This window comes from Nostoc paludosum FACHB-159 (assembly GCF_014698835.1).
Classification (GTDB): Bacteria; Cyanobacteriota; Cyanobacteriia; order Cyanobacteriales; family Nostocaceae; genus Nostoc; species Nostoc paludosum.
On sequence record NZ_JACJTU010000002.1, the window covers coordinates 230,686 to 288,356 of the forward strand.

The 57,671-nt window shown below is 42.0% G+C and carries 41 protein-coding genes (2 of these 41 only partly in view); 18 read left to right on the plus strand and 23 right to left on the minus strand.

What is annotated here, in order from left to right; genetic code table 11:
- The 3 genes in view from gyrA to H6H03_RS03360 are tightly spaced (at most 2 nt apart) and all read left to right on the plus strand, a layout consistent with a single transcriptional unit that may run on beyond the window.
- Positions 1 to 859 carry the 3' end of a DNA topoisomerase (ATP-hydrolyzing) subunit A gene (gyrA, locus tag H6H03_RS03350; RefSeq protein WP_190953716.1) on the plus strand. Its footprint begins 1,730 nt before the window's first position, so the window shows 859 of its 2,589 coding nt (coding positions 1,731-2,589); its start codon lies beyond the left edge, outside the window; the stop codon is at positions 857 to 859.
- Positions 840 to 2,501, plus strand: coding sequence for an apolipoprotein N-acyltransferase (gene lnt / locus H6H03_RS03355; RefSeq protein WP_190953717.1), 1,662 nt, complete (start codon positions 840 to 842; stop codon positions 2,499 to 2,501). Before gyrA ends, lnt begins: the two co-directional genes overlap by 20 nt.
- Positions 2,502 to 2,503: 2 nt before the next feature.
- Complete coding sequence (locus H6H03_RS03360) at positions 2,504 to 3,367, plus strand: DUF6671 family protein (protein WP_190953718.1); 864 nt, start codon at positions 2,504 to 2,506, stop codon at positions 3,365 to 3,367.
- A gap of 81 nt (positions 3,368 to 3,448) precedes the next feature.
- Here H6H03_RS03360 and H6H03_RS03365 read toward each other — a convergent pair whose 3' ends face one another.
- From H6H03_RS03365 to H6H03_RS03380, 4 genes are all read right to left on the minus strand, one after another.
- A complete protein-coding gene (locus tag H6H03_RS03365; protein WP_190953719.1) occupies positions 3,449 to 4,960 on the minus strand; it encodes an HlyD family efflux transporter periplasmic adaptor subunit in 1,512 nt (503 codons plus the stop codon).
- 98 nt (positions 4,961 to 5,058) lie between these two features.
- A complete protein-coding gene (locus H6H03_RS03370; RefSeq protein WP_190953720.1) occupies positions 5,059 to 6,033 on the minus strand; it encodes an MvdD family ATP-grasp ribosomal peptide maturase in 975 nt (324 codons plus the stop codon).
- Positions 6,034 to 6,053: 20 nt separating this feature from the next.
- The gene (locus H6H03_RS03375) at positions 6,054 to 7,040 is read right to left on the minus strand and encodes an MvdC family ATP-grasp ribosomal peptide maturase (RefSeq protein ID WP_190953721.1); all 987 of its coding nucleotides are present in this window, start codon (positions 7,038 to 7,040) and stop codon (positions 6,054 to 6,056) included.
- 142 nt (positions 7,041 to 7,182) lie between these two features.
- The gene (locus tag H6H03_RS03380; protein ID WP_190953722.1) at positions 7,183 to 7,428 is read right to left on the minus strand and encodes a microviridin/marinostatin family tricyclic proteinase inhibitor; all 246 of its coding nucleotides are present in this window, start codon (positions 7,426 to 7,428) and stop codon (positions 7,183 to 7,185) included.
- Positions 7,429 to 7,852: 424 nt separating this feature from the next.
- Between H6H03_RS03380 and H6H03_RS03385 the strand changes: the two genes are divergently transcribed.
- Together H6H03_RS03385 and H6H03_RS03390 are read left to right on the plus strand one after the other, a co-directional pair.
- Complete coding sequence (locus H6H03_RS03385; RefSeq protein WP_190953723.1) at positions 7,853 to 9,997, plus strand: peptidase domain-containing ABC transporter; 2,145 nt, start codon at positions 7,853 to 7,855, stop codon at positions 9,995 to 9,997.
- A gap of 238 nt (positions 9,998 to 10,235) precedes the next feature.
- Positions 10,236 to 10,610, plus strand: coding sequence for a hypothetical protein (locus H6H03_RS03390; protein WP_190953724.1), 375 nt, complete (start codon positions 10,236 to 10,238; stop codon positions 10,608 to 10,610).
- A 205-nt stretch (positions 10,611 to 10,815) separates the two neighbouring features.
- Here H6H03_RS03390 and H6H03_RS03395 read toward each other — a convergent pair whose 3' ends face one another.
- From H6H03_RS03395 to H6H03_RS03415, 6 genes are all read right to left on the minus strand, one after another.
- Complete coding sequence (locus H6H03_RS03395; RefSeq protein WP_190953725.1) at positions 10,816 to 11,820, minus strand: transaldolase; 1,005 nt, start codon at positions 11,818 to 11,820, stop codon at positions 10,816 to 10,818.
- Between the two features lie 251 nt (positions 11,821 to 12,071).
- Positions 12,072 to 13,502 (minus strand): pyruvate kinase, encoded by a 1,431-nt coding sequence (gene pyk, locus H6H03_RS03400; RefSeq protein WP_190953726.1) that lies wholly within the window; start codon positions 13,500 to 13,502, stop codon positions 12,072 to 12,074.
- Between the two features lie 369 nt (positions 13,503 to 13,871).
- Positions 13,872 to 14,915: a type I glyceraldehyde-3-phosphate dehydrogenase gene (gap, locus tag H6H03_RS03405; RefSeq protein ID WP_190953727.1), complete on the minus strand. Its 1,044-nt coding sequence runs from the start codon at positions 14,913 to 14,915 to the stop codon at positions 13,872 to 13,874.
- Positions 14,916 to 15,249: 334 nt separating this feature from the next.
- Positions 15,250 to 15,372 (minus strand): hypothetical protein, encoded by a 123-nt coding sequence (locus tag H6H03_RS41125; RefSeq protein ID WP_277926133.1) that lies wholly within the window; start codon positions 15,370 to 15,372, stop codon positions 15,250 to 15,252.
- A gap of 5 nt (positions 15,373 to 15,377) precedes the next feature.
- A complete protein-coding gene (gene dprA, locus H6H03_RS03410) occupies positions 15,378 to 16,496 on the minus strand; it encodes a DNA-processing protein DprA (RefSeq protein WP_190953728.1) in 1,119 nt (372 codons plus the stop codon).
- Positions 16,490 to 16,639: a hypothetical protein gene (locus tag H6H03_RS03415; RefSeq protein WP_190953729.1), complete on the minus strand. Its 150-nt coding sequence runs from the start codon at positions 16,637 to 16,639 to the stop codon at positions 16,490 to 16,492. Before H6H03_RS03415 ends, dprA begins: the two co-directional genes overlap by 7 nt.
- A gap of 70 nt (positions 16,640 to 16,709) precedes the next feature.
- Between H6H03_RS03415 and H6H03_RS03420 the strand changes: the two genes are divergently transcribed.
- Positions 16,710 to 17,846 (plus strand): alpha/beta hydrolase, encoded by a 1,137-nt coding sequence (locus H6H03_RS03420; protein WP_190953730.1) that lies wholly within the window; start codon positions 16,710 to 16,712, stop codon positions 17,844 to 17,846.
- A gap of 101 nt (positions 17,847 to 17,947) precedes the next feature.
- Positions 17,948 to 18,796 carry an Rpn family recombination-promoting nuclease/putative transposase gene (locus tag H6H03_RS03425; RefSeq protein ID WP_190953731.1) on the plus strand — a complete coding sequence of 283 codons (849 nt, stop codon included), beginning with the start codon at positions 17,948 to 17,950 and terminating at the stop codon, positions 18,794 to 18,796.
- Between the two features lie 82 nt (positions 18,797 to 18,878).
- On the opposite strand, the gene H6H03_RS03430 is transcribed toward H6H03_RS03425, so the two are convergent.
- The 3 genes from H6H03_RS03430 to ftsH form a co-directional block, all read right to left on the minus strand.
- Positions 18,879 to 21,113 carry a pentapeptide repeat-containing protein gene (locus tag H6H03_RS03430; protein ID WP_190953732.1) on the minus strand — a complete coding sequence of 745 codons (2,235 nt, stop codon included), beginning with the start codon at positions 21,111 to 21,113 and terminating at the stop codon, positions 18,879 to 18,881.
- Positions 21,114 to 21,119: 6 nt separating this feature from the next.
- Entirely contained in the window at positions 21,120 to 22,127 is a 1,008-nt protein-coding gene (locus H6H03_RS03435; RefSeq protein ID WP_190953733.1) for a zinc-dependent alcohol dehydrogenase family protein, read from the minus strand.
- Positions 22,128 to 22,628: 501 nt separating this feature from the next.
- Positions 22,629 to 24,518: an ATP-dependent zinc metalloprotease FtsH gene (gene ftsH / locus H6H03_RS03440; RefSeq protein WP_190953734.1), complete on the minus strand. Its 1,890-nt coding sequence runs from the start codon at positions 24,516 to 24,518 to the stop codon at positions 22,629 to 22,631.
- Positions 24,519 to 24,989: 471 nt separating this feature from the next.
- On the opposite strand from ftsH, the gene H6H03_RS03445 reads away from it, so the two are divergent.
- Positions 24,990 to 25,535, plus strand: coding sequence for an NADPH-dependent FMN reductase (locus H6H03_RS03445; protein ID WP_190953735.1), 546 nt, complete (start codon positions 24,990 to 24,992; stop codon positions 25,533 to 25,535).
- Between the two features lie 125 nt (positions 25,536 to 25,660).
- On the opposite strand, the gene H6H03_RS41705 is transcribed toward H6H03_RS03445, so the two are convergent.
- The 5 genes from H6H03_RS41705 to H6H03_RS03470 form a co-directional block, all read right to left on the minus strand.
- Complete coding sequence (locus H6H03_RS41705; RefSeq protein ID WP_190953736.1) at positions 25,661 to 27,523, minus strand: lipoxygenase family protein; 1,863 nt, start codon at positions 27,521 to 27,523, stop codon at positions 25,661 to 25,663.
- Between the two features lie 770 nt (positions 27,524 to 28,293).
- The gene (locus H6H03_RS03455; protein WP_242057743.1) at positions 28,294 to 33,189 is read right to left on the minus strand and encodes an nSTAND1 domain-containing NTPase; all 4,896 of its coding nucleotides are present in this window, start codon (positions 33,187 to 33,189) and stop codon (positions 28,294 to 28,296) included.
- A 29-nt stretch (positions 33,190 to 33,218) separates the two neighbouring features.
- Complete coding sequence (locus tag H6H03_RS03460; RefSeq protein ID WP_190953737.1) at positions 33,219 to 34,898, minus strand: hypothetical protein; 1,680 nt, start codon at positions 34,896 to 34,898, stop codon at positions 33,219 to 33,221.
- A 181-nt stretch (positions 34,899 to 35,079) separates the two neighbouring features.
- On the minus strand, positions 35,080 to 36,483 hold the full coding sequence (locus tag H6H03_RS03465; protein ID WP_190953738.1) for a hypothetical protein: 1,404 nt from the start codon (positions 36,481 to 36,483) through the stop codon (positions 35,080 to 35,082).
- Positions 36,484 to 37,141: 658 nt separating this feature from the next.
- The gene (locus tag H6H03_RS03470; RefSeq protein ID WP_190953739.1) at positions 37,142 to 38,257 is read right to left on the minus strand and encodes a ferrochelatase; all 1,116 of its coding nucleotides are present in this window, start codon (positions 38,255 to 38,257) and stop codon (positions 37,142 to 37,144) included.
- 651 nt (positions 38,258 to 38,908) lie between these two features.
- On the opposite strand from H6H03_RS03470, the gene H6H03_RS03475 reads away from it, so the two are divergent.
- The 8 genes from H6H03_RS03475 (at position 38,909) to H6H03_RS03510 (ending at position 49,851) form a co-directional block, all read left to right on the plus strand.
- Positions 38,909 to 40,237, plus strand: a complete 1,329-nt coding sequence (locus H6H03_RS03475) for a TULIP family P47-like protein (RefSeq protein WP_190953740.1) — start codon at positions 38,909 to 38,911, stop codon at positions 40,235 to 40,237.
- Between the two features lie 153 nt (positions 40,238 to 40,390).
- Positions 40,391 to 43,999, plus strand: a complete 3,609-nt coding sequence (locus H6H03_RS03480; protein ID WP_190953741.1) for a hypothetical protein — start codon at positions 40,391 to 40,393, stop codon at positions 43,997 to 43,999.
- Positions 44,000 to 44,174: 175 nt separating this feature from the next.
- Entirely contained in the window at positions 44,175 to 44,735 is a 561-nt protein-coding gene (locus H6H03_RS03485; protein ID WP_190953742.1) for a hypothetical protein, read from the plus strand.
- A gap of 170 nt (positions 44,736 to 44,905) precedes the next feature.
- Entirely contained in the window at positions 44,906 to 46,168 is a 1,263-nt protein-coding gene (locus tag H6H03_RS03490) for an MFS transporter (RefSeq protein ID WP_190953743.1), read from the plus strand.
- Between the two features lie 137 nt (positions 46,169 to 46,305).
- Entirely contained in the window at positions 46,306 to 48,219 is a 1,914-nt protein-coding gene (gene ilvB, locus H6H03_RS03495) for a biosynthetic-type acetolactate synthase large subunit (protein WP_190953744.1), read from the plus strand.
- A gap of 166 nt (positions 48,220 to 48,385) precedes the next feature.
- On the plus strand, positions 48,386 to 48,802 hold the full coding sequence (locus H6H03_RS03500) for a XisH family protein (RefSeq protein ID WP_190953745.1): 417 nt from the start codon (positions 48,386 to 48,388) through the stop codon (positions 48,800 to 48,802).
- Positions 48,790 to 49,125, plus strand: coding sequence for a XisI protein (locus H6H03_RS03505; protein WP_190953746.1), 336 nt, complete (start codon positions 48,790 to 48,792; stop codon positions 49,123 to 49,125). Before H6H03_RS03500 ends, H6H03_RS03505 begins: the two co-directional genes overlap by 13 nt.
- 276 nt (positions 49,126 to 49,401) lie before the next feature.
- Positions 49,402 to 49,851, plus strand: a complete 450-nt coding sequence (locus H6H03_RS03510; RefSeq protein WP_190953747.1) for a tellurite resistance TerB family protein — start codon at positions 49,402 to 49,404, stop codon at positions 49,849 to 49,851.
- Positions 49,852 to 50,177: 326 nt separating this feature from the next.
- Here the strand turns inward: H6H03_RS03510 and H6H03_RS03515 are convergent, their stop codons facing one another.
- From H6H03_RS03515 to H6H03_RS03535, 5 genes are all read right to left on the minus strand, one after another.
- Positions 50,178 to 50,792 carry a hypothetical protein gene (locus tag H6H03_RS03515; protein WP_190953748.1) on the minus strand — a complete coding sequence of 205 codons (615 nt, stop codon included), beginning with the start codon at positions 50,790 to 50,792 and terminating at the stop codon, positions 50,178 to 50,180.
- A gap of 258 nt (positions 50,793 to 51,050) precedes the next feature.
- Positions 51,051 to 52,118 carry an NADPH dehydrogenase NamA gene (gene namA / locus H6H03_RS03520; protein WP_190953749.1) on the minus strand — a complete coding sequence of 356 codons (1,068 nt, stop codon included), beginning with the start codon at positions 52,116 to 52,118 and terminating at the stop codon, positions 51,051 to 51,053.
- A 69-nt stretch (positions 52,119 to 52,187) separates the two neighbouring features.
- Entirely contained in the window at positions 52,188 to 52,394 is a 207-nt protein-coding gene (locus tag H6H03_RS03525; protein ID WP_190953750.1) for a hypothetical protein, read from the minus strand.
- Positions 52,395 to 53,221: 827 nt separating this feature from the next.
- Positions 53,222 to 53,617: a 4Fe-4S binding protein gene (locus H6H03_RS03530; RefSeq protein ID WP_190953751.1), complete on the minus strand. Its 396-nt coding sequence runs from the start codon at positions 53,615 to 53,617 to the stop codon at positions 53,222 to 53,224.
- Entirely contained in the window at positions 53,614 to 55,260 is a 1,647-nt protein-coding gene (locus tag H6H03_RS03535) for an FAD-dependent oxidoreductase (protein WP_190953752.1), read from the minus strand. The genes H6H03_RS03530 and H6H03_RS03535 overlap by 4 nt, the downstream gene beginning before the upstream one ends.
- Before the next feature lie 930 nt (positions 55,261 to 56,190).
- Here H6H03_RS03535 and phnC point away from each other — a divergent pair.
- Positions 56,191 to 56,976: a phosphonate ABC transporter ATP-binding protein gene (gene phnC / locus H6H03_RS03540; RefSeq protein ID WP_313931780.1), complete on the plus strand. Its 786-nt coding sequence runs from the start codon at positions 56,191 to 56,193 to the stop codon at positions 56,974 to 56,976.
- An 84-nt stretch (positions 56,977 to 57,060) separates the two neighbouring features.
- On the plus strand, positions 57,061 to 57,671 hold the 5' portion of the coding sequence (phnD, locus tag H6H03_RS03545) for a phosphonate ABC transporter substrate-binding protein (protein ID WP_190953753.1). The gene runs 397 nt beyond the window's last position; 611 of the gene's 1,008 nt are visible here — the first part of the coding sequence; its start codon is at positions 57,061 to 57,063; its stop codon lies beyond the right edge, outside the window.

A 57,671-nucleotide genomic window follows, 5' to 3' on the forward strand; every position in this document is an offset into this window, starting at 1 on the left:
TCCCGTGGGTTCCCGCACCAGTCGCGGTACGCCCATCGTCCAAATGCTACCGATTCCTAAAGAAGAAAAAATTACCTCCATTGTCCCCGTTGACGAATTTAGCAACGAGGAATATCTAGTGATGCTCACCAAAGGCGGTAATATCAAGAAAACCGAATTGGCAGCCTTTAGCCACATTCGCGCCAATGGCTTGATTGCCATTTCCTTAGAAGAAGGTGACCAACTCCGCTGGGTACGACGCGCCAGAGTAGAAGACAGCGTGATTATTGGTTCTCGTCAAGGAATGGCGATTCACTTCCGGTGTAACCACGAACAACTACGTCCCTTAGGTAGGGCGACTCGTGGGGTGAAAGCCATGAAGTTGAAAAACAAAGACGAATTAGTGGGTATGGATATTCTGCCTGCGGCAATTCTTGAGACTTTGGATACCATTACAGAAGCCGAAGTTGAAGAAATTGAAACCGAAGAAATCGAAATCAATGAAGAGTCAGCAGAAGTACCTAGCAATGGCATTGTCGGCCCCTGGGTGTTGGTAATTACGATGGGAGGATATGGGAAGCGCGTACCAGTCGCCCAATTCCGCCTGCAAAACCGTGCCGGACAGGGTTTAATGGCAACCAAATTCAAAAACCGCAAAACCAAAGACCAATTAGCAACGTTACGCATTGTGAACAACGATGACGACGAAATTATGATGGTCACCAATCGCGGTATTATCATTCGGCAAGCGGTAAATGCAATTTCCATACAATCGCGATCGGCAACTGGGGTAAGAGTGCAGCGTTTAGATGAAGACGACGCTATTACCGGAGTGGCAATAGTTCCACCTGATAGTGGCGATGCAGAAGAAGCAGAATAAATACCAAGGTAAGGAGTTAAGTTTTTTACTTCCTTACTTAATTTCTTTCGCTAGTGGCGTTTTGATGGGGGTGACCGTCGCCCCCATTGGCGCGTGGTTCCTGGCTTGGATTGCTTTGGCTCCCCTTTGGGTGTTGGTTGTTACTTCCTCCAAATCCAAAAAGCAATCCTTCCCCTTTCTCCCCTCCTTCCTCTGGGGTATGGCCTATCACGGTATCGCCCTTTCGTGGATTATGGGAATTCATCCCATGACTTGGTTAGGCGTTCCTTGGTGGCCGAGTTTGGCGATCGCACTTTTTTGTTGGGGATTCATCAGTGCCTTGGGAGGGATACTGCTTAGTATTTGGGCGGCTGTGATGCTTCGCCTGGGCGAGCAGAAATCTTGGCTGCGTGTACTAATTGGTACAGCAGTGTGGTGTGGGTTAGAGAGTCTGTGGAGTGCTGGGCCTCTATGGTGGAGTTCTCTGGCTTACACGCAAAGTCCGCATAATCTCGTAATTGTACACCTTGGTCAACTTTCTGGGCCTAATGCTGTGACTGCGGCAATAGTCGTTGTGAACGGGTTGATTGCTGAAGGATGGACGAACCGCAGAGACACAGAGAACGCAGAGAGAATTTTCTCTGTGTCGCGCCAGTTGCTACCCTTCGGGAACGCTAAGAGCGAACAAGTCGGGGAACCCGCCCAACGCACTGGCTTCTCTGCGCCTCTGTGGTTCGTCAATAAATACTTAGCTACGGCCGCTGGATTATTAATTACTTTACATTTGATAGGTTTTATTTTATACAGTCGCCCCGTCGCTCAACTACCAGAAGCGGCGTTGAAAGTCGGGATTGTGCAAGGTAATATTCCTAACCGACTTTTGCGGAGTTCCGAAGGGTTTCGTCGCGCCGAAGAAAACTACACCAATGGGTATATAGCTTTAGCAAATCAAGGTGTGGATGCAGTGCTTACGGCAGAAGGAGCTTTACCTGTTTTCCAGCGTAACTTGATGGCAACTACCTTAGTGGCAGCAGTGAAGGAAAAAGGCGTAGTTGCTTGGATTGGGGCTTTTGGGGAAACAGGGCGCAGCTATACAATTAGCTTGTTTACTTTTAATAATCGAGGTGAAATTGTCAGCCGCTACGACAAAGCGAAATTAGTGCCTCTGGGAGAATATATTCCCTTTGAAGGAATTATAGGTGGAATAGTTCAGCGGTTGTCGCCTTTGGATGCACACCAAGTTGCGGGTGCAGCAAATCAGGTATTTGACACTCCTTTTGGTAGAGCGATCGCTAGTATATGTTATGAATCTGCTTTTCCCGAACAATTTCGCTATCAAGCTGCGGCAGGTGGGCAATTTATTCTCAGTTCTTCTAATGATGCCCATTACAGTCCGTCTATGCCGTTCCAGCATCACGCACAGGATATCATGCGGGCGATCGAAACTGATAGATGGTCAGCACGAGCAACTAATACAGGATATTCAGCCTTTGTAGATCCTCACGGGAGGACTTTGTGGATATCTGGATATAATACCTACGAAACTCATGCCGAAACAATTTATCGGCGGCAGACAAAGACTTTATATGTGCGTTGGGGTGATTGGTTGACACCTTTGTTGTTAATATCCTCTGGAGGATTGTGGCTATTTCAAAAGAGGTAAAAATGCAAACAAATTCATTATTTACTAATCGGATAGCAGTATTGGCAACAATGCACCAAAAAGAAAAAGCGATCGCTCCAATTTTACAAGCAGAGTTAGGCATTAAAGTTATCGTGCCGCAAGATTTCAATACTGATGTTTTTGGTACATTTACTAGAGATATTAAACGTCCAGGCAATCAAATTGAAGCTGCTAGATTGAAAGCACAAAAAGCATTAGAATTGACTGGCGAAACTTTAGCATTAGCTAGTGAAGGTAGTTTTTTACCCCACCCTAGCATACCTTTTATTTCTAGTAATAGAGAAATTGTAATTCTTTTAGATACAAACCAGAATTTAGAAATTATTGGAGAAGAATTTTCTCTAGAAACTAATCATAATCATATTGTTGTAGAAACCGTTGATCAGGCATTTGAATTTGCTAAAAAAATAGGCTTTCCCGAACATGGTTTAGTCGTTATGTTTAGCGAATCTCCTCAAGATAGTAAGGAAATGATTAAAGGAATTACTACAGAAAAGCAACTTGTAGAAGCTGTGAATTTTGTTATCAAAAACTCGCCGACAGGTAAAGCACATCTGGAAACAGATATGCGGGCAATGTATAATCCTACCCGTATGAATAACATTGCTAAAGCTACTCAACATTTAGTGAGAAAAATTAAAAGTTGTTGTCCAGAATGTTCTACGCCTGGTTTTGAAGTCACTGAAAGAATTCCGGGATTACCTTGTGCGATTTGCGATATGCCAACTGCTTTAACTTTGAAAGTTGTTTATCAATGTCAAAAATGTGGGTTTAGTCAAGAAAAACTATTTCCTAATGGCAGCGAATACGCCGATCCAGGGCAATGTATGTACTGCAATCCTTAATTTGGTATAGTGTGCAATAGGCAATTGTCTTGGTATTGGGGTTTTACTATTTCCGTCTCTCCATAAATGTTGCGCGACTACTTAAATATCTGTAATAAACCTTGCCTTTCTCAAAATAAATTGTAAAACTGTTTCTTGAGAAGAAATAATATCTGCTCTGCCTTCCATACCAGATTGAATTGTACAATGGCGATCGCCTATACTTAATACTAGCTTTTCTGGTCGAATAGTTACTTCATAATTAGCAGCATTTTTCTCCTGATTTTGAGGTGCGATCGCATCTGGAGAAATAGCACTGACTTTACCTTTTAAAGTTCCATATTCAGTATAAGAACAACCAGAAACCCGCATTTGTACTTCTTGGCCTGTTTCTACTTTACGAATATCTTGAGATTGCACTAATGCCTTAATTATTAATGGTGAATCATTGGGAGAAATTTTAGCAACAGTATCACCAGAACGCAAAACTTGAGAAGGGTTACGCAAATTTAGTTCTTGAATAATACCAGATGCTGAGGCACGAATGGCTGTATTTGCAATGTCTCGAAGAGTTTGTTGTAATTCTTGTTCATCCCGATTCAATTGCTTTTGAATTTCTACTTTTTGTTGTAATAGTTGCTCTCGTTCTTGATTTAATTTTCCTAAGCTGACTTTACCTGTGGCGCTTTCAGCAGCAATTTTTTCTTGAGAAATTGCCACGTTAGCATCACTAGGATTGAGATTAACAAACGCGCCTTGTAATCTAGCTGTGGCTGCTTCTACTGCTTGTTGTTGTTGTTGAATTGCTTGTTGTTGTTCTTCTACACTAGCTTTTTGGGATTCTAAAAGTTGTTCTTGTTGTTCAACAGCTAGCTGCACTTCTTGAAATTGATCTTGAGAAATTGAGCCGGTTTTGAGTAAAGGTTGATATCTGTCTCGCTTTGCTTTTGCTGCCCTTAAGGAAGCATCGCTAGATTTTAAATTCGCTATTGCTGATTTTAACTGTGTTTGAGTTTTTTGTAATTCCTTTTGAGCTTGGCTTAAATTTGCTTTCGCTTCCCTAACTTCAGCAATTGAGGTGGTTCGCTTGTCTTGGATATCGCGTTGACTGCGATTGAGTTCAGCTTTAGCTGAGGCGATAACTCGGCTGGTGCGATCGCTTTCTGCTATTATTTGCCCATCTAACGCCAGAATTTGGGCATCAATTTGAGATAGTTGCAGTTTGGCTTGGCGAATATTCGATTGCAGTTGGTTTTTTTGAGTCTGAAGACGATTATCATCTACCAGGGCTATAACATCTCCTTTTTTCACTGCCTGATTTGGCTGCACGGCAATACTTTTAATCGTTCCTTCCGTTGCTGCTTGTACTAGACGCAGTTCTCCAGCAGGGCGAACAGTCGCTGCAACTTTGACTGTAATTTTATATTTCAGAATGCTTGCCAAAATAATGCTAGCAGCAAAGATGATAAGGAGAACTATGCCGCCGATAGTTGTCCAATTACTAATAGGCGGCAAGAATTCATTAGGATTAGCTGGGCGCAGGGAGTCTGGATTAGTTACTCCCTCTGCATTGGGGTAAGAAATACCAGGTGAAGGTAAGTTTACATCAGCCATTTTTGAATTCAATATTGTTTAGTTTGATTAAGAATAATTCAGAAGTCAGCATATTTTGTTATGTGAAAATCGACAATGATTTATGCAAATTAGTTTAGTTAATTAGCCAAATTTTGTAAAATCTGTGCGATCGCCTGTGAAATTGGTAAGCCAGGACAGCGTTCCAGCCAGAAAAACTCGCCAACTGGGTTAACCTCAAGAAATACATACCGATTATCGGGTGTCAAAATAATATCAATAGCACCATAATTCAAACGAAATTCTGCCATTAGTTTGAGCAGTTTCTCTTCAACATCTTCAGGCAAAGTGTATCTTTCCCAAGCATCAAGTAAGGCAATTCCTTGTTTACGCCAATCGTAACGCGCTTTATCCAAAGCTTGAGAATCAACCGCAGCCGTCAACACGCGTTTACCTACAATAATTGTCCGCAACTCTAATGCTTTGGGAATTTTCTCTTGAAATGTCATTGGGCAAAAACGTAAGCCATCAAGATTATCTAAATCCTCAGATGAAATTGGATTTGTAAACACAACTTTTTCTCGCCCTTGTTCGTCATAAATAGCGAAGGAAGAGAGCATTTTAGTAATTATTCCCTGCTGACACTCTTGGGAAAATTGTTTCACTGCCAGGGGATTATTTGTAGTTAATGTTCTTGGGGTATCTAAGCCGATTTTTCTTGCTATTTGTAATTGCAATTGCTTATTTTCGGCTCGGCGAATATTTGGCAAAGGGTCGAGATGAAAACCCTTAATACTGGCAATCATTCCCTCAATGGTGACGCGAGATTCTTTCAATGAAGCTTGTCTGAGTTGTTTATCCATCGAATCGGGAATTCTCGATCCAATAGCAATGCGTCGATACCAAACTGCTGACACTTCATTTAAATCTAATGTTTGGTCATCGACGCTAAGAGTAACTTTTTCAGTTTTCCCATAATAAACATCTAATTGCATTTCCGTGGGAAATCGGTCTGTGTCAAAACGAAATGCTTTCCCTCCTTGGGCTTCAATTGCTTGAATAACTAGAGGAATACTTTCGTTGTCTTGGCTGTGAGTAATGATTAAAACGGTCATTATGAATTACGAATTACGAATTACGAATTTTCTAAAAGTAGTGTATCAGCGATCGCCTCCGCAATAGGATAGTCCAAATCTCTCTCCAGCATTCCCCATTCTCCCGTAGGATTAATTTCTAAAAACACATATTCACCTGATGGTGTTTGAATGAAATCAAATGCTCCAAAAAGCAATCCAAATTTGACCATAAAAGCACCAAGACAACCGATTAATTTATCAGGTAATTGATATGGTTCCCAGATTAAAGCTTCTTTTTTTCCACGTCGCCAATCTTGGGTAGATGTTGCATATTCAGATGCATCTAGCGCCCCCACAAAAAGCTTACCATTTACATAAATTGCGCGTAATTCTAATTGTTTAGGAATTTGTTCTTGAAATACTGCTGGACAATAACGCAGTGTTTCAGCATCAGCTAAATCTTCTTCTTTAACGACGCTGGTGTACATGAAAAAAGACGAGGCTTGCATACCATAAGAAAGAGGCCTGAGCAGCTTGGTAATCATTTTTTTGTTAACTTGGTGGAAAAACTCTCGTGCTTCTTGAGGGTTGTTAGTAACGAGAGTCCGAGGGATAATAAGACCTACTTCTGATGCGATTCGCAGTTGACGTAACTTATTTTCCGCTGCACTAATGCACTGTAAATCATCCACCCATTTGGCTGTTCTGAGACTGTCCCAAAAGCCATCCAAAACTGCGAGTGATTCTTTAGAGCAAGCTGCTTGAAATTGTGGAGCCAATTCTTTACCTAAATCGGGTTGCCAGATGCGCCGCATCCATACTGCTTGTACTTGCTCCGTGTTGAGGGAGTTTTCACCATATTTCAGTGTATGATTATTGCCAAAGTTACTTAAATTAGCCTCAATTTGAATTGCGATGGGAAACTTATCTGTATCAAGGCGAAATGGCTGTGCGCCTCTTTTTGATACAGCTTCAGCAACTCTATCTATTGTGAAGTAATCACCACTGTGGGTAATTAATAAAACTACATCACGCTCAAGGTGCATAAAATATCTTGATTCGATTTTATAAAAAAATAAACTTAGTTTAAATGGGAAACCAACCCCTAAATGGAGTTGGCAAAGCTAGCAGTATTCTTTTGTAATAATTTTTCAAAACTGTATCTGTATCGTAATCCAAGGTAGACAGTTATTCTGTGGGGAACTCGTCATCGCCATCTGAAGGATACTTCAAAGTAACGTACTCATCACTATCAGATGGGAACTTCTGAGTGACGAAAATTTCATCGTCCTTCTTCTTGGTTACATGATGAGAACCACCACTAATTGCTTCTGATGCTTCATCAGATAAGTCCTCAAAGCTTTGCCCTTCTAAAAATCGCGCAAAGAACGGTACTGCTTGTGAATTTAGTTCTTCTGGTTTGTTTTCAGGCATAATTTTGTCTTACGGTAAACTAAAGATAAATTTACACTCGCGTCCATGTTATTACATAGTTTGAAGAACAGCAAGTAATAATTTATTCTTAAATTATTTTTAACCTTAAGTAAAAATACTTGTTGGCTTGTTGGTAAGTTTCACCAAGGATTCATCGGTGGGTCAGAAGCCCCGTCCCTTGGGGCGATTGTGTTGGGCAGGGTCTAAATCCTGCCTACGCCACGCTACCGCGAACCCCCAACACAAGTCCTGTTAAGAGTTCCCTGTTCCCTTTTAAAATTCGTTCTGAGTAAAAGAGCAATCTTCCTTTACTAAGGAACAATGTGAGGTATACAAAATTTGATTACCTGAAAAAATAACCTATATCTCAAGCAACAAGCAAGAAATAATTAATACTTCCCAAAACAGGAGTGCTATAGAAACAATGAAATATCAAATCGTGCTGCAACATAGTGAAGAAGACTGTGGGGCAGCGTGTATTGCCAGTATAGCTAAATATTACGGACGTAATTTGGCGATCGCTCGCGTTCGAGAAGCTGTTGGTACAGGAGCGCAAGGTACAACTCTTGTGGGTTTGAAACGCGGTGCCCAAAGTCTTGGATTTAATGCTCGTCCAGTTAGAGCTACGCCACAACTAATTGAAAAACTTCATGAAGCACCCCTCCCCGCCATCATCCACTGGAAAGGTTACCACTGGGTAGTTTTATATGGAAAAAAAGGTAAAAAATATGTAATTGCCGATCCTAGCAGCGGCATTCGCTATCTCACTCCTGAAGAATTAACTATAGGTTGGGCAAATTATGTAATGTTACTGTTATTGCCCGACGAAATCCGTTTTTATCAGCAACAATCAGATAAAATTACAGGTTTTGGTCGCTTTTTAGCGCGAGTTTTACCTTATCGCCATATTTTAATTGAAGCAATTTTAATTAACTTGGCTATGGGAATCTTTTCCCTGGCAAGCCCTTTTTTAATTCAAATTCTCACAGATGATGTATTAGTTAGAGGAGATACCCAACTTTTAACTACAGTTGCTATTGGTGTAATAGCGATAAATCTTTTTAATAGTACGCTAACACTCGTACAATCTAATTTGATTGCCCACTTTGCTCAACGCCTAGAATTAGGACTCACTCTAGAATTTGGCAGACAAATTTTGCGCCTTCCTCTGACTTACTATGAAGCCCGTCGTAGTGGCGAAATTGTCAGCCGTCTTCGAGATATTCAAGAAATTAATCAGATGGTTTCCCAAGTCGTTATTGCCCTTCCTAGTAGGCTTTTTGTGGCAGCAATTTCGCTAGCTTTTATGATATTTTATAGTCCAAAGTTACTAGGTTTATCGGTGTTAGTCGCCTTACTCATGTCTTTATCGACTATCATCTTTCTGCCGAGTTTACGCCAAAAAATCCGTAACCTTATGGTTACCCAAGCTGAAAATCAAGGAATGCTAGTAGAGATTTTCAAAGGCATACTTACCGTCAAAACTGCTAATGCGGCTCCCCAAGCTTGGGAGGAAATTCAAAGTCGTTTTGGGAATCTGGCTTATCTGACTTTTAGTACTGTTCAAATTGGCATTATTAATAATGTGTTTTCTGGATTAGTTTCTGGTTTTGGAAATCTTGCCATACTCTGGTTTGGTAGCAGTCTAGTTATTAACCAAGAATTAAGCATTGGTCAACTACTAGCATTTAACGCGATGAATGCTAATTTTAATATATTCATTACTACAATTATTGGTTTTGTAGATGAATTTGCCAGAGTTCAGACTGCAACCCAACGCATTACTGAAGTAATTGAAAGTACCCCAGAAGATGAAAATGAAGAAAAGAAGCCTTGGGCTGTAATCTCTGGTAATGCCGATATTATTTGTAATAAGCTAGATTTTCACCATACAGGTAGGGCAGACTTATTACAAGACTTTTCCCTAACTATTCCCGGAGGAAAAGTTACAGCACTGATTGGTAAATCTGGCTGTGGAAAAAGCACTTTAGCTAAATTGATAGCCGGTTTATATACGTTGCGATCGGGTAATATTCGTTTTGGTATTTATAACCAGAAAGATTTATCTTTAGAATGCCGACGACAGCAGGTAGTATTAGTCCCCCAAGAACCCCACTTTTGGAGTCGTTCAATTCTAGAAAACTTTCGCTTTAGCTATCCTCAGGCTACATTTGAACAAATAGTTCGGGCTTGCCAAATTGCCGGCGTTGATGAATTCATTTGTGATTTACCAGATAATTACCAAACTGTATTAGGTGAATTTGGTGTCAATATTTCCGGTGGGCAAAAGCAGAGATTAGCCTTAGCCAGAGCAATAGTTACAGAGCCACCAATACTAATTTTAGATGAATCTACTAGTGCATTAGATCCAATATTAGAATCACAGGTTTTAGATAAACTTTTACATCATCGACAAGGCAAAACCACAATCATAATCAGCCATCGCCCTAGAGTGATTCTCCGTGCGGATTTTATCGTTCTTTTAGATAAAGGACAGTTAAAAATGCAAGGTGTTCTTAAAGAAATGCAACTTATATCTGGTGAACATTTAGATTTTTTAACTCCGTAAAAAAGACTTGAGATTGGGACTAAGTATCCACCTATCTTTTCAAAAATCAAATATATAGTAGGTTAAAAACATAATATATCAATACATATTTTTATTAAATTCACAATCATTCCTAAGAATGAAATTTTAATACATAAATTCATACTAAATTAAGTTTAAAAAAAGCTGTATGAACGATAATTGCTGATTTTAAAGTGTTTTAATAAAGTTATTAGCGAAAATTTAGAGAAGCAAAAACATGAAAGGTTTCAGGAAGCTATCCTCGATAGCACTATTGCTATTTGCCTTTGTGTATCCGCCCTCATTAGCACAAGCGAAAGATATTTCTCTAAGTAATGGTATTAATGAACAAAGTGCGGCGTCAGAGGCTAACCTAATTGCAGAGCGAAAAGGAGAGCTTTTAATTGCTCAAAGACGGTCAGGACGATATCGAATAATCCGACGGCGGCAGCCTTTGGGATTGGGAAGATATCAAATAATCCGACGCGACCCTTACGGACGAACTCGAATAATTCGACGAGGCGACCGTTTCAGAAGATATCAAAATTTTCGACAGCAGCGGTTAAGACAACGGGAGTTCAGGCGGCAACGATACTACAGGCAATGGTATTAATCTCAGACAAGTAACCAATTAATTGGCGTTGCATATTTGCGGGATGATTTTGATGGTTTTGTAGGATGGGTATCTTGCCCGTCCCTTTTATTTTCGGCGGTTAGGGATGTCCACCCCACAAAAATCATACTGATTTTATGCAACGCCAATTAATAATTGGTTAGTGGTTTTTGATGAACCACTAACCATCAACTATCATCAGATTTTAATGACTTGCTACTGGCTCTGTTTCCAGGCGAGCCAGTCGGTCTGCCAAAAGTTTTTCCAGGTCTTCTAGTGCTTTGGTGAAACCTTTGATGCCCTCGTCTAGTTTATCAGTTGCCATGCGGTCAGCAGCGTGCATCTTGTCAAATGTAGCTTTATCAATGGATATTTTTTCAATTTCCAAGTTTGCTACATTGGCTGGGTCGAGCTTCCGTGGCAGTTCTCCAATAGTTGCTTGTAATTCAGCCAAAAGCGACGGTGAAATTGTCAGCAAGTCGCTACCTGCCAGTTCAGTAATTTCACCAAGATTACGGAAGCTAGCTCCCATAACTTCGGTTTTGTAGCCGAATTTCTTGTAGTAGTTATAGATTTTGGTGACTGACAAAACTCCTGGATCTTCGGCTGCGGGATAGCTATCGCGTCCAGTATCTTTTTTGTACCAGTCGAGAATCCGACCGACGAAGGGAGAGATTAAGGTAACGCCGGCTTCTGCACAGGCGATCGCTTGGTGCAAACCAAACAATAAGGTAAGGTTACAATGAATACCTTCTTTTTCCAGAATTTCCGCAGCGCGAATGCCTTCCCAGGTGGTGGCAATTTTAATTAAAACGCGATCGCGGCCAACTCCAGCAGCTTTATACTGAGCAATTAATTCCCGTGCTTTAGTCACTGTAGCTTCAGTATCATAAGACAAACGAGCATCCACTTCCGTAGACACGCGACCCGGAATAATTTCCAAAATCTTCAATCCAAAAGCCACTGCCAGACGGTCAAAGGCTAGAGAAACTATCTGTGCTTGGGTAGCTCCGGCTCCAGCGTCTTTTTTTGCTTGAAGTAAAGTGCGATCGACAATTTCTTGATATTCCGGCATTTGCGCCGCAGCAGTAATCAACGAGGGATTTGTGGTAGCATCTTGGGGTTTAAACTTTTCGATTGCTTGGATATCCCCTGTATCTGCAACCACAACAGTCATTTCTCGCAATTGTTCTAGTAAACTTTTAGACATAAAATACTCCGTGATGTTTGTTTAGGATTTACTTAATTCCCAAGTTATTGCTGAGTTAAGAGTTAGGGGTTAAGAGTTAGGAGTTAGAAGTTAAGAGTTATTCTTCTTGTCCCCTCATCTCCCCATACTTCGGCTCCGCTCAGTACAAGTCTCCCCACTCCCCACTACCTTCAATCCCGATTCTGGCAATTTTTCTTAACTATTGCCTAATTTTGCTTGCTATCCAGAGCCACAGCCTTATTTTAGATGGCTTATGCAGAAATTGGCTGTCCAATGGAATGCACTTTGATTAAGCTAGTTGTTCCTGATTTACCAATTGGGACGCCAGAGGTAATTACCACCTGATCTCCCTTCTTGGCTAGACCTCTTTCTAAGACTCTGTTGACCACATTTGTAAACATTTCTTCAGCATGGTGGACTGGTGGAATTAATAAAGGTTCGACTCCCCAGGAAAGTGCTAGCTGACGGTAAGCGGTGGCATCGGAGGTCAAGGCAATAATTGGAGAAGTTGGCCGATATTTAGATACCATTCTCGCCGTACTGCCTGAGGTTGTATTACAGAGAATTGCTCGTGAGCCGGTTTCATAGGCAATGCGACACACTGCTTCTGCCACCGATTCGGTAACGCTGAGACTACCTGGTTCATGACACCAAGAACGTCTGCTGCCCTCATCTAAAGCCTGTTCTGTTCGCATGGCAATGTTGTGCATCATTTGGACGGCGGCGATGGGATATTCTCCCACGGCGGTTTCACCGGAAAGCATTACCGCATCTGTACCATCCAAGATGGAGTTAGCCACATCCGTTGCCTCAGCGCGGGTAGGATCGGGGGCGCTAATCATCGACTCCAGCATTTGCGTGGCTGTAATCACTGGCTTGCCAGCTTGATTGCAACGGCGAGTGATATCTTTTTGAATCAGAGGCACTTCATGAATTGGCACTTCCACACCTAAATCGCCGCGGGCAATCATGATGCCGTCGGCAACTTTCAGGATGGAGTCAAATTGCTCTACTGCTTCTGCTCTTTCGATTTTGGCAATTAAGCGGATAGAAGCGCCAGCAGCTTCAATCATCCTTTGGGCGGGTTCTAAATCTTGTGGCGATCGCACAAAAGATACTGCCACCCAGTCTACACCCAACTGAATCCCAAAACGCAAATCTAGCAAGTCTTTTTCGGTGATCGAACTCACAGGTAAAGGAGTTTGGGGCAGATTAACTCCTTTGTGGGTGGAAATTAAGCCGCCGATTTTCACCTGTGCGCGAATGCGATCGGCATCGCGATCTGTAACAATCAGCTTGACGCGACCATCATTAATTAAAATTGGTTCGCCTGGTCGCACCATTGCAAACAAAGTCGGCAATGGTAAAGGCAATTCGTCAATACTTTCACCCTTCTCTTGCAAAACAAAGGTAACTTCACTCCCAGCTTCCACATTTAACCCTTCTGGTGGTAAGATACCCAAGCGGATCTTTGGGCCACACAGATCTTGCATGATAGCGATCGGTCTTTGCTGCTCAGCGCTAATCTGCCTGAGATATTGAGCCGTTTGGGCATGGAATTCATAGGCTCCGTGGGAAAAATTCAAGCGTGCCACATTCATTCCAGCTTCTACTAAGGCTTGCAGCTTTTCAGGTGCAGATGTAGCAGGCCCAACAGTACAAATGATTTTGGTTCGACGCATAGGGATTAAGGGTTGAGGGAATAACCTGCGACGTGGATGCTTGATACGAATTCGTAATTCCTAATTACAGACTTCAGATTTTATTTGGCTTTCCCGGTTTAAATCTTTAGCCTGCTTTTGGAAAATTTGTATTATTGCGATGTCCAAGGCAACTTAGCTTGGACATCTTAATAGGGCATCCAAATTCACACGTGCTTCATATCACTGGTTTGCTAAGTAAAGATACTAGATTGCGTTTTATTTTCCGGTATTTACCATTTGACCCAAATCCCAAAGGACAAAAGGCAACAGTCAAGAGTCAAAAGTCAAGAGCTAAAAGCTAATGACTTTTGTACAGACGCGATTAATCGCGTCTCTACTAATGACGAATCAAACCACAGCAGGCGTCGGTGCTAGTTGCTCTTTTTGTGACATAGATAACATCAAGTCAACCACACGATTCGAGTAGCCCCACTCGTTGTCATACCAGGCAACGACTTTGAAGAAGTTGGAGTTTAACTCAATACCAGCACCTGCGTCGAAGATGCTGGAATGGGTATCACCTTGAAAATCAGTGGAAACTACTTCTTCATCTGTGTAACCCAAGATACCTGCTAATGCACCGTTGGCAGCCTCTTTCATGGCAGCACAGATTTCCTTGTAACTGGTGGCTTTGGCAGTTTTGAAAGTTAAATCAACTACGGAGACATCAGGAGTCGGAACTCGGAATGCCATACCAGTCAACTTACCCTTCAATTCTGGTAAAACCAGTGCTACAGCCTTAGCCGCACCTGTGGAGGAGGGAATAATGTTTTGGGCTGCGCCTCGACCACCCCGCCAGTCTTTTTTGCTGGGGCCGTCTACTGTTGGCTGGGTGGCAGTCATGGCATGAACTGTGGTCATCAAGCCTTCAGTCAACTCAAAGTTATCATTGATGACTTTAGCAATGGGAGCTAGACAGTTTGTAGTACAGCTAGCATTGGAGACAATTAGATCCTTGTTGGGGTCAAACAAGTGATGATTAACACCCATTAATAGGGTAGAAACTTTATCTGGATCTTTGGTGGGAGCGGAAATTACTACACGCTTTGCGCCTGCTTTGAGGTGGTTTTCTGCCCCTTCATAGCCGGTGAAAAGTCCCGTAGATTCCACGACATAATCAGCGCCTAGTTGTCCCCAAGGTAACTCTGCGGGATTCCTAACGGATACGCAAGGAATGAAGTGGCCATCAATGACGATACCATCGTCTTTGGCTTCAACCTTTCTGGTCAATTTACCGTGGGTTGAATCGTACTTTAATAGGTAGGCCAGGTTATCTGGTGGTACTAGGTCGTTAATGCCGACAAACTCGATGTTGGGATTATCTAGGCCAGCGCGAAGCACAAGTCGCCCGATTCGACCGAAGCCATTGATACCAACTTTCAATTTACTCAAGATTAAACCTCCTGTTGTGGAAAGTTGAACAAAAGGAGAAAGTTAAAAGTCAAAATAGCTTGCCTTTTACTCTTTACTTAATATGATCGTGACAGTCTCAGTCAGCGAAGGCATATTTACTTGGCATATTTTAAGGATTGGGGCATTGGGCATTGGGCATGGGGCATGGGGCATAGCGGATCAGTCTTGAATACTCGCTGACGAGTGTTTGATACTCGTGAATGAGTCTTTGATACTCGCTGACGAGTGTTTGATACTCGTGAATGAGTCTTTGATACTCGCTGACGAGTGTTTGATACTCGTGAATGAGTCTTTGATACTCGCTGACGAGTGTTTAATACTCGTGAATGAGTCTTTGAACTCCATTAATGAGTCTTTGAACTCCACTTTTTTGCCCCAATGCCCAATGCCCAATGCCCAATGCCCAATGCCCAATGCCCAATGCCCAATGCCCCATGCCCTTTAACTTTTTTGATACCGCATTCCCGGTAATTGGCAGAGTAAACCCATAAGTTCCAACTGTAACAAAGCGCTGGAAACTGAGCCAGCAGCCATGCCGGTTTGTTGGACTATTAAATCAAAGGGTAAAATATCACAGGCGAACGCATCCATTATCTGTTGCAATTCGGGTGATAAAGTTGGCAAATTTAACTGTTGTACTGTTGACAATTGCTCAACTCTATCTATTTGTGGTATTGCTCCCAGCATTGTTAATAATTCGTCTAATTCTTTGACAATCAAAGAAGCGCCTTGAGTTAGTAACTTCAAACAACCTTGGGATGGATAATCGTCCACTCTTCCTGGTAATGCATAGACATCTCTACCAAATTCATTGGCGTAGGTGGCTGTAATTAGGGCGCCGGATTTTAATGGGGCTTCCATGACCAGGATAGCGCGGCTCATACCTGCAATTATTCTGTTGCGGCGGGGAAAGTGAGTGCGATCGGGTGGGGTTTTTGTGGGATACTCACTCACAACTAACCCAGCAGTCAAAATTTGCTTGTACAAATCGCGATTTTTTTGGGGATAAATTACGTCTACACCAGTTCCTAAAACTGCGATGGTTCTTCCACCAGCTTTCATGGCGGCGGCGTGGCTTTCGGTGTCAATTCCCTCCGCCATGCCAGAAACTACTGTAAAGCCATTTTTAGCCAAAGCTGTGCTGATTTGACGAGTCCAACGAATGCCATATTCTGAAGGGCGGCGCGTTCCGACAATACCAACTAGCGGTTTTTGTCCGAGATTTTCCTGAAGTTCAACTTCACCGCGATAGTACAAAATCGGTGGGGGACTGGGAGTTTCCAATAGTAATCGGGGATAATCTGCATCTGCTGGAGTCCAGAAATAAGGGTTTTCCTGTTGGTGTTTGGTGAATAGCTGTTCTGGATGTAGGCGCGATCGCTGTTGTACTATTTTTTCCAGTGTTTGAAAACCAAAACCTTCTACTTCTCCTAACTCTACCTTCGTAGCGTTCCAAGCGGTTGCCAACGTACCAAAATGCTGTTGCAGCCGTCGCAGTAATACCGGGCCAATCCCAGAAATTTGCGACCAAGCTACCCAATACGCACTTTCTTCTACCACTTTTCTACCCTCACGCCACTGGTTTGAGTATTCCCAAATTGGGGACAAGGAGACAAGGGAGATGGGGGAGTGTGGGGAGTGTGGGGGGAAAGATTTCTTCCCCATCCTCCCACACCTCCCCATGCCCTATGCCCTATGCCCAAATTCTTGACTCTTGACTCTTAACCATTGAATATTAACTATTGACTATTAATTCCCTCAGTAGCTTTTGTAATGAAATCTTTTTATCGTCTTTTACTAAGCCTATCTGGTTTTTCAATATTTCCACTGCTGCATAGTATTTTTGGCGCATCGCCTAGTTTGGCAGCCGAAAATGTTGTTGTGAGATACGGTTTATTTGAGCAAGCGATTCCTGTAGCAGATATACGCAACTATAGCGAGACGCAAAAGGTTTCTGCTAATTTGCAAACTATTTTAGGCCGTCTGAGTGCTGAAGAAAAACAGAAGTTTCAAGATGCGTTGCAAGTGAAGATGTCGCTTGATATTGTGGCTTTAGATAAGCTGGTAAATACACCAACTGGCAAACAAATTTTATCTTTTATTTCCCAAACGATCGCTCGTCGGGATGAAGCCAATATCCAAGCGCTACGATCTGCTATTATCCTGGGGGCTAAATCGCCAGAAGGTTTAGGACTCCTCACATTTCTAGAAGCTTATCCTAGTAATGAAATAGTTATTGATGTGTCAAAAATTTCTCGAATAGTCGGTCTGGCAAATTCATCTTCTGGTTCTGCTGATGCGCCGCCGAAGGACAATGTAACTTCTTCACCTTTAGGAAAAATTGCACTGCAATATCAAACACTAGCCGCCCAAGATAAACAGTTTTCAGGTTGTTTATTTGGTGATTCAATTTCGGCTGGACTTGGCAATACTCTTGGCAATGGTACTTTTAATTTTGGGTTAAATGGCTTAAGTACAATTTCCTTAGTAGAGCAACTTAAAACTTTAATTCCTACTAAGGTGAAATGCGAAAAAGCCATTATTGCCATAGGTGGAAATGATGCTTTGTATGGAATTAGTGATGATTTGTTTACTAAGAATCTGCAAGAGGCGATCGCACTTGTCCGCACAATGGGAGCTAAAGAGGTTTTTCTGATTCCAGCTTTTTATTCAACGGTTGAGGCTAGCTCAGATCCAACTGTTGCAGCACCCAATTCTAGAGTCGAACAAATCAATGCTCTAATTAATCAAGTTGCCCAAACAGAAAAAATACCAGTTGCCGCAGCAGGAGTAGCCCCATTGTATGAAAATAACGTTCTGAAAAAGGATTTTACCAGTGATGGTGACCATCTGAATGCAGAAGGACTAAAAATTTATCGACAAGCTTTGTTACAAATTATAGGGAAGTAATATCAAAAGCGATCGCTGTTGAATTTTTTCAAGAAGAATAATAGCTGCGATCGCTTTTGGTTTTGTCTTCAGCCATAAACATAAAAATTACTAATGCTTTCATGCGTCGAGACTCAATCTTTTACAAACTATTTCAACAATCACCGAGTTTAGTATTTGAATTATTGACAAATCCTCCAATAAATGCAGAAAGTTATCGATTTGATTCAGTCGCCATCAAAGAACCAAAATTTGAAATTGACGGGGTATTTTTACCACCAGAAAATGAAGGTGCTGGGGTTGTTTATTTTTGTGAAGTGCAGTTCCAAAAAGATGAACAACTTTATGAAAGGGTATTTGCAGAATCATCGTTATATTTCTACCGCAACCGCGCCAGATTTAGTGATTGGCAAGCAGTAATTATTTATCCGTCACGCAGTATCGAACAAACGGATATTCATCCTCATCGGGGATTTCTTAACAGTAATCAAGTGCATCGAGTATATTTAGATGAATTGGGGGATATTCGCCAATTACCTATATGGGTAGCGCTGATGGTGTTAACTACTGTAGAAGAACAACTTGCACCACAAGAAGCCCGATATTTGCTTGAGCGTTCTTCTGTTGAACAGCCTGAAACCGCAAATAGCGCCATAATTGAATTAGTGACTACAATAATGGTGTACAAATTTGAACAATTAAGTCGAAAGGAGGTTGAACAAATGTTAGGAATAACACTCAAAGAAACGCGAGTTTACAGAGAAATTAAGGAAGAGGGACGAGAAGAAGGACGAGAAGCGGAAGCGCGATCCCTTATTGGTCGTCAACTAACTAAACGTGTAGGAGAATTACCTTCACAAGTGCGCGAACGTATTGAAACTCTCTCTCTCGAACAATTAGAAAATCTGGGTGAAGCATTGTTAGATTTTACTAGTATGGCTGATTTACAAGCTTGGCTCTCAGCAGAATGAACGAAACAGTTTTATATCTTAAAATATTCTCCCTGGCAAACATTTATTGGGTGTAAATCCAAACTTGCTGTAGCAGGCAAGATTACTTCAAATAAATTAGCAAATTCAATCCGGGAATTGTGCGCGAGAGTGTCCACAAAACTAGGGTAATGTACATTAAACCTAAGCACCATTGATACCAAGCAAGTGCAGAAATAATGCCTGGTAAATGTTCGTCTCGCAAGCGAATGTCATTAAATCCTAATCTCAGTAGGTTGTTGAGACTAAAATCATAATAATTCAGCCAATTCCAACGGCGATCGCACAACAAAGGCATGTATCTTTCACGAAATGTCTGATTTCTAGGAATCACTGGCAAACGTCCAATTAACAATCGTAATTGCCTAAATGTTCCGTCTTCTGTAAAGTAAGAAATATCCATTAAATCGTGATAACGTCCTTGTTGGTAAAGTCGAATTAATAAAGCCACTGGAACGGGAACAATAATTATTAAAAGACACCCCAATGTTAGCCAAGGTTGTTCTGCATTGCGAAAAATAGCCAATAAGCTCAAGAATTCTATAACGCTAAAATTGATTAATATAGCAATGGTTTCGTAGGAAGTGGGAATAATTGGTACGGGATGCAAACGGCGACACCGATCCACTAGCCAAAATAGCAAACCGAAGTAAGCGATCGCTACTCCTCCAACACCAAATACTAACCAAAAATTCGTACCATAACCACTCAACAATAATAGTACACTTAATGCCAACCAACTCCAAGCTTGGAGTAACCATGTACCTATTGAAAGAGGTTCGCCAACACTCAAGCGATCGCTTAATTTGGTATATGTTTCTAAATTGATGTCTGCTAAAGTAAGTAACTCAGTGGTATTGCGAAATGGTTTTACTAAACGACGTTCGGTAATGGCTTCCGATTCAGTTTTAGAAAAACCCAACTTTATCAAATTTGTAGTAGTTGCACTATTAATATTTGTAGCCGTTAATTTGCGACCTAACTCTATTAATCTTAATCGTTGTTTTGTATACTCTAAATCATTAGCATCTGCAACTTGCTGTTGTTGACGAAAGTTTTGCCCCAAATTCCGCAAAATATTTTGATTCCCTTGGAATGTAGGTACATAAAACATCTTCCCAATTTCACCAGGATTACCTAAAATTTTCGCTTGGTTAGAATTAAAAGTTAGACCAGATACATTTAAAAAGGCTTCTTTAGCAAATCTAGCATCGCTAAAATCTGCTTGGTTAATAATACTTGCACCTTGGAGATTTACCGATTGGTTAAATTCAACTTCTCGAAATATCACAGCTTGTTCAAAAGCAGTTTCTTGAAATAAGACCAACTGATTAAAATTACCTTTACTAAACTGTGCTTGGTTAGCAAAACGCACGCGAGAAAAATCAACGTTTTCTTGCCACTGGACACTATTAAATTTAGCTAACTGCTTAAAATTTGCTTGATTGAAGTTGGCAGTTTTTTCAAAAAAACTACCTTGGAAATCAATAGTTTCCTGAAATTGAGCTTGTTTAAAATTAGCTTTTTCAAAAAAAATACTGCCAAAAAAATTGCTTGGTTGTCGAAAGCTAGCACTGCTAAAACTAACAGGACGAGCAAATCTCGTTTCAGCCCAGTTACTGGCTTGGACAAATGTGGCGTTTTGTGCATCTACAGACTGAAGAAAGAATGTATTAGAAAACTTTACTTCTCCATTGAAGCGAGTTTGCGCCAGTATCAAAGCACCACGAAAAACAGTAATTTCCCCTGATTGGGTTGATGTTGCCAAAAGCGATCGACAATCTTTAGAGTTTGGTAAAGCTATTGCTAATAATTCCAAACAAACGAAGCGCAAACGTTCTAATTCTTCTTGTTCGCTAGCAGTAAAAATCGGAGCGATCGCTTGAGCATATAAAGGTGTTCTTAAACCCAAATCGCTACCAACAAAATCCCCTAAAATCAAAGCATAACTCAAGTCTAAACCCAGAGGTTTTGTACCCAATTCTTTACGCAGTAATTGGTAAAAAGCATCGCGAAAGCTAGCATTTTCTGGGCGTAAATCAATCACCATCTTCTGCAAATCCACCGTCAAACTACCTTCGCGGAGTGTCGGAGTACGCAGTCGTTCTTGTAATAATTCTAGAGTTAAAAGTGTGCGCTCTGGTTGTGGCGCTGCCCAAGTGGGTAGGGGGAGGAAGAGAAGAATTAATAAAACGCAAAGGAACGCAAAGGAAAGCGCAGAGTTACGCAGAGAAAAAACTTTGCGTACCTTTGCCTTTAACCTCTGTGTGCCTTTGCGTTTAACAAATAATTTATGCAAGCTCGATCATTCGTCCCTAATCAGCAGAACAATTTTACCCGTTACAGAACCAGTTTCAAGTAATTGGTGAGCTTTAGCGGCTTCTTCTAAAGGAAATTTGTGGCCAACATGAATTTTTAACTTACCTTCATCGATCCAGGTGGCAGATTGTTCGAGAATTTCTGCATGATGTTGGAGACTCTCTTCTAATCCCAGCAATGCTGGTGTCAGCATTAATTCTAAGCCGATGCGGAGATTACGTAGTCTAGCAGTTTTCCAAACAGTATTGGCATCTGGTTCGAGAATCGTCACAATATCGCCATACACTCGGACTGCGGGGAAGGTTTTGTGGAAGGTTTCGCCGCCTACGGTATCAAAGGCCAAATCTACGCCTTCGCCATTTGTCCAATCTAATACCGCTTGTACAAAGTCAGTTTTTTTGTATAAAATTGTGTGGTCAGCACCTAATTGTTTGACGAAATTAGCCTTTTCTTGAGAACCTACGGTAGTAGAAACGCTAGCACCTTTGAGTTTTGCTAATTGAATTGCTACATGTCCGACACCACCAGCCCCGGCATGAATCAGAACTCGTTCCCCAGGTTCCAATCGTCCGCGTTCGTATAAAGCTTCCCAAGCTGTGATTAAGACTAAAGGTGCTGCTGCTGCTTCGGCAAAGGAAATAGACGCGGGTTTACGTGCCACAAACCGCTCATCCACAACGGTATATTCAGCATAATTGCCTTGGTGCGCTCCCAAACCGCCATAGCAAAAATATACTTCATCACCTGGGCGAAAACGTTGTACGCCAGCACCTACAGCTTCCACAATACCTGCACCATCACATCCTAAAATACTTGGCAGGCGATCGCTATAAAAAGTGCCTCTACTCCGAAGTTTGGTATCAATGGGGTTAAGACCAGCCGCCACTAAGCGGACTAAAAGTTCGGTGTTTCCTACAGGAACAGCAGGGTTTGGCACATCCTGTACTTGCAGAACTTCCGGACTGCCAGCTGCTGTCATTAAGACTGCTTTCACGACTCTTTCCTCCTGGTAGATGCACGTTTATTTGCAACTTTACCGCAATCGGGTGGATGGAGAGTTATGTTTAACAGTGATATTTTCAGCTTTTTCGCAGGTTTATTTAGGATACCAATTACTGAAGAACCTAATTTTTTTAAGCTTTATAGAACTAGCCCTTTCAAGGTGACCAACGAAAACACGTTGTTTCAGTACTAGCATCTTGAATCATCCGCTCAGATTTTGGGCTTTTTGAAGATTGAAATCACCAATCGTACTTTACTTTGCGCTCTTTGCGTCCTTTGCGGTTCGTTTAATAAAGATTTATCATTTACAGCAAATTGCAACAGGCGTGAGGTACAGATAATTGTAGGGAACATGGCTGTGCCCCTACCCGCGTACTTCATTTATCTGAAATACGCTGTATTTTACAAATAAATAGTACAAACTAAAACCCATATTTCATAGTCAATAGTTGACACTTTATCAACTATTGACTATGAAATATTGACTAATCTTTTAATGAGATACAGCCACTTTTTCATCCACTATCTGAACATTTTCAGCAACAATTTTGCGGAATAAATCGCCTTCAATTGTCTCCTGTTCTGCTAGCAAGTCTACTAAACGCTCCAAAACTACGCGGTTTTCTTCCAATAGTTCTTTTGCTTTGATGTAGGAATTGTTGACAATTTCGCGGACTTGGGAATCAATTTTTGCGGCAATTTCCTCGGAATAGTCTGATTTATTCATCCAGTCACGTCCCAAAAATACTTCTCCACTCTGATTTTCTAGGGACAAGGGGCCTAATTCTGACATCCCAAACCGTGTAACCATTTGGCGTGCCATTCCTGTTACTTTTTGCAGGTCATCTCCTGCGCCTGTGGTTACTTCTGGCTTACCAAAAACAATTTCCTCAGCAGCCCGACCGCCCAAAGTCGCAGTAATACGTGCTTTGAGTTGGGAACGAGAAATCAATCCCTGTTCTTCGTTGGGAGTAAACCAAGTTAATCCCAGTGCTTGGCCGCGGGGAATGAGTGTGACTTTTTGCACGGGGTCGTGGTCTTTGAGCAATGTGCCGACTAAGGCATGTCCGACTTCATGGTAGGCAATTAAGCGTTTGCTCTTGCTGTCTACTAAGGCGGTGCCTTCCATACCCGCAACTACTCTATCTACAGCGTCATCGATTTCTAAGATGGTGACGGCTTCTTTGCGTCTCCTCGCTGTGAGAATGGCAGCTTCGTTGAGTAAGTTGGCTAAGTCTGCGCCGGTAAAACCAGGGGTGCGGCGGGCGATCGCTTCTAATGATACGCTAGGGTCAATCTTCTTATTCCGGGCGTGGACTTGCAAAATTTCCAACCGTCCCTTCAAATCTGGCGCATCCACCATTACTTGTCTGTCAAAGCGTCCTGGTCTCAGCAGTGCTGCATCTAATACATCCGGGCGGTTTGTGGCAGCAATAATAATGATGCCAGTGTTACCTTCAAAACCATCCATTTCGGTCAGCAGTTGGTTGAGGGTTTGCTCTCGCTCATCGTTTCCGCCACCGATACCAGCACCCCGTTGTCTGCCTACGGCGTCGATTTCATCGATAAATATCAGGCAAGGTGCATTGTCTTTGGCTTTTTTAAACAAGTCACGCACGCGGGATGCACCCACACCAACGAACATTTCCACAAATTCCGAACCGGAAATACTAAAGAATGGTACGCCGGCTTCCCCAGCGATCGCTTTTGCTAGTAAAGTTTTACCTGTACCAGGAGGGCCAATTAACAACACTCCTTTGGGAATACGTGCCCCCACAGCGGTAAATCTTTCTGGCTGTTTCAGGAAGGTAACAACTTCTTGCAATTCTTCTTTGGCTTCTTCAACCCCAGCAACATCTTCAAATTTCACCCCAGTTTTTGCTTCCATTTGGAAACGAGCTCTGGATTTACCGAAATTCATCGCTTGGCTAGAAGCATTAGTAGAACGACGCAGGAACAATAGCATTAAAGCTATCAACGGCAAAATCCACATGAGATTAATCAACAAGCCAACAGCAGCCCGACTGTTCGCAGAAGAAATCTCACCAAATTCAACATTCTTATCTTTGAGGATGTTAATTAATTCTGTATTTTGCGCTAAAAGTCTCACCTGTTGCGGTGGTGTATTCTCTTTTTGCCCTTTGAGATAAACCCTTGCTATTTGTTCGGCTTCATCAAGCTCAACTTTTTCGATTTCTCCCGCCTTCGCTTTCTTAATCAACTCACCATAATTTAAAGAGTTGGTCTCTGGTTTTTGTGCCAAAACAGGTGTACTTCCAAAAATTACTGGCAACATCATCAAACTAGCTGCTAGCCCACCAATCCAAGCAACGCGCTTTGATGACCCCTGTTTTATCAACGCTTTGTTTCGCAAATTTGTCATAATATTTACCCTTTGTCTGCTGGCAGAAGTTGAGCTGTGGTTTTATGCCTATTCTTCTAGCAAAAATCCCAATAACTGGATATTACAGTTTTCTTATCTAGTCTAACTTCCAGACAAAAACATTCCCAAATGTCTTCCAACTATTGCATAAACTCCATGAGCTAGATAATTTACACAGAAATAGTTATAGCAGTTGCCAGTTAGATTAGGACATAAATCTATCCCAAAACCGACACCAAGATATTTTTAAGCCTGTTGCTTGCTGTATAAGCCATAAGTTAGAAGACCCGCTGCAACTGGCTCCTGAATCGTTGGCGAAGCCTCACCCTTGCTAGGGGAAAAAACCAACAATTTTTTCCAAAATTTTAATTTGACACATTCTGATACAAATCGCTACAATAAACATAGTCATAACGACTTCGCTTTAAATAGCTTTGCGATAGTAGGTAGTTAGTAATTTGTGAGTTAATCATGGTGAAAATTGTTGGTATTGGCGGTAGTTTAAGACCTAATTCTTATACCCAGCTGGCTTTGGAAGTTGCAATGCAAAGAATAGAAGCCTTAGGTGGAGAGGTAGAGATTATCGATTTACGAGAGTTGCAGCTACCATTTTGTACCGGTGCAAAGGAGTATCCAGAATACCCAGATGTGAAGCGGTTGCAGGATACAGTTAGTGATGCTCATGGGTTAATTTTGGCGACACCTGAATATCATGGTGGGGTAAGTGGTGTTCTGAAAAATGCTCTGGATTTGATGAGCTTTGACCAACTATCTGATAAAGTGACGGGATTGATTAGTGTATTAGGGGGTCAGTCTAACAGTAACGCGTTGAATGACCTGAGGCTAATTGTCCGTTGGGTACACGGTTGGGTGATTCCAGAACAAATTGCCATCGGACAAGCTTGGAGTGCTTTCAGTCCTGAAGGTAAGCTATTAGATGAGAAACTTTCTCAAAGATTTGACCAATTTGCCCAAAGTTTAGTTGATAACACTCGCAAGCTACGGGGGGTTAATTAGTTATAGGTTGGGCATAAAATTATTGGCGTTGCTGATTTCATGTATGAAAATGATTCTGCATGATATCAAAAGAGACGTTGCATTGCAACGTCTCTACATTTTAATTCTGCTGAGATTCAGTTAAATTAGATATTTATACTTTGGGGAATTTGCGAAGGTAGCAAGAATTTGTAAGGCATTATTCTTGTACGATTCCTTTGAGTAATTTCTTTCTCAATTCCTTTGAGTTGATTTTGAAAAGTCGCCAAGGCTGAACTAATTTGTGGCTTGGATTTAAAATATGAGTTGGAGTATTGCCCTAGCTGTGTATAGTAAACTGAGCCAAGCAAATAAGTGACTTTCAGTTGAGTTCTAGCTTGCTCTATGGAAGGTAGCATACTCATAAAGTCGCCTTGTTCGTCGGGATTTGTCGGCGCTGGAGAGTAACTGGCTAGAGGAAAAGCAGGTGCATAAGTCATCAATTCGCCTTGGGCAAAATTAACCGCAGCGTGTTGAGCGCTAGCAGTAAAAATAATGGTGGAAACAGCATCAATTAGATAATCTAGGGTTTTAATTGTGCCGGAAGCGTCTTCACCAAAATTTTGTAGGCGGCCTCCTTGTTGGGAGATTAATTCCTTTGCCCAATTTTGTAAAGCTTGGTCTGCTAATATTTGTTGCCCAGTGATATAGTAACTGCTCAAATAGGCACTTACCCATTGATGAATAGCGTTCCAAATTAACAGTCCGTCATCTCGGTAAGGATATTCAGGTAGTTGAGAAATATTATCAACACCGCGACTTCTTAGAGTTTTGGGAAACATTGCATCATTGAAATGATGCAGATTATCTTGGGCAGCTTGAACAGTAAGTTGGCGATCGCTCTCTATTGTACTAGCTAAAAGTGCATCTACTTGTCGGCGATCGGCAATCAAAAGTTGATGTGCGCCGTAATTGATTAATATAGTTCCTTCAAAGTGAGGTTCCAGTAAAATCCTTAAATGATGGTTCGCTGGTAACCGCCGCTTAGTAGCAATTACAAAAGGTTCGATAAATAAGTGAGTGTGAGCAAGATGGCTAACTAGTTCATGGTAATTGCTATCTGCCATTTGCACAATGCTTTTGGCGATCGCCCAGTTCTCGCCATCAAGAGGTGTGAACACTGGATGTTCGGGTTGGCATCGAATAGCTAGTGGTAGTAAAGACCGAGATGGGTTGCTAGCTGGCGGTACTACAAATAATGCTAAAGGCGAATAGATATACTTTTGCTGATTTGGAAAACTACCATTTTCCATATTTTTCAACTTAAAATAATCAGCTTTATAAAGCCGACCTTCCTGCCTTGCTGCCTCCAGAGAATCATTAGGAATACCGACAATTTTTTCATATTGTTCGTTGCTAATTCCTAAATTTTTTTCTTGTTGTAATACTTGTTGCAGCATTAGCGGATTTGGCCCTGCAACCTGCATATAACCAAAAACTAGATCCTCCTTAAACCTAGAACTAATCTGTGGTAGAGGTATTTTCACAAATAATTTATTATAATCTTCAATACTTGGATTCATTGCATCATGTGTAGAAAAATCTACATCCATAGAAGATGGTTGGCTTTCTTTTAATTCCAATAATTTAGCATCAGAATCAATTATTTTTTTGAAAGCAGAACTTAATAAATCTGTAATTGATTCTTCTAAACTAAATGGCGCTAAAAATTCTATATTTCCAGGCTCTTTGTGGAATTCGTGCAATTCAAACTCCTCATCAATCCTGTTGAGATGCTCCTCAAACTCTGACATTTCTTGAGTATCAAAAGAGACAATATCAGAGGAATTATGACTAACAATTTCTTCAGTAATTTCTTGGGTAATTGATGCCAGATTCAAAGCAATTTTTTCTAAATCTTCGCAAGTCTCAGCATCTTTAATTTTTTGCTCCATATCTTGTAAAGCTTCTACTGGACTGTCGATGGCTGAGCTATTACTTTCGGCATCAGCATCGATTCCATAAGACACATTAGAATCTGAGGAATTCGGAAACTTAGTTAGAGTATCATTTACTAAAAGTAGTGTTATTTTTTGAGCTACCGAAAGTACCCATTTTAAATTTGGTAATTCTTGAATTGGAACCTGTATCTTAATGACCGGCAACGGGAGAGCGCCTGTCATAGCTAAAGGAGGGATATAATTATAGTTGTAGTCATATTGCATGTATTGTAAGGAAGCCTTACTAAGTTTTACTAATTTATATAAAAGGATCAGAAGACTTTGTACATCTGTTTTTGAGAGACTTAATGAAGAAGATATAAGATGAGAAGCTAGAGACATATTTTTTCCTATTTTTAGTAAATTTATTCCTATCTATATCAATAAAATGCATCTAATGGTAGATATTTTTATTGATATTTATGAGTTAATCAAAGATAGCATAACTTTGGAAAAATCAGTAAAAAATTTAGTTTTTTTGAATTAATAATTATAAATTTATTTCAATAAAAAATAATCAACGCCTCAGCTAGCAAAATTCAATCCTGAATTCTGTATTTTGGCTGAATAGATTCGTTCGCTTACGCCAACAAAGCTTCTCTTTTTTACTCTTCAATCAGTGCTGCATTTTAATCCTAAAACTTGATTTTTCCTCCTAATAAAATTTACTTATTTTAAGATATTTTTTTGTAAAAAGCTAAGTATTTTATAATCCTTGTTTAGCATCTGGTGAATTGCTGCTAGATGAAATTTAGAGTTGTGGTTATTTGTTGCCTAAGCCCTATGATTAATGATGTTGGCTATTTATTAAGGCTGATGCGATCGCACAAAGCCTTATCTTCTTCTTTTACCTGCTGGCTATTGTTCAGATAGCCTCGTACCCAATCACACCCGCGAACCAGAAGCAGATCTAGAGCTAAATCGTCCAAATTAGAGAAAATCACAGTTTTATTAATGGCATAGGCAAAAGTTTTGCCGTTCGGACTAAAAGCAAGGCTCATAGCTACATCTTGATTTTGGAGAGTATGTAGGGGTTTGGCATTTACATCCCAAATTTGGATGGTTTTATCCCAACTACTAGAGGCTAGAGTTTTGTCGATGGGGTTAAAGGCAATGCTGAAAACTGCTTCGCGATGGGTAAATTTGTGTAAAAGTTTACCATTTAAATCCCAAATTTTAACGGTTTTGTCCTTACTACTAGAAGCTAAAGTTTTACTATCTGGGCTGAAAACAAGGCTTGTGATTACATCCTGATGCTTATCTCGATCCTCTACGCTGTGGAGGTTTTTGTCATTAATCCTCCCAATTTTGACTGTACCATCGCTACTACCAGAGGCTAAGGTTTTGCCATCTGGGCTGAAAGCAAATGTAAGTATACCTTGATACTTTTCCTGATACTGAACAGTCTGCTGGGGTTTGTTATTTGAGCTATTTAAGTTCCAAATTTTGACTGTATTATCGTCGCTAGCAGAGATTAGGGTTTTGCCGTTGGGACTAAAAACAACGCTATTAACCCTATCATCATGTGAGAAAGTACGTAGGAGGGTACCATTTAAATTCCAAAGTTTAACTGTATTATCGTCACTAGCAGAGGCTAGGGTTTTGCCGTTGGGACTAAAAACGACACTATTGACCCTATCCCCATGTGCGAAGCTACGTAAGAGTTTGCCATTTAAATTCCAAAGTTTGACTGTATTCTGACTCGCAGAGGCCAGCGTTTTGTCAGTAGGGCTAAAAACGATGCTTTTAACATCATCCTCATGCTCTAGGATATTTAGCTTTTTAGGCTGTAAATCCCAGATTTTCATGGTTTTGTCATTACTAACAGAAGCTAGAATTTTGCCATTTTTGCTAAAAATGACGTTTTCAACTCCATCCTCATGTTGAAAGGTGTATAGCAGCTTGCCATTTAAATCCCAGAGTTTGACAGTTTTGTCCCAACTACCAGAAGCAAGGATTTTACCATCTGGGCTAAAGCTGACACTATCGACCTCATCATCATGGTTGAGAGTATGCAGGAGTTCACCTTTTAAATTTGAGAGTTTGACTGTATTGTCGTCACTAGCAGAGGCTAGGATTTTGCCATTTCGACTGAAAATTACTTTATTAACACTATCTTTATGCTCAATAGTATGCACGAGTTGACCTTCTAAACTCCAGAGTTTGACTGTATGGTCATCGCTAGCAGAAGCAATGGTTTGACTGTCTGGGCTAAAGACAACATTTGTGACTTCTTTCTCATGCTGGAGAGTGTGCAGAATTTTACCATCTAAATTCCAGAGTTTGACAGTTTTATCATTACTAGTAGAGGCAATAGTGTTACCATCTGGGCTAAAGACAACATTTGTCACCCCTTCTTGGTGCTGGAGAGTGTGCAGAAGTTTACCATCTAAATTCCAGAGTTTGACGGTTTTATCCCAACTACTAGAAGCAATAGTGTTACCATCTGGGCTAAAGACAACATTTGTCACCCCTTCTTGGTGCTGAAGGGTGTGCAGGAGCTTACCATCTAAATTCCAGAGTTTGACAGTTTTATCCCAACTACCAGAAGCAATGGTCTTACCATCTGGGCTAAAGACAACATTTGTCACCCCTTCTTGGTGCTGGAGGGTGTGCAGGAGTTTACCATCTAAATTCCAGAGTTTGACAGTTTTATCGTTACTACTAGAGGCAATAGTTTTATCGTCTGGACTAAAGACAATGTTTGTAACTTGTTGCTCATGCACAGTCAAACTATTACGCTCTCTTACTCCATCAACCGCTTGGTACAACGCTGTCACAACTAGAGGTTGGGTTATTTTTTGTTCTTTCAAAATATTCCCTGCTTTAATCCCTTCAATGAGTGCGTTGAATTCTTGATGGTCGTTAAAGAGGGATGAGGAATAGTAACCTAGTGCTTCAGCTTTTGTCCTTTGCGCTTGTTTTTTCTGATCTAAAGCCTCTAATCCTAAACAAGCAGTGATAATTAAGCCAACTAATGCTCCGCTAGCTATTCCCCAAGCTATCCTAATTTCTCGACGGCGACGCGCTTCTTTTTCTTTTTGCTGGCGCTGACGCAGTTCCATACAAGCACTAACATAGTCAGCTTCTAACTGATTCAAAAAACTAGTGTGCTTCGCCAACACCTGAGCATCTTCTAATCTACCTCCGCGATGCACCAGATAATTCTCATCTTTTTGCTGCTTTTCCCAATCCAAAGCTGCTTGACGGATAGTTTCGCGCAGTTTTAAATTGATGCGATTTTCATCTAACCATTTGAGCAACCGCGGCCAGTAGCGAATCAAGGCTTCATGAGCAACTTCCACCTCTTCGCGATTTGTAGATTCATCTACACTCGTTACTACTAATCGCGCTCCTTCGCCAGCCAGTTGTTGCACCAACTGTTTAGTAGTTACTAAATCACCACCTGCGGGTACTAGTTCATCTAACCAAACTCGCCGTCTGGTGTCCCGGCGTTTTTCGCCTTTGATCGCATTTTCATCCAAGCGAGTTAAACGGATAAAGATATTCTTAACTTGGTCTTGTTCTGTAGCTGATAAAGTATTATAAAAATCATCGGCAGTTTGAGCGATCGCCATATTCACACCACCGATGGCTTGATACTCGCTACACCGCAACCATCTACCATGTCGCCGCTTCCACATCTCCAACAATGCATGTTGCAAAAGTGGCATGGCTCCCGGTTCGCCTTGGACATCATCCAAAATCGAGTTACTCAAGCCTGCTTCAAAGCGCAAACCCACTTGGGCTGCTTGCATCTCCATCGCTTTCCGCAATTCCGCTGCATCCATCGGGCCGATGAGTTTTTGCCTAACTTCCATCAAATCTTTCAAATTGCGGTAGCTGGCGCACTCGCCCCAAAAATCTGCCCGCATGGTGACGATGACTTTTTGAAATGGAATCAGGCTTAACAATTTTTCGATAAAAGTCACCCTGTGAGTTTCATCAGCACACAGGGTAAATAATTCCTCAAATTGGTCAATTACTAATATTGAACATTGGCCTTGCACAGAAGAAAGACTAGTTTGGAGTTTTTCTATGGGATGAGAGCTTGGTGTCATGTAGGCTAACTGCAAATCAGGTTGTTTTTCCTGTAGCAGTGGTATTAAACCTCCTAACACCACCGATGATTTACCGCTACCAGAAGCGCCTAAGACTGCTAAAAAGTTGTGTTCGGTCAACTTTTGTTGCAGTTGGCTAATGAGTTGTTCTCGCCCAAAGAAAAATTCTCGGTTTTCCACCCTAAAAGGATACAAACCCCGGAACGGACAACGAGAATCATAAACTGGTGGTTGGTGACCTAACGCCAAACCATGAAAGTTGATGTCTAGTATTTCCTCGCAGAGATTGTTAATTTCTTCTAAAGCTTGCTCTCGTTCTTTGAGGGCTTCTTTGCTCAAAGCTGCGACATCTGCGCCTAACGTATTTTTTAGTTGCTGTGCTATCTCTGCAAACTTCTTTTCCAGAACAGGCGATCGCTCTGGCAATAATTTTACTATCTGCTCTAAACCATATTCTATTTCAGCGTTGGTCAATTCTCGGTCAAGCTGGTCGCTGAATAAAGGTCGTCCCCCCAAACGGCTAAACAGTGCAGGTACAGTCACATCACCACGTTCTGCCAAAGCAGCTGTCGCTTCATGTAAAGCTGAGTCCACCTCTCCCGACTCTCTAAGCTGGTAGTAAAACTTCTCTGTTAGCGCCTGAGCCGTCTTGATAGTCACCTTCTCAGTCATCGCCACCACCGCAGGCATCCCCAAATCCCGCACCAAGCGCTGTCCTAATCCCCCCAGTCCTGCTTCTGCATCTGGGCTGGCGCTTTCACAAGTGCAGAGAAAAGTAAAGTGCGGTAACCCTCTAGCTCCCCTTAACACCCGCACTCTTTCCAGTAACCTTGTTGCCGTCACTACCTCCACTGTATTATCAGCTTTTGACCAGTAGAGCAGGGTTTCGCCATCATCCATTACCCTGCCGTGACTAACAAAATGTAATATTGTATACTGCTTACTTCTATCGGTTAGGTGAGTGCAAAGTTCATCAAGAGTAGGTAAACCAATTGCACCATCAACTGCTGCTAAGACATCTGTGGGAATATCTCCCAAAGCCGATCGCACACTTTTTACAGTAGTTTCCACATCAAAAGTATCTAATTTATACTTTTGTGAATCCGATGGACTCGCCACCAATACCAGCGCCCGCAAATCTCGCCGTCCGATGGGGGGAAAGAGTCGGTCAGTAATGGCAGGAATATAGAAGGAAAAAGGCACACGTTGGTTAATGGCTAACATCTGCCAGTCCCCATCTATAGGAGCGCATAACCTTTCCCAACGTAAGGTTCTGAGTTCTTTGTCTGCGGCTTCAATAAACAGCAACACCCGCAGTGTTTCTTCATTGTGACTGAGTGCCCTGACAAATCCATCGCGCACCTCGTCTCGTAACAGTGCTTTCCCCAAAAACGTACCGTAATCTCTTACTTGTCCTGAAAGACTCGTCAAACGCTGCAAATCTTCCTCAGTTAGCCGGAAATTACCCTCCGATCGCAACGGCAAAAGAATACCTGGTTGGGTGTGTTCCACCACAACCGGCCAATTATCTCCTGATTTGCGTTGAATGGTAATCTCGAAGGTGTTCATGATTGGAGAATGGGGAGAGTGGGGAGATGGGGGACGCGGGGATGGGGGGACGCGGAGAATAATCAATGCCCCATGCCCAATGCCCCATGCCCTAATTAAAATTTCTTCAAAGTTTCGAGTAGGCTAACTGTCGCTGAAAGTGCTGCTTGGAGCTTTTCTGCACGGTCAGTTGAAGCTTGTTCGACTGTCTTGGCAAATTGTTCTAGTGCTTGGTTGAGGTTTGTCTGGGCTTGTTGGATTGCAGATTTATCAGATACCTGGGGTGTTGTGGGTGCAGTGGGTAGATTTATTGATGCGATAACTGCGCGATCGCCACTTGAATTATCGCTCACAACTAGGCGAACTGCGGGGTCACCGATAATCGCATAACTACGAGCATCGTTGTTTGCTGTCCACATGTCAGACAAATTCATGGGATCGGCAGTTGCACCATATTTAACTTCTTCTAATTCGGTACTCAAATCAGATGAAAGTTCGGCGTAGCGTTCGTTGAAATATTCAACAGCTGACCCCACAGGATGTCCTTCTAACAGTCTCTTGAGGGTACTTTGGAAGACTGCCAATTGTTTGCCAGTGCGTCCCCAGACGAAAGAGCAACCCCAAGCGCGTTCTACGTGACCGATGACGGCTAAAGCACCACCCTTAGGATGACTCAGAAGCCGACGGGGTAGAGGAGCAACAAAGGCATTAGGAGCGATTTCTAATCTTTCATTGGAGCCTTTTCTATGAGCAAACTCATCAAATCGGGGCGTACCAGCACCATAACAAGCAAAGTGAAAGGCAATTAACCCTAGTAACTTAGCATCATCGCCAACATCGTCCGCAGAGAAGTAAAAATCTTCGGGAATTGGTTTTCTACCCCACTCTCTACCAGGCCAGTCCTGACAGAGCAAAGCACCTTGATGGCGTAGTTGTCGCTCATCACCGTTGGGAAAGCCCATACCATGACTAGCAGTGAACAGCAAAGCAGGTGTTTCTTCACCACCTAATATTTTCGCTAACCGCGCCTTTGTAGCTTCTTCTGCAAGTAAGGTTTGTACTGCCCAACTATTATCTTTGTTCTCGTCAAGCATCCATTCAGCTAGCGGCTGAATCAAGTTCTTAGCGCTGAGTTCAGTGGCTGCATCTCCTTTGGTACATACACCAAAAAAGCTAGCTTTACGAGCTAGGTTTAAATCAGTAGTTTCAGCTTGTACGACGCTACGAGCATACTGAGCATATTCTTGGGGCGTATCAAAGTAAATCCGCCCTACCGCATACTGGACATCAAGTTGGTACTGGAAGCGATAAGGAATGGTTTCTGGGTCGCCAACAATCAACAGATAATAAGGCATTTTATCTGGGTCGGCAGGGCCGGGGCCAACTCCATGACGCGACAAAAATTGATTCTTCGATTCCCCTGGACGATAGCCCTTAGCGCCGATATATTCCTGATAGTAATTTTCTTGATTTTTCGTCGCTTGTCTTTGCCGATGTTCTAACAGTTCTTTGAGTGCTTCCCTAATTGCTGGGTCAGCATTATGAGCGAAGATGACTCCCCAACCGGTTTCTGCGAGGTTTTTCGGATCTACGCCTTCAATGGGAGCAAAGTCGGGTTCTAAACCTTTAACATGGGAATCCTTTCTTTTGAGTTCGCTGATTTCTACAGGATCGAACTCTTCACCCTGAGCGATTTTAGAAAGCTGCTCTGGTGTCAAAGGAGGCAACAAATATTCTCCTGATGCACCGTCAATTCCATTGAAATATAGCTCTTTGGTCAGTTGTTCTATGCTCATATTACGTCATCCTTCTATTTATAAATTCACTAGGTAAGACAAAAGTAAAAAGTGAAAACGTAAAATAAAAAATGCTTGTAAACCGCATATTTTTTTTTGAGAAAAAAAGGCGATCGCTGACAATTTCCTAATATTAATTACAGAAATTATCTTTTTATTTTTTACCTTTTACTTTTGATTTTTAATTACCAAAAGCTGCTGACCACACAGCATGAGCAACTTCAGGTTTGTCAATGGCATTGTGAGCGCCTACAAACTGATCTAGTAAGCTAGGAGGAACATAAATATAATCGTTACTGTTCAGGTTGTAAATTTTTCCTGGTTCAAATTTGTAGGGTTTGTCCACAGGTTGCATGTATGTAATCTCAGTGCTGATGTTCAAACCATCACCTTGGATTCCATAACAACCAATGGCACCAACACCAGGATAAATTGAGGTATCAACACCAAAGTCTATATCTTGACCGCCAAGTATTCCAAGTGTCCCCGCCATAGGATAGGCATTCTTGACAGCCTTATCATACACAGATTGGGTAGTAACAATTGGGCCTGCAACTTTATTATCAGTAATAATAGAGCGGAAGTAACCAGCAACATTGTTTCTATAAGGGACATTTGCACAGAAACCCCAAAGTGAGAAAGCGCCTTGTATTAAAGCAAGAGAATTAACTGGACGGAGTAATTTGTTATTTTTAGTACCTGCTACGGTGGCTGAGACCAAAATACATCCAAAACTGTGCCCCATCAGATGAAATCGCACAGTATTATCTGTGACTTGTTGAAGTCTGTTTAACAAATTCAAGCCACTGGTTTGACCGATTTTCCTAGCTCGATCTTTCATCTTCCAGAAAGATAACAATCTCGGAACATTCAAAAATGCATCAGCCGCTGATTTTACACTTGTCTCAATTCCGAAGCTGACATCCTCGTCTTCTTGTGCAAGACTAGCTTCATATACACTATCAGGATCTAAATTTAAGGATTCGCTTTCACCCCAGCCATCTGCATCTTCTCCTTCACTGCTCGAAGATGCTTCCTTAATCAAAACCTCGTAGGCTGCACGTACCTCAGTTGGTAATGTATCGGGTGCAACTTCATATTCTGCTGCTGCTGTAAAAATTGTTCTCAGGGCTTCTCTGGCAGCTTCAGTATCAGCAATACTTTGGGAATACTGATTAATTAACTCTTCTTGAGAATTATCTGTTACATCAAAAGACACAACTGTTTTGTCTGGTGAGATTGCATTCAAGTTTTCATCTCCCCAGGGCTTACTAGGCCAATGCAGACCAATTAACAGTGGGCGAAATCCTGGCCTTAACTGTTGCATTTTTTGAATATCAGCTTGGTTTTTAGCCATAGCTGCAATCCATCTGTCATACTGGTCTTTTGCCGCCGGAATGTCTCCTTGCCAACCGTGACTCATCAAAAAAACATCTGTGATTGGCTGCCCAGATTGCCTAGATTGAGATAATATATCTACTACTTTTTGACTGATTAGTTCTCCATTATTTTCGCGTTCTTTGCCATTAGCGTCAAAAGCGATTAAGTAGTAACTTAAAGAAGTTCCAACTAATGTTTCTGGCATGTGTAAATCCTTTTATTTCAGTGTTGGATTTCATTAAAACAACAAAAAACATTGCATTCATTCCACAAAAATTTGGCTGCTGTTTGATAACAGCACCCCTAATTTTCGGATATTTACTGGGCAAAATTTTCACTACCAAATCTTTTTAAATAGTCAATAAGGTAGCGAAATTATGGTTTTTTTCCTAATCTCTTGATATTTGCGCCGGTCTACACTTTCATCACCATTACTCAGATTTTGGCGCATCTTTACACAGAACTGGTATGAGATAATCAACGCCAAAATTTGCTGTGTGACTGGTCATATCATGTCCCGTTAAACACTTATCATTGTGGGGGACGCTCTGACGCACAGCAATTTTAATAATAAGCGATCGCCTGGATTTCAATATCAATAGATTGTAATCTTTTAGTACCTAGCCAATGTGATATTACTGGTTACAGAATAACTTTAACAATTCCAGTTAACCTGAGTAATAATACTGAGTTTAAACGGAATTTTACTTAAAATAAGATGAAAAAAAATAATTGGATCTCAGTATTTTGGTGCAGACGGAAATGAAGGCTTGAGGAGTATCTGAGACTTAAACTGCATTTGTGCCTGAAACTAACCATCAATCTGGAGTGGGCAAAGCTTTGCCCACCCCACAAAATCAAACTTAATGGTGGTGATGATGGTGATGGTCAGCTAATTGGGGATTAACTGCCACAGTTTGCTCCGACAATAACTGTGCAATATGAGCATCAGCCCATTGCGCTGCCATCGCTAAAAATTCCGGATGGTCGTTGACGCAAGGCATTTGTACGTAATTTATACCAGAATGCTGTTTTTCCAAAGCATGGATGATGTGATGTACATCCAACAGAGTTTCGTGGTTTTCCGTAGCAAAACCTATTGGCATAAATATCACTATTTTTGCGCCCAATTGAATCAAGTTACTTGCTGCTTGTTGTGCATTTGGCTGCGTCCATTCAATCAAAGGTGTGTCGTGATTGAGCCAACCCACGGAGATTAGAGGATAGCGGTTAATCAACTTATCCCGTACTAAATCGTATAGCGCCTGACTTTCGGTAATTCCAGAGGTAAATCCTTTGGCTTTGTGGGGACAGCCGTGATTCATCAGTACAATCCCGATTTGGGAAGGTAGGTAAGCTGCTGCTAAATCAGCGTTAATTTTCTCTTCAACTAGATGAGCCATCAAATCAATGTAGGCTGGTTCGTTGAAGAAAGAAGGAATATAGCGCTGTGCTTTCACCCAGTGTTCTTCACCATCAGCCAACTCAACAAGGGCATTATTAACTTGCTCGATCGCAATCCCACTAGTAAAAATAGAATCAACAACTAGCAGTGGATAAATTAGCAGCTTATCAAAGCCTTGATTTTTAATTTCTGTCAAGACTTGTTTGGGTAAGAAGGGGGCGCAGAAGTTGAAAGCTTTGAAAACTTGGACATTATTGCCCCATTTCTCTTGTAAATTCTTCTCAATCCCAGCCCGCTGTTGTTCAAAGATGGCGTTGTGTGGGGAGATGAAATCGTGGTGTGTGTGTCCCCACTCATGGCGGTCAAATAGCGCCAAAAGTTTTGCCAGAGGCGGATAAATCCAGGTTGGCACTGGTGCGAATTTGGCGGTGAGTAGATTTAAAGCCTGTTCGTTATAGTTAGCGAAATCTTCGTAGCTTTCGACTTCGCCATAGCCCATAAGCAGTACAGCTACACGGTCTTTACCTAATAATTGCTCGTGAGTATGTTGTAGTTTTTCCGGCGTTGCAACCACAATAACTTCCTCAATATAACCAGAGTGCAGAGAATTTAAACTTAGGGGATTAGCTTGAACATTTCCCCTATTAGTAATTTATTATCACATCCCCCCGGATGGGATAGGTGCAAAAATCAAAATAATACATCAAAAGACATACTTTGGTAATTACTAGACTTCTTGCAGAAGTTGGCAAAGGGTTCAGAAGGCAGGAGGCAGAAGGCTTTTATGGAACCCACGTTTAAAAACGCGGGATTGAAATAAGGACGCCTTGTGTCTCGTGGCACTTTCCGCTCGACACAAATCTTTTTATACTAGTGGGCTTTAGACCCACAACTAAAGTTTTTATTAGTACTTCTTTCCTTCTGCCCTCTGCCTTTCTTTGTAAGCAGGAGAGTGAAGACTCTTTTTGTTTCCCTTTCCCCTTTCCTTTTTAAGGTACGCTTCCAAAGCTACTAACCTTGGTAGGGTGTGATTAACACTACCGCTACAAAGCAATCAAACGACATCAAAAATATTTTTCACTTTTATTGAGAGAGAACTGCATAATCTCTCAAAGTCATCCGTGTAACTCCTCAGGAAGACGAAGATGCTTTTCCAGCGAAGAGGAGCTATAAGTCAAAGTCCAGTTTGCATCACTCAATCTACTAATTAACTAAGGAACTACCAATGACTTTACAAGATTTGCAAGGTTACGATCTCGTGATGGCCATCACTGAAAAAGCATTAAATGAGCAGTTTGCACTGGTGTTTCAGGACAATACTCTACCTCAATGGAATGCAGAATTAAGTGATGATGGTTCTACAATTCAAGCAACTTTTGGTATACCGAGGATCGATCTCAATACTCCATTGAATCGAGGTGCATCTTTAATAGTGCCGATCGTGGCAGGGGCATACACTTACTATCAAGTAAAAATTGTAAGTGGTAAGCCAGAAGTTACTTCCGTATCTTACGATCTTTCAGGGAAATCATTTGTTTTAACTAGCTCTCTGAAAATGCTACATGATACTGATTTCCATTCGGCTGATTTTACAGTGCAAAGACTGTTTCTAGACTTGAGCGATCCACATCTAGTTTCTCGATTTGAAATCGATGATATTGATGGGCAGGCATTAGTGAGCATCACAACGTTACTACAGAAATACCTTGAGCAACTTCAGAAGCAGAACAATGCTACCTTTGTGTTTGGTTCTGTGAAAGTGCCAAATGTACCTGAAACAGTAGGCCCATTAGCTCCTACAGGTGGAGATTTCTCAGTTTATAGCGATCCATCTAACCCTCAGTTCAATTGCTTGAATTTCCTGTTGATGACGGATAAAAAACTCTTACCTACTGAACCTACTGCGGGTATATTTGACCATAGTTTGGTGTTGACCAACGATGAAGCAACTTTTATCGCTTCAGATTACCAGATTCTCAGTAAATTTATCTTGCCAAACATCGTTAATGGACTCAAAAGCAAGGATGTCGATTGCCCAATAAGTGTTGACTCATTCAACCTCTCTCATAATCCTGCCAAAGCAACGCTGAAGGAAAATGTGCCTTTCAAAGGCTGCTCGTTCACTAAGCTTGATGTCTACATCTCCAACAATGAGATTGCGATGGACATTGAATATCGCAAGAAAGGCCACATTGGCCCAGCGATTACAATTACTGGCATCGCAAATTTATCTAACTACGTGTCAATTTATGTTGAAAATGGCGAGCTGAAATATAAAACGCGTCAAACTGATATCAAAGTCAGCAGCGACCAAGATAATTTAGCAGTACGGATTATTTTAGATATTTTAACTGCCGGCTTCCTAGAAATTGGTTACAAAGTAGTCACAGATGCTGTCAAACATGCTGTAAATAATTTGCTAAAAGACAACGGCTTTAGTAATGCACTGACAAATGCAATGGCATGTGTAGAGTTACCAGCGAAGTCGCTGTTTGAATATTCCAATGTTCAGTTACCCGCCAACTTCATGTTAGATGTAACCCTCAAGAATTAGGGTTAATCCAAGTAATGCACACATGAAGCATGAGAACGTTCTGTCAAAACTTTTGTTCTATGCTTTATCTTTTGTCATCAATACAAACTTTTGTATCTATTTGACTACACATTTTGCTTCATACTTCATTAACTGTAAAGGAATTACTTAGTAATGGCTAACACAAATCAAGCGATCGCTTCCTCTAAGCTGATGCAGAATTATCGCATTAGCACCCCCGTTTCCAGTGATACTCAAATTGTGGCGGTTGGTAAAGCAGGAGACGGCTCTAGAGTGTTTTCGATCGCCAGCAATCGGCATTTATTTATGATTGAGTCCACTACCGAAAGTGATACAGGCTGGCGGCAACTCGATCTGAACATGAATGGAGAAGTGCTGACCTTGGAGCAACCAATCCAAGCGTTCGCTGCCGCCACCGATGGGCAGGGTAACGATCATCTTGTTGCTATTGCAGCTACACCAAACGATCCAAGCAGCAACAGCATTTACTATGTCAAGAACTTTGAGACCGCACCAGAATCAGAGCGGTGGATCTTCTGTGGACGCATGAGCAATGTCACCATTGTGAAGCTTGGTGTGGGCTTTGATGCCAATCAGCAACCATTGGTAGCAATTGTTACTGAAAAAACTGACATAGATAGCACCAATAAATACGCTATCCAAATTTTGCATTTAAAACCGGGACAGCATCCAATACCTTGGAGTCCTCTGCTGACCACGAGCAAGCCAAACCGCATTCTCGATCTAGTGGTTGGCAGCCTCGAACCGCTAGGAAATGGTGTGATTGTCAGCTACATTGATGAGAATGGCGCTCCTCGGCTAGAGTTTAGCGGCGTTCCTGCCTACCATCATATTATTGCCAGAGGGGGAGAAACCCATAACATACTGGCAGTAGTATCAGGAACAGATGGTAACTCAATGTTGTTTGCAGCAGCAGGTAGTAACCTGTATTTCAACGATCCGAATTTGGGATTGATGAAGATGGGTACCTTGCCAGCCCCCATCGATCGAGTCGCGGCTATTCGCAATCAAAATGGTGTAGTAGATGTGTTTGTACACACCACCGATGCCAAAATCTATCATGCAGTTCCGGGTGTGCAAGACCCAGTAGAAATACTTCAGAAAGCTGCTCACATGGGTGTTGCTCAAAGTGGTGATGGTACAGAAAATCTATTTTATGTCGGATTCGACCATACACTTTGGTGGCTGGTGCGCGATCGCCAAACCAGAGATTGGGACAACAGCCAAGTTGAACTTGACACCACCCAACAGATTGAAGCCTTTAGTTCCTATAGCACTGCGATTACGCTATTGGATCGGGCTCAGACACCAATGGCTTATACGGACTTACAAATTACTAGTTCAGCCACGATGAATGTTGCCATTAACGGGCAAACTTACATCATTGATGCTACCACTCCTGCATCCTGTACCACCAATGCTGCTGGACAGGTGATTCTTACCAGCAGCACAAATAAATTATCAACCAGTGTCCTAAGTATCTCTGGTGACTTCTTACCAGATGGACATGCAATCGAAGTTCAGCCGAACACTGACATTCAAAACACTCTAGAAACCATTACAGCTGACCAACTTTTGCAAGCCAAGAAAGCCGATGGGTCTTCGCTTTTGCAGGGTAATTACAGCAATCAAGATGTAGCTAATGCGCTGCAAAAGGGACTTAATCAAACCATGTCCTTAGGCAAAACACAGCCCTCCGACCCCCAAAATACACAAGATACTCAACTGATGTTCGCTCGTAGCGATCGCCCAGAAAGTTTACGCTATCGTGCGATCGCACCGACGATACTCGGAGAACTCCATTTAGCATCGGTTACAGAACAGCATTGGGAAATGGACTTTACTTCCGGTATCCCAGTCTATGGGGAACACACAGCTGATTCCATTACGCCTCATTTGGAAACTATTGTACAACCCTTGGCACTGCGGGCATTAGGTTCACTCAGCAATCACAGCGTTGGGTTTTCTTGGGGCGACTTATGGCAAGGTATTAAAGATGGTGTGATTGAGTTAGGCAAGTTATTTGTTTCGACGGTTGTCGATCCAGTTACCAAATTTGTTAAACAGGTCGTTGTCAAAATTGAAGACTTCGTGGGTAATGTGCTGTGGAACGGCGCAATCAATCTGTTGGAACAGGTATTTGATATAGCAGAAGGGATCTTTCAGAATGTGAAAATATTCTTTGAAGATTTGTTTGACTGGCTTGGCTTTCTATTCAATTGGAATGACATTCTACGCTCCAAAGAAGCCATCAAATACACCTTTAATCAGTTTATTCCCGTAATTCAAGCAGGACTGACTTCTGTTAAAAATCGAGTAATTGGTGGCATAGATGCCTTTGAGCGCAACATCCAAAGCACCTTTGAGGGCTACATTCAACAAATCGCCGCAACACAGACAATAACACAAGTAGAGCAAACGAATGTGAAGCCGCAACCATCGGTGCAGTCTAATGTAGTCACCAATATTTTCTATACAGGATTTATCAACCATGCTTCTAGTACACAAATCACTGATGGTGGCACACTGCTGGCACTCAGCCCAGAAAGCAACAGCGCAATTGATAATCTAGTTGTCCAACTCACAAATTATGCCCAACAGTTTCAATCAGTTGAGGCGTTTACACGGGCAGTTGATTATTTCTCCCAAATTAAAAAGAATCCGGATCAAATACTGCAACTGGCGATTAGCGGACTGTTGGAGGTAGTTGAAGGGATTGCTCTACTGGCCCTAGACATGGCAAAAACCATCATTGGCTTGGTATTTGATGGAGTGATTGCAGCCTTGGGAGGAATACTTAACTTGCTAAATCAAGAATGGAATATTCCATTTGTCTCCGATCTTTACAGCTTCATCACCAATGGAAGCCAGCTTTCTGCTTTGGATCTGCTTGCCTTGATCGTCGCCATTCCTGGCACTGTAGTTTACAAGATTATATTTCAAGAGGCTCCCTTCCCCGATGACGCCAGCCTCCAAACCTTTAAGTCAGTTTGCACCACGCAAAACTTGCTTGGGGCAAGTGGTTTGGCTAACCAACCCAGCCATTTAATGGCCACGCGGGCAGAAGCAGCCCAAGCCACAGAAATCTCCCTTAAGTCATTCAAGCCACTCTTCGATATCTTCTATAGCGTTAATTACTTCTTCTATGGTGGATTTGAAGCAATACTGGATATTATTCCGCCCGATGATGTGTCTGGTGGTTTTGAAGTTGCCAACCTCAGTCCTAGATTTACTAAAATCCGTGCTCAAATGGGGGATGCTATTAGTGTACTCAGTGTAGCTACTCTAGGTCTAGAATTCACTTCCCAAGTGTTCAGCATTCCCTGGGTTGTAGGTGGTGGCAGCGTTGGTTGTGACAATGACACTGACTTTGGTAACCTCATTTGGGTTTTGCAATGGATCGGCGTAGGATTTGACTGTGCTTGGTTCGCTGTCACTTCCAACACTGGTAAAGAGCAAGGCAGACTTGCCCGTAATAGTGGTGATATCGGTACGATTGTTGATACAGTATGGGGTTGCACTCATGTTGGTTTAATGATTAGCTGGGCATTTAAGAACAATTGGAAGGATGGTAAATCGATTGCTCAAAACTTCTTGGGAACATTACCAGAATTCACTAAGATCTTGCGCCATACCAAGGTGATTGAGTCAACCGAAGGCTTTTCACTTCCGGCACTGTCACTCATCGATTTCGTCGGCAATGAAGGCGTATGCTTTATGGGTCTTGCTAAATACAAGTAGCTGAAGAACGAGTTTTTTCGCTCAAGTCTAATTTGCGATCGCAATCCTCAAATCATTAAAAATTAGCGCTATCACTGGCATCTCAGTTTGATAGCGCTTTTATTTATCTTCAGAAACCATCGGCTAAAGTTGAAGTTATTAATAATTGTGCAAGCTGCTAACACGCAACAGACATATGAGTATAATTGTTTGCCCTGGAATCCACGATCGCACCTTCACCCAATCCTTTATATCGGGATTGTTCGATGGCTCAATTGGGCAAAATCAAGCTAATATACTCGTTTTTCCGGGAAAAGACTTTTTAAATTTATCCGCTTTGCACATTTTAGAATTTTTGCGCGATCGCCTCAACAACTCTTTTCAATCACCGCTGATATTTATTAGCTTTAGTGCTGGCGTTGTTGGGGCCATAGGCGCAGCACATTTGTGGCAACACTTGGGTGGTCGTGTCAAAGCCTTTATTGCTATAGATGGATGGGGGGTGCCATTACAGGGGAATTTCCCAATTCATCGGATGAGTCATGATTATTTCACCCATTGGAGTTCTAGTTTGCTTGGTAGTGGGCAAAATAACTTTTATGCAGACCCAGCAGTCGATCATATGTCAATTTGGCGATCGCCTGAAACTGTACAGGGCTGGTGGGTAGATTCATCCATTGGAATTTTTCCCCCCAAAGGCCATCTGAGTGCCGCTGCATTTTTGCGTATGCTGTTAGAACGCTATGAAGCAAATTAATCCGGACAATGGAGTAAGTCAACAGGAGTTAGGAATGAGGAGTTAGGAGTAAAGACGCGATTAATCGTCTCTGTACAGGAGTTAGGAGTTAGCATTTATTCTCCCCCATGCCCAATGCCCCATCCCCCATGCCCCATGCCCGATACTGCCCCATCTACCCAAAGTAACTGATGTTTCCAACAGAACCTGCTGCTGTTAATAATGGCTTTAGCGCACTGCTAAAAAACCGTGGTTTTATGCTCCTGTGGATTGGGCAATTAGTGTCCCAGTTAGCAGATAAAGTCTTCTTTGTTTTGATGATTGCTCTCTTGGAGAACTACTCACCGCTTCCTGGGTTGGCACAAAACTCGATGTATTCAACTTTGATGCTATCGTTTACAATACCAGCAATTTTGTTTGGTTCTGCTGGGGGTATCTTTGTTGACCGCTTCTCAAAAAAGCTGATTATGGTCGGCTCAGATGTTGTGCGTGGAATATTAACCCTGTGTCTTCCTTTGTTACCAAGGGAGTTTTTGATTCTCTTAATTCTGACTTTTGCCATTTCCACTGTTACACAGTTCTTTGCCCCAGCTGAGCAAGCCTCCATTCCCTTGTTAGTGAAGCGAGAAAATTTGTTGGCAGCCAACGCACTATTTAGCAGCACCATGATGGGAGCTTTAATTGTTGGCTTTGCCATAGGAGAACCGATTTTGAGTTTGGCTAAAAGCTTGATGGGTGAAGAATACGGTCAAGAACTTGTGGTTGGTGGACTCTACATATTATCGGCTGGCATCATGCAGCCCATTAAATTTAAAGAACACAAACCACCAAAGGAACATCAACAAGAAAATCACCCTTGGGCTGAATTTACCGCGAGTCTGCGCTATCTCAAGAAAAATCGTTTGGTCTTGAACGCGATGCTGCAACTAACAACCTTATATTGTGTCTTTGCAGCGTTAACAGTGTTGACAATTCGATTAGCGGAAGAATTTGGTCTCAAAGAAAAACAGTTTGGCTTTTTCTTGGCCGCAGCCGGTGTAGGTATGGTATTCGGTGCGGCGCTTTTAGGCCACTGGGGTGATAAATTGCACCACAAGCCTTTACCTTTAATTGGATTTTTGATGATAGCCCTAGTTTTAGGAGTGTTCACTTTCACGCACAATTTAATGGTGGCACTCGGACTGTGTGCAATTTTAGGTATCGGTGCTGCCTTTATTGGCGTGCCTATGCAAACTTTAATTCAACAGCAAACGCCACCGACAATGCATGGTAAAGTATTTGGCTTTCAAAATCACGCTGTCAACATCGCCTTATCTGCTCCTTTGGCAATTACCGGGCCATTAACTGACGCTTTGGGATTGAGAACAGTGCTTGTAGTCATGAGTATTGTTGTCGTAGTTGTCGGTGTCTGGGCTTGGCAAAATACCCGCAGAGTCTTGCAAGACGTAATTTAAGTAATGTAGGCTAATAATCTGGCTTTATTTTTAATCTATAAATTAAATTAATCGGGATTTAATTGAAGTTTTCTATTAAAATGAAATCTTAACTACAGAAGTCAGCATTAACTTTAGCTATAGTCTGAGGTTTGACCGTGCGTTCACAAAGTGTCTCCGTTGGAGAATTGCCTTCCCAAATCAGTATTCCACAAACCGAGAATCAGAAACACTCCCGTAATTCAAACCCGCCAGTCGTGCCCAAACGTGCATCTGGCGGTTTTGCTCTGCTTGACAGCCTTCATCGCCACGGTGTTGAGTATATTTTTGGTTATCCCGGTGGGGCGATTCTGCCAATTTACGACGACCTGTACAAAGTGGAAGCTACTGGTGCGATTAAGCACATTTTAGTGAGACACGAACAAGGCGCAGCCCACGCTGCGGACGGTTACGCACGTGCCACGGGAAAGGTAGGAGTATGCTTTGGTACTTCTGGCCCAGGAGCAACCAACTTGGTAACAGGCATTGCCACAGCCTACATGGATTCCATCCCGATGATTGTAGTCACGGGGCAGGTTTCACGTCCAGCCATCGGTACAGATGCGTTTCAAGAAACCGATATTTATGGGATTACGCTACCAATTGTGAAGCACTCCTATGTAGTGCGCGATCCCAAAGATATGGCGCGGATTGTGGCTGAAGCCTTTCACATCGCTAGCACGGGGCGTCCAGGGCCAGTTTTGATTGATGTGCCGAAGGATGTAGCTTTAGAAGAATTTGACTATGTGCCTGTGAAACCAGGTTCAGTAAAGCTACGCGGTTATCGTCCTACAGTCAAGGGAAATCCCCGACAAATTCAGGCAGCAATTGGGTTGATTACTGAAAGTCGCCGTCCGCTACTGTATGTAGGTGGTGGTGCGATCGCCGCTTCTGCCCATGAAGAAATCAAACAATTAGCTGAGTTATTCAGTATTCCCGTCACCACAACCTTAATGGGGATCGGCGCCTTTGACGAACATCATCCCCTGGCTTTGGGAATGTTGGGAATGCACGGCACCGCTTACGCTAACTTTGCCGTTAGTGATTGCGACTTGCTAATTTGCGTCGGTGCAAGATTTGACGATCGCGTCACAGGCAAATTAGACGAATTCGCCTCCCGCGCCAAAGTAATTCACATCGACATCGATCCGGCGGAAGTCGGCAAAAACCGCATACCTGAAGTGCCCATCGTCGGCGATGTGCGTAACGTGTTGATTGACTTGTTGCGTCGCTTCAAAGAAACAGGCATCAAGCCGACACCAAATCAAAACCAAGAGTGGTTAACTAAGGTTAACCGTTGGCGGGAAGATTATCCCCTAGTAGTACCCCAGCATCCCGACACCATTTCACCCCAAGAAGCGATCGTCGAAGTCAGCCGCCAAGCACCTAACGCCTTCTACACCACAGATGTCGGACAACATCAAATGTGGGCAGCACAATTTTTGAAAAACGGCCCAAGACGCTGGATTTCTAGCGCAGGTCTAGGAACTATGGGTTTTGGTCTACCTGCCGCTATGGGCGCGAAAGTTGCGTTTCCAGATGAAGAAGTCATCTGTATTAGTGGCGATGCTAGTTTCCAGATGTGCTTACAGGAACTGGGGACATTAGCACAATACGGCATCAATGTCAAGACTATAATTATTAACAACGGTTGGCAAGGGATGGTACGCCAGTGGCAGCAAGCCTTTTATGGCGAACGTTACTCATCCTCCAACATGGAAGTAGGGATGCCAGACATTGAGTTATTGGCAAAAGCCTACGGGATAAAGGGCATGGTAATCCGCGATCGCAGCGAATTAAAAGATGGGATCGCCGAAATGCTGGCACACAAAGGCCCGGTAATTGTGAATGTCCACGTTACCAGAGACGAAAATTGCTATCCAATGGTAGCTCCTGGTAAGAGCAACGCTCAAATGGTCGGCTTGCCCAAGCAACAGCCCAAAGCCCCAGCAGAGCCAGTGTATTGTAATAACTGCAATGCGAAAAATGCTCCTACTCATAACTTCTGTGCAGAGTGTGGGACGAAGTTGTAACGCTTTTTGATAATTCTGACTAGAAAGGTAGGGGATCGGGGAGAAGGGGAAAAAGATGATGGAATTCCCTTAATTCCTGACCCCTTTCCTTTGGCGTTCAAAAATGTCGGCACTAAATAAAATATACGGGCAGTTATGTTAAGAATGTGAACAAAGTTGTTTACTGATGTCAGCTAGAGATTTATTTCATGAAGCGGTAAAAAATGCACTCCAGAAAGAAAATTGGATAGTTACCGACGATCCTCTAAAAATAGAATTTGAGGAAGTGACGTTTAAAATAGATTTAGGTGCCCAAAGGCTGATAGCAGCAGAACGAGCAGGGGAAAAAATAGCCGTGGAAATTAAAAGTTTTGCAAGTAACTCTGCGGTTAGCGACTTCCATACGGCTTTGGGACAATTCCTGAATTATCAAATTGCACTCGAAGAAAAAGAACCAGAACGTCAATTATATTTGGCTGTTCCAGTTGATGCTTATGAAACATTTTTCCAGACCCGACTTGCTCAAATCGCGGTGCGGCGACATCGATTAAAACTAATAATATATGAACCAATTATGGAGATGATTGTGGGATGGACAAACTAGAGCAATATCGCCAATATATCCAAACGATTTTAACTAAACACGGTGAGTATAAACCCTTGCGTGAAGACATTGAAAGTGAACTAATATTTGATACAGTACACGATCATTATCAGTTGATGCGTGTAGGTTGGAATGGTTTAAGTCGCATCTATCACAGTGTCATTCATTTTGATATTAAAAATCACAAAATCTGGATTCAGCAGAATATGACAGATGTAGATTTAGCACAAGAACTATTGGAAATGGGAGTACCAAAAGACGATATTGTGTTGGGTTTACAGCCACCTTATAAACGTCCGTACACGGGGTATGGAGTAGCTTAAATAAAAGATATCGCGGACTTTTCCCGGAAGGCGTAAGCGTAGCCCACACTTCGACTTACCTCAACTTGTGTACACACAGGTACTAAAAACCTTATGACTTAAGGCAACTTAACCGTTTTTATACGTAGATGAATATATTCTCTGCGTATTTTTTATGAAAAAAAGATTCATCCCAATGTATATTTCCGCATTCTTTTGGGAATCCTAAATCTACGAGGCTGTATAAACCGTAAGGTATTACTTCCTCAAAGATCACATAACTTTTAAAGGATAATTATGCCTCAACGCAGGTTGCCCAAAGGCCGTAGTGCTAGTTCGGTTGCTTTAGAACCAGAAGTTGCGATCGCAATTTTGGGACTTTTTTCCGCAGCTGCTGATGGTGAAGGTATTTCTTCCACAGAAGAATATGCTTTGAGTGAATTTCTGAGTCAGGTTGGCTTATTTGAAGATTACTCTGATGATGACTTTGAAGAATTGACCGAGAAAGTCGTCAGCTTGATTGATGAAGAAGAACCTGAAGACTTAGTAGCCCAAGCGATCGAATCTTTACCAAATAGAGCTTATCGAGAAGCTGCATATATCACCGCTATCTTAGTAGTGGGTATTGATGAAGAAGTACCGGAAATTGAACAAGATTATATATCTGAACTTCAGGAAGCGTTAAGAATTTCAGATGAACGAGCGCAAGAACTAATAGATGAAATATTTGGGGAAGAAGAGGAGTAATCATGCTTGAAGTTGCAGCTTCAGTCATCTACCATCATTAATTTGAGGTTGCTAATTTAAAGCATGAAATAATTTTGTTGGACTTGAGTTTTTCGGATTCCCGACTTCGTGAAGGAGTTGGGAATCTTGCACGTTAAGCTGTTAAGCACCTAATTTGCAGTTTAGACCGCAGGGGAGCAGAGGAGCACAGGAGAGGGTTTAAGCCATTTATTCATAATTTCAATAGTGCAGCTTAAATGCTGATTAGCTTATGAACAAAGAATAAATGCTCAAAGCATGTATTCTGACTCTCCTAGTGGTGAGTTAATTTGATATTTATTACTTAACTAGGAAGAAATTGGTACATTTTTAAATGCGGCTGTATCTGGCACAAAAATGTCCAAATTATTAACACCATCGGGAACTCTTAGCCAGATATAAGCATCTGCTGAGGCTTGTGGACGTACTTGGAACAAAGAAACACTTCCTGTTGAGCGATCTAAAGCAACTCCTTTGTATGTTTCGCTAGTGTCAGGATTACGGGCTGTTGTACTAGAAACGGATATGATATCACTACCAACAACTCCGTCTGTGGCAAGCCGACGGATACGCATTTGCACATTTATGACATCACGGTTTCCAGTTTGTGGATCTTTAATTCGCTTGGCTGAAAGTAATTCCACTTCTGCCTTCTTGCCAAAAGCAGGCTGCACAAATTGACCGGGTTGAATTGCTGAGTTAGTAGCAGTAGCTGGCGATGGCGATGGTGATGCTATTGGTTCTTTTGAAGAAGTTGTAGTTGTGGGACTTGGTACTTGAGTGGGAGTGCTATTGCTTAGTGTATTAGTCTTGGTGGTATTTAGCGTCTCTCGCAGTGTGAAAAGTTCGTAAGCTACATAACCACTACATACTAAAGCCAAAGTAGAGAGTAATACAGCCACACTAGATAAGAATGTACTCACACCGTTGCCTCGATTTCATATTTATGTAGATTTAGGTTAATCTACTTTTCGATTTTATAATCCCATAAATTATGTTGACACACTCGCGATCGCATTAATTCCTACTTCTGTTACTTGTTAAAATATCAAATAATTTTGTTTGAGTGGGCAGCTGCGATCGCCTCAAGGGCTAGAAATAGATTTGTGATATTTAAGGCGATCGCATTTCTGTTTGGCAACCTGCCAAACCATCTTATAATTGCCAATCCCCAGTCCCCATCACAGCCAAGCGCGGTCATATTGAACGGGCCAAAGTTTATCGTGTCCGAGTTGTTTGGCTGCTAGATGTGGCCAGTAAGGGTTGCGGAGTAATTCCCGTCCCAACAGCACTATATCAGCTGCTTCTTTGCGAATCAGTTCGTCAGCTTGTTCTGGGGATGTAATTAACCCTACGGCTCCTGTCTGGATATTAGCTTCACGGCGGATGCGTTCGGCAAATTGAGTTTGATAACCAGGTTTAACTGGGATGTTGATCCCTGGAATTAGCCCCCCTGATGAAGTATCAATGAGATCGACTCCTAGAGACTTAAGTTTGTCACTTAAAGCGATACTCTGCTCAATGTCCCAACCCTTGTCTACCCAGTCGGTGGCGGAGATGCGTACCCAAAGTGGATGTGTTTGAGGCCAAACCTCTCGGACTCCTTGAACTACTTCTATTAACAAACGAGTACGGTTTTCAAAGCTACCACCATAATCATCTTCACGATGGTTAGACAGGGGTGAGAGAAACTGGTGTAGTAAGTAACCGTGGGCAGCATGGATTTCAATAACTTTGAAACCAGCTTGTAAAGAACGTTTAGCAGCTTGAATAAAGGCGTCAATAACTTCTTGAATTCCCTCAATACTTAGGGCTTCAGGCACAGGACTATCTTTGCTAAAAGCGATCGCACTGCTGGAAACTAAAGGACGCCAACCTTCCTGAGATTCATCGAGTACTTTTCCTCCCTTACTCGGTTTGGCGGTGCTGGCCTTTCTGCCTGCATGAGCAAGTTGGATACCTGCAACAGCTCCAAAGTTGTGAATCAATCCCACAATCCTGGCTAAAGTTGGGATGTGTGCATCTGACCAAATGCCCAAATCTTGGGGGCTAATACGTCCACGTGGTTCCACAGCTGCCGCTTCTGTTAGCACTATACCTGCACCGCCAACTGCACGAGAAGCCAGATGTATCATATGCCAATCGTTGGCGTATCCATTTGTACTTGAATATTGACACATCGGTGAAACAGCGATGCGGTTGCGAAAAGTAACTTCACGAATCCTGAATGGTTCAAACAGGTGTGGCATCGTTATTGATTCCTTCTCTTGCTATGTGATGCTCAATAGGTTTGCAGTATGAATTCAAAAAGCGTTGAGTCAAATATTTTGTGAATCGCTAGAAGTGCGATCGCGACTAACAGGAGTAGTCTTAGAATCAGACTTTTCGCTTTGCAATTCCCAGATATCGTATTTTACTTGCTCTCGATCCACTAGTAACTGTAAATGTTCTGGCAATTTAGTTGTTTGCCAAACTGACCAAATTTCTCCATACAAAGATTCTCTTTCAAATTGTCCAAAAAACATTGGTTTCTTCTCCAGTAATATTACTGTATTTCAAATTCACCGACCTTCCGTCGAGGGAACAGGCAACAGGCAACGAGCAACAGTAAAAATGTGGATTGATATATTAGGATTTGTTGGCTGTTGAGTTTCCTCACCTTCTTGAGACTGCCTATATCAGCTTGCTTAGCCAATTTAAGTATTAATAACCTTTGCTGATTTTTTCAGTTACAAACTGACTAGCTAGTAGATTGAACATAGCTAATCTTCACCTGGTGGCGAAATTTGTTTGGCATGAAAGCAATGAAGAACTTTGTTATCAATGATTCCGGCGTTTCTTGCCCTGACTAGACAAAATAAAACCATTGAAAATACATTCATGCTTAATTTTTCAGCCTGAATCAAAAGTTAAAAAAATCTTTGCTTGCTATCATCCCAATTATTTAGGTTACAGTTAATTAATCTCATAGTGTAGTATTGATAATAACTAAATTTGGAAATCTTCTAAATAAATTAATAAATTTGAAAATTCTAAATGTCGTAATTTTTGATTTAACTATTTATTTATAGTCAAACTAATAATTATTATTGCAAGTATAGTTATCAAATTTAAAAGACTTAAAGAACAATGCTATAATCAAGAACTTCAGATCGATAGAGTTGAGAGCGAAATTTTTTCTCTTGTGTTGATTACACCAGAGCAATAATTCCGTCAGCAAGGGTTTGACTAAAGAGCGGGTTCATATATATTGCGATCGCCAGTGGTCAGATCCGCGACTTCTTGAAGAAGTCGCGGATCTTAGCCCTCAAAATTAATGCGATAGACCACTAGCGTGACACAGCTCATTTAGTTAATTTGACTGGGAATTAGGCTGGTTGCTCCAAGGCAGAATTCTACCCTGAGAATCAGTAGGTAAATTGCTCCGACCAATAAACATTCGAGCAGATTGTTCTCTCACGCCTGCTGGAGTGCCTCCGGGTTTCCAGCCCAAGGTTTCGCGATATCCCCCCAAAAATCCCGCTTCTATAAGAGCCTGTTCATCAACTGGGACTGACTCATCTGCCTGTGGGGCAACGAAGAGGGCATCCGCTGGACAATACAACTCACACATAAAGCAGGTTTGGCAGTCGCTTTGACGAGCAATTCTTGGTGGCCCGTCTGGAACTTTGTCAAAAACGTTGGTGGGGCAGGCGGAAACGCAAATATTACATTTAATACAGCGAGATTCACTAACTAGTTCAATCACAGTGTTACTAACTCCCTTTCCTTAACGGCAGTTTGTAGTTTTTGGGGCTTGACCCAAACTCGATCTAGACCACCACTCAGTAAACGGTGGTATTGGTTCGGGTCTTGTTCTGGATAGTCTAGATGTTTGTGCATCCCGCGAGTTTCTTTACGTTCAAGGGCGCTGGCGTACATCCACCTGGCTGTTGCTAGCATTGCTGTGGCTTCCCTAGCTTGGACAGCTTGATTTTCTGGCACTGTTTCGGTGTTGCGGACTTCTTTCCACAACTGATGTAACCGATCGAGGGATTGTGTCAATCCTTTCTCGGTGCGGAATAGGTTGCGATCGTAGGGGAATACTTCGGCTTGGACTGCTTTAGTTACTTCTGAGGGAATAAAACTATTGCTGCTACCTTTTTCGGAAGCTACACCAGTTTCTCCCAGTCCTCGCACGGAACGTTGATTCGCTTTAGTTCCTAGTTGACGGGCGTAGTTTGCTGCTGCTTCACCTGCCCAATATCCCGAAGAGGTTGCCCAGGCGGCGTTATGACTACCACCACCAGTAAAGCCACCACAAATTAATTCTCGCGTTGCAGCATCACCAGCAGCATAAAGACCGGGTACGGTGGTAGCGCAGGTATAATCAACAATCCGAATTCCACCCGTACCACGTACTGTTCCCTCCAAACGCAGAGTCACAGGGAAAAGTTGGGTAAAGGGGTTAATGCCCATACGGTCAAATGGCAATAAGAAGTTGTGTTGGATAGTCCGCAACATCGCTTCAATTTCAGGAGTTGCTTTGTCCAGACGAGCATAAACGGGTTGGGTGAGTAGGGTACGGGCAATTATCGATCGCCCTCTTTGCGAACCAGCACCTTCAATTTCTGTACCATCTTCGTAATAAAAGGTTGCCCAACGATAATAAGCTCCTTTGGTAACTGAGGAAAAAGCCGGTGATAGGGCGTAAGCATTGGAAAATTCCATGCCTGACATTTCGGCACCAGCTTCAGCTGCCATCAAATAACCATCTCCTGTGAGGACGTTACAGCCTAAAGCTTTACTCAGGAAAGCGCAGCCACCAGTAGCAATTACCACTGCTCCAGACTTGACTTGCCAGCGTTCGCCTGTTTGGCGACAAATCCCCCGCGCTCCAGCAACTGCCCCTGCTGCGTCTACCAGTAATTCTAAAGCTGGACTGTGGTCGAGTATTTTTACGCCTGCTTTGGTAATCTTTTTACGCATTAGGCGCATGTAATCATGAGCTTGCTGGAGCGATCGGCGATGGGGACGACCTTCATCATCTACGGGAAATGGATAGCCCCAATCTGACAGTTTATTTAGGTTTATATAAGTACGATCCAATACACGCTCCATCCAAGAGCGTTCTGACAGGAAACCTCCTAAAGCTTCCCGACTAGCCATTGCCTCTTCCCGTTGTTGTGGATCGGGAGGCACATACCAAACACCAGTACCAGAGGGTGCTGTCGCTCCACTCGTACCGCAGTAGCCTTTGTCTACCAGTATCACTTTTGCTCCTTGGGCAGCAGCATTCCAAGCCGCCCAAGTCGCTGATGGCCCGCCCCCAATGACTAGAACATCAGCCTCTAAATTCAGTTGCGAAGAAATGGTAGAACTATTGCCTGACTCTGATTGATATGCATTCATGATGTTATCTCCTAAATTTTGGGGATTGGTCATGCAAAAGAGGATGAAGCAAAGGCGAAAGACTTACTGCAACTGCCCCTGTGCTCTCCATCTTGCCCACTCCCAGACAGACTCTCAAGAAACTAAATTTGAGTTTATTGGCTAACTTACTCTATTTTTACTCATAATACGGTAAATTGATTGATTTACCGTATTATATATTTAAGAGATTTGCATAGATTGTGCTAAAAAACAAGAGGCGATTAAAAATTTTATTGATATAACTCAAGAGAATTTGGCGCAGCCTAACAAAGAAATAGTATTGATTGTAGGTTCCGACAGCCTTACTTTGGAAAGGTTTCTTGACTCAAAGTAAGTGGTGTTTGAGAGAGGCAACCGAACACAGACGTTGCTTTGTTGGGTTGGGTTTTGCATCACCTGATTTTCATCAAAACAACAGTTTACGATTGCCTGGAGTGGAGACAATTTGTAGGGTAGGACAGCTGTGCTACCCTAACCTGTGCTGGATTAAAATGAAAATCGCTATGGATTGAGTTGCCTAAATACTCACTACTATAGGAATTATATTTAAGCAGGGAATAGGAAATAGTGAATAAGAGTTTTAAAGTTGTACGGAGTTTTTTAAAAAACTAAATTATAGTTTTTTATTTTTATTCCATATAATATATCAAGTTCCATTTGTCAAAATATAGTAAAATTTCAATCTATTTTGTAGATGTAAAATTACTGAATTGCATCACATTCGATTTCAACAAAGGGCATAAGAGCAGGTAGTAGGCTCACCCTAGAAGATTGAAGAATAGAAAGTAGATTTGTTCAGAAGTAATTTAGGGCTAATTTGTTGTTTCTTATCCATATCTTAAGATTACCTTAATCAAATAACTTTAACCTTATTTAAGGTCATATAAATATTAAATCGTCGCAACTACAGTGGCTATAGAAGTAATTAATCTGTCAAAAAGCTTTAAGGGTAAGCCAGCACTGAAAAATGTTTCATGCACGATTGATGATGGAGAAATGGTAGCGCTTGTAGGTGCTTCTGGATCGGGAAAATCTACGCTATTGCGGCAGATAAATGGCTTGCAGATTGGAGATGAGGGAACGGTTTTTATTTTTGGAATTGCTTTGCAAAGCAAGGGAAAATTGCATTCAAAAATTAGGATTTTGCGAAGTCAGATAGGATACATTTTTCAACAATTCAATTTGGTAAACAGGCTAACAGTTATTGAAAATGTTCTCGTTGGTAATTTAGCGCGATCGCCTGCCATTCGTTCGGGGTTGCATTTGTTTACTAAAGCCGAAAAAATTCAAGCTCTTTGTGCTTTAGAAAGAGTCGGGATTTTGGAACACGCATATAAACGAGCCTCTATGCTTTCTGGGGGACAACAACAACGAGTAGCGATCGCTCGTTGTCTGGTGCAGGGAGCGAAAATCATCCTTGCAGATGAACCCATTGCTTCCCTCGATCCTGAATCTGCTCGCAAAGTTATGGAATTACTCGTTGAACTAAATCGAGAAAGCAAAATCACAGTAGTAGCTTCCTTACATCAAATTCAAATGGTGCGTAGGTATTTCAACCGAGCGATCGCTCTAAGAGATGGAGAAGTCATGTTTGATGGTGCGATCGGCAAATTAGATGATGAGATGCTTAACGAACTTTATGGTACAGCAGTAGAAGAGCTTGTTCTTAGAGGACATGGAGAACTTATCGGATAAGAAATTTGGCTAAATTTTCTAGTAATAGAACGCTATTAGCTATTCAAAAAATATCAATAGTTTCAAAAACACTTAAGAAAAATCATGAACAGACGCTTATTTATTCAACAAGCTTCTTTGTTTACCCTCACCTTAGGAAGTGCAAAAATACTATCAGCCTGTAGCTCTAGTTCTAGTTCAGATGCTGCAAGTATTAAAGAAATTAACTTTGGGGTTATTTCTACAGAATCTCAGGCAAATCAAAAGCCTATTTGGGAACCTTTTGCTGCTGCAATGTCTAAAGAAATTGGTATTCCCATCAAACCATTTTATGTAACACAATATGCAGCAGTGATAGAAGCTATGCGCTTTGGTAAAGTACAGGTAGCTTGGTTAGGTGGTAAATCATATATTGAAGCTGCAAAAATTGCTAATGCCGAAGCATTTGCTCAGGTTGTTAGTGAAGACGGTACAAAAGGCTATTACTCACACTTGATTGTCAATAAAGATAATCCCATCGCTGCTGAAGCTAAGGCAGAAGGTGGCGATAAATATGTAGTTAAGAATGCCGCTAAACTTACCTTTGCTTTTAACGAGCCTAATTCTACTTCTGGCTTTTTAGTACCAAGTTATTACATTTTTACAAAAAATAATATTGACCCTAAAAAGGCTTTCAAACGCTTGATTTTTGCTGGTAATCATGAAGCGTGTGCTTT

What these genes read in the sequence shown, in the direction of transcription:
- H6H03_RS03380 (WP_190953722.1), bottom strand. Translation starts at nt 7,428, where the DNA reads ATGCCTGAAAACAAACCAGAAGAACTAAATTCACAAGCAGTACCGTTC.
- H6H03_RS03475 (WP_190953740.1), top strand. Translation starts at nt 38,909, where the DNA reads ATGACTTTACAAGATTTGCAAGGTTACGATCTCGTGATGGCCATCACT.
- H6H03_RS03390 (WP_190953724.1), top strand. Translation starts at nt 10,236, where the DNA reads ATGAAAGGTTTCAGGAAGCTATCCTCGATAGCACTATTGCTATTTGCC.
- H6H03_RS03365 (WP_190953719.1), bottom strand. Translation starts at nt 4,960, where the DNA reads ATGGCTGATGTAAACTTACCTTCACCTGGTATTTCTTACCCCAATGCA.
- H6H03_RS03465 (WP_190953738.1), bottom strand. Translation starts at nt 36,483, where the DNA reads ATGCCAGAAACATTAGTTGGAACTTCTTTAAGTTACTACTTAATCGCT.
- H6H03_RS03445 (WP_190953735.1), top strand. Translation starts at nt 24,990, where the DNA reads ATGGTGAAAATTGTTGGTATTGGCGGTAGTTTAAGACCTAATTCTTAT.
- H6H03_RS03420 (WP_190953730.1), top strand. Translation starts at nt 16,710, where the DNA reads ATGAAATCTTTTTATCGTCTTTTACTAAGCCTATCTGGTTTTTCAATA.
- H6H03_RS03510 (WP_190953747.1), top strand. Translation starts at nt 49,402, where the DNA reads ATGCCTCAACGCAGGTTGCCCAAAGGCCGTAGTGCTAGTTCGGTTGCT.
- H6H03_RS41125 (WP_277926133.1), bottom strand. Translation starts at nt 15,372, where the DNA reads ATGGGGCATTGGGCATTGGGCATTGGGCATTGGGCATTGGGCATTGGG.
- H6H03_RS03480 (WP_190953741.1), top strand. Translation starts at nt 40,391, where the DNA reads ATGGCTAACACAAATCAAGCGATCGCTTCCTCTAAGCTGATGCAGAAT.
- H6H03_RS03375 (WP_190953721.1), bottom strand. Translation starts at nt 7,040, where the DNA reads ATGCACCTTGAGCGTGATGTAGTTTTATTAATTACCCACAGTGGTGAT.
- H6H03_RS03370 (WP_190953720.1), bottom strand. Translation starts at nt 6,033, where the DNA reads ATGACCGTTTTAATCATTACTCACAGCCAAGACAACGAAAGTATTCCT.
- H6H03_RS03490 (WP_190953743.1), top strand. Translation starts at nt 44,906, where the DNA reads ATGTTTCCAACAGAACCTGCTGCTGTTAATAATGGCTTTAGCGCACTG.
- H6H03_RS03395 (WP_190953725.1), bottom strand. Translation starts at nt 11,820, where the DNA reads ATGTCTAAAAGTTTACTAGAACAATTGCGAGAAATGACTGTTGTGGTT.
- H6H03_RS03505 (WP_190953746.1), top strand. Translation starts at nt 48,790, where the DNA reads ATGGACAAACTAGAGCAATATCGCCAATATATCCAAACGATTTTAACT.
- H6H03_RS03360 (WP_190953718.1), top strand. Translation starts at nt 2,504, where the DNA reads ATGCAAACAAATTCATTATTTACTAATCGGATAGCAGTATTGGCAACA.
- H6H03_RS03460 (WP_190953737.1), bottom strand. Translation starts at nt 34,898, where the DNA reads ATGAGCATAGAACAACTGACCAAAGAGCTATATTTCAATGGAATTGAC.
- namA (WP_190953749.1), bottom strand. Translation starts at nt 52,118, where the DNA reads ATGCCACACCTGTTTGAACCATTCAGGATTCGTGAAGTTACTTTTCGC.
- H6H03_RS03535 (WP_190953752.1), bottom strand. Translation starts at nt 55,260, where the DNA reads ATGAATGCATATCAATCAGAGTCAGGCAATAGTTCTACCATTTCTTCG.
- H6H03_RS03485 (WP_190953742.1), top strand. Translation starts at nt 44,175, where the DNA reads ATGAGTATAATTGTTTGCCCTGGAATCCACGATCGCACCTTCACCCAA.
- H6H03_RS03385 (WP_190953723.1), top strand. Translation starts at nt 7,853, where the DNA reads ATGAAATATCAAATCGTGCTGCAACATAGTGAAGAAGACTGTGGGGCA.
- H6H03_RS03425 (WP_190953731.1), top strand. Translation starts at nt 17,948, where the DNA reads ATGCGTCGAGACTCAATCTTTTACAAACTATTTCAACAATCACCGAGT.
- pyk (WP_190953726.1), bottom strand. Translation starts at nt 13,502, where the DNA reads ATGCGTCGAACCAAAATCATTTGTACTGTTGGGCCTGCTACATCTGCA.
- H6H03_RS03525 (WP_190953750.1), bottom strand. Translation starts at nt 52,394, where the DNA reads ATGTTTTTTGGACAATTTGAAAGAGAATCTTTGTATGGAGAAATTTGG.
- H6H03_RS03500 (WP_190953745.1), top strand. Translation starts at nt 48,386, where the DNA reads ATGTCAGCTAGAGATTTATTTCATGAAGCGGTAAAAAATGCACTCCAG.
- ftsH (WP_190953734.1), bottom strand. Translation starts at nt 24,518, where the DNA reads ATGACAAATTTGCGAAACAAAGCGTTGATAAAACAGGGGTCATCAAAG.
- lnt (WP_190953717.1), top strand. Translation starts at nt 840, where the DNA reads ATGCAGAAGAAGCAGAATAAATACCAAGGTAAGGAGTTAAGTTTTTTA.